We start from the raw sequence: 56,044 nt of genomic DNA, 5'->3' as shown, positions 1-56,044 counted from the left end.
AGCCCTGCCCGAATGGCACGCTTGAAAATAAATTTCTAAAGACAGTTGCTCCCACCCCGACCGCATCGGCCTCAAACCATGCGCAGTCCCTGTAGGAGCCTGGCTTGCCAGCGATCAGGCCAGTACAGGCAGTGCAAGACAGTTGCTCCCACACCGAATACATCGGCCCAAAGCCTGTGCAGTCCCTGTAGGAGCGGGCAAGCCCGCGAAGGGGCCGGGGCAGGAATACCTCACTGGCTGCCCAGCAAAGCATCTTCAACCACCTTCAGCAGCACCTCTTCAGAGAATGGCTTGCCCAGGCAGACCAGTGCCCCAAGTGCCATCGCAGCCCGCACCGCCCCTTCATCCCAGTGCGCCGACATGCAGATCACCGGCAACCGCCACCCCAGCCTGGCCAGCTCGCGCTGCACCGCCAGCCCGCTCATTCCGGGCATCCTCAGGTCGAGCAGCACACACCCCGCTTGCCGCGCCAGTGCCGAGGCCAGGAACAGGTCCCCGGCAGCAAAAGACAAGGTCTCGAAACCTGCCGAACGCAGCAGGTTGGCCAGGCTTTTGCGCACCGAAGCATCGTCGTCAACGATGCACACCGTGCTGCTCATGCGCCGCCCAGGCCCTCAGGCTGCGCCCCGATAACGTTGTGCATGGCCACCAGTTCAAGCAGCGAGCGGGACTGCATCTTGTTCATGATGTTCTTCTTGTGCACCTTGGTCGTCACCTCGCTGGTGCCGATCTGCCTGGCGATCTGCTTGTGCGACAGGCCGCCGACCACCAGCGAGAACACCTGGCGCTCGCGCTGGGTCAGGCGCTGGTACTTTTCCTGGACCTGCCGCGCATGGTGCCACTTGCGCCCTTCGGCCACGGCACGCGTGCGCACCGCCTGCAGCAGTGTCAGCAGCTGGTCTTCGTCGAACGGTTTGGTCAGGAACTCCACGGCCCCGGCACGCATGGCCTGGACGGTCATCGGGATGGTGCCGAAGCCGGTCATGAACACGATCGGCCAGGGCAGCGCAAGTCGGCGCAGCGCATCTTGGACTTCCAGGCCGCTGGTATCGGGCAGGTGCATGTCCAGCAACAGGCAGGCATAGGGGGTTTCCAGGCGGGCCTCGAACAACGCCTCGGCACTGGCGAACAAATGATGCGGAATGTCCTGCGAGCGCAGCAGGCGGCCCAACGCCGTGCGCACCGACGGGTCGTCATCCACCACCAGCACCGGCACGTTCAAGTGCTCATCGAACAACTCGACAGGTTCGGCCGCGGCGCACAGCGGCGATTTGCCCGCCGCCTTGCCAGGCAACTCGAGGCTGATCTCGGCGGCCAGGCGGTAGCCCCGGCGTGGCACGGTCTGGATCAGGCCCCGGTCGCCAAAGGCCTTGCGCAGCAAGGACACCTGCACCTGCAGGTTGTTGTCCTCGACTACCGTGCCGGCCCACACCTGGCTGAACAGCTCGTCCTTGTCGACCACCCGCCCCTTGGCCTTGATCAGCGTCGCCAGCACTTCGAATGCCCGCCCCCCCAACAGGACAGGCTTACCGTCAACAAAGGCTTCGCGCCGCTCCAGCGACACCTGGGCATTACCTATTCGGATCATGGCTTCCTCGCGCGGGCACGGGCGTTTCCCAGCCCAGGGCAGCCTAGGCCAGGGTACGCCTTCAGACAATTATCCCGAGGGATAGGTTGGCCTGAGGACTATACAAAAGCCCGCCAGCCCCCAGGGGACGATAACGGACAACAGCGTACCCTTTCCTGCCAAGCAGCCTGCAGCCCGCATCCCTGCTGGGTCCGCTGCGTATACTCGTGCGTCAGGATGTCGCTAGCAGGGGTGCCTTATGCTCGATGAACGCCTTGCCCACAGGCCCATCGATTACGACCAGTCCGTCGACGAGGGTTGGCTGAACCGGTGCGACATCAACGCGCTGGGCCAGGAAGGTGAACTCAGTTACTTCCGCCTTCGCGATCCAGCCACCGACCAGGCATGGATCGCCGTGCGCGCCCCGCGCGAGGTCCCCGCCGCCTGCCAGCGCCTGGAACGCGACTACCGCCTGCAACTCGACCCGCAATGGGCGGTGATCCCCTCGGCGTTCGTGCGCTCGGCCGAAGGCCCCCTGCTGGTGTACCCGGCCGGCCGCTCCATCGCCGACCTTATCGCAGAGGGCCCTGCCGCCCTGGCGCCGTTTCTCGAGATTGCGGTGAATGCAGCCACTGCCTTGGCCCAGGCACACGAACGCAATGTGCTGCACGGCGCGCTGCAGCCCGAACATGTGTGCCTGCGCGCGGACCAGCGAGTGCGACTGGGCTGCTTTCGCGCCGACCCGGCGGAACTGATCAGCGAACAAGGCACCCCGCTCGGCAACTGGGCTTACCTGGCGCCTGAACAGGTCTGCCCGCACGGCAGCAGCAGCGACCGACGCACCGACATCTATGCCCTGGGCGCGATCCTTTACCAGCTACTGCTGGGCGAATTGCCTCTGGCCGGGCGCGACACCCAGCACTGGCGCCAGCTGCATGCCGGCGTGCAGCCACGAGCGGCCTGCGAAGTGGACAGCAATGTGCCGCAACCTCTCAGCCGGATCCTGGCCAAGGCCTTGGCCAAAGAGCCGGACGCCCGCTACCAGAGTGCTCGCGCCCTGGCGGTGGACTTGGCCTATTGCCAGCGACAGTGGGCCGCCAGCAAGTCCATGGAGGCCTTCGAACCAGGCTGTGCCGACCCGATGACGCCCGACCGCGCACGCCTGTATGGCCGCAGTGCCGAACAGATGGCCATCGCCCTGCTGCTCAAGGCACAGCGCCGTGACAGCAAGCCACAAGCCCTGTTCATCAACGGGGCTACGGGCATGGGCAAGTCGAGCCTGGTCGAGGCAGCGCTTAGGGCCAACGCCCAGGGTTACTGGGCCATCGGCAAGTGCAACGGCGTTGCACAGGCCTTGCCCTACGCGCCCTGGGTCGAAATTCTCGGCGCGCTGACCACCCAGTTGCTGGCCAAGAACAGCCAGGACCTCGACGCCTTGCGCTGCGAGATTCTGCGCCGTATCAAAGGCCACGGCCGGCTGCTCGGCAAGCTGGCACCAGACCTGCAACTGATCCTCGGCCCCTTGCCCGAGTTGCCGGCCAAGCCCACGCGTCTGGCGCTGCAGAAGGAGTTGCGGGCGATCGTCGAATTCCTGCAGGTATTCAGCCGCCCCGACCAGCCGCTGGTGCTGTTCTTCGATGACATGCATTGGGTCGACGACTCCAGCCAGCAACTGCTGGCGCAACTTCTGGCTCACGCGCCCGGCAACCTGTTGCTGATCTTCGCCCGGCGCAGTGATGCGCCAGCCAGCAGTACACCCCTTGCCCTGCCCGCAGCGGTGCGCAGCACCACGCTGAACCTGCGGCCCCTGGCGGTGAGCGCGGTGACCGAGTTGATCGGCGAGCGCTACCACGTCGGCCCCGAGGACGCATTGCAGGTGGCCGAACTGGTACACGACAAGACTGCGGGCAATCCGTTCTTCATCAATCAGATCCTCCGGGCCATGGTCGAGGACCAGCTGTTCACCTTCGATACCCAGACCATGCGCTGGTCATGGTGCCTGCAGGCCGTGGCCCGCCACCGCTATTCCGACAATGTCGCCGACCTGATGATCCACCGCCTGGTGCGCCTGCCCGAGCCGCAGCGCGACCTGCTGCGGGTGGTCAGTGCGGCTGGCAGCCGCTGTGATGAACGCCTGCTTCACCAGGTACTCTCTCAAGCGCCCGGCGAGCCGTTGAAAGCCTTGATTGGCGCGGGTTTCCTGCAACCGGGCCAGAACGGCCTGGGTTTCGCCCATGAACGGGTGATGGAAGCTGCGTACGCTCTCACGCCAGCGCGCGCACGTGCCCAACTGCATGCACGTATTGCCCAGGCCATGCGCCAGGCCTGGCCGGGGCGCCTGCACGAGGTACTGTTCGAGCTTGCCAACCAGCTGCAACGCGCCAGCCCATGCGGGTTTGCAGCGGATGACTGCGAAGCTTTTCTGCAGCTTTTACGCGAGGCAGCAGCACGCGCACGCGATGGCGGCGCGTTCGAACAATCGGCTGGCTACCTGCACACGGCCGAGCAGTTGCTGCAACGCGGCGCAACGCTGGAAAGCCGCGCCACGCATGGCTTTGCCATCGCCTGCATGGCCACCGAGTGCGACATGCAACTGTCGCGAATGGTCGCGGCCGAGGCCCGCATCACTGAATGCCGCCTGCGCGCGCGCTCGGCGTTGGACCAGGCGCGGGTATGCCGCCTGCAGGCGCTGCTGTACACCTTGCGCGGCGACTATCAGGCGGCCATCGACAGCACCATTTCCGGCCTGGACTTGCTGGGTATGAGCCCGGTGCGAGGTGTCGACTGGCAACAGGTCGAAGCCAGTCATGCCCATGTACAGACCTTGGTCGAACAGAAAGGCCGACACTGCCTGGAATCGCTGCAGCGCACCGATTCGGAGGAAGTGACAGTTGCCATCAGTCTGCTGGCCACCCTGTCGTCATCGTTTTTCGTAAAGGACGACATCTGCTTCCTGCACCTGGCCAAGCTCATGGAGCTGTCACTGCTGCACGGCGTCGCCCCGGGCAGCACCTACGGCATGGCCTGGTACGGGGTGATGATTGCCGAGCGCTTCGGCGCCTACCATGATGGCCACGCTTGCTGCCTGGCTGCGCTCAAGCTGATAGAGCGGCACGGTTTCGACGCTGACTTGACCAGCGCGCTGCTGGCCCTGGACCAGGTCAGCGCCTGGACCTCGCCCATGGAGTTCGCCCGCCGTACCGCACTGGATGCGGTCGACTCGGGGCGCCTGAGCGGCGACCTGGCGATGAGCTGCTATGCCTGCAACCACCTGGTTTCCGATTCGCTGTTCATGGGCCGCTACCTGCCGGACGTGGTGGAGGAACTGGCGCAAGGCCTGGCCACCGTGCGTCACTACGGTTACCGCGACATCGAGCAGATCCTGCAGGCCCAGCAAGCGTTCGTCGCCAAATTGAGCTGCACGCCCTGCCCGGCCTCGGCCACAGCCTCGAAATCGCCCACCACGCGATTCTTCCAATACCTCATGGCCGGCATGGGCGACTTCTACCTGGGTAACATCCCGCAGGCCATGCGCAACCTGGCACTGGCCGGGGACAACACCTGGGCGGTACCAGCGCACATCAACCTGGCCGACTATCACCTGTTCCGCGGCCTGGCCCTGGGCAGCCCCGAGGCCATTGGCAGCCTTGCCGACAAGCTGCGCGAACTACACACCCTTCGCGAGCGCTTCGGCCGCTGGGCCGGCTTCAACCCGGCCACCTTCCGCAACAAGCTGTTGCTGATCGAAGGCGTGATCGCCAAGCTCGAAGGCGACGGCCTGGCCGCCATCCGCTGCTTCGACCAGGCACAGATCGCCGCCACCGCCGCCGGTTTCATCCACGAGCAGGCGCTGGCCCACGAACAGCTGGCCGAGGTATGCATCCCCAGCGGCCTGATCTCCGGCGCCAACCTGCACCTGCGCATCGCCCGCGACTGTTTCCATATCTGGGGCGCGACCGGCAAGGTGCACCAGCTGGAGGCGTTGCACCCGTTCCTGCGCACCCAGCCAATCCAGGAAAGCCAACGCGCAACCCACCAGGCCAAGCTCGACCTGGAAGCCGGCATCGAGGCAGCACGGGCGCTGTCCGAGGAAGTGCTGCTCGAAGGCCTTATCGAAACCCTGATGGGCCACCTGACCCAGCATTCCGGCGCCGACCACGGTGCGCTGCTGATCGTCAGCGGTGCCGAATTCCAGATGGCTGCCCTCGCCTACATCGACGACGCCGGGCTGCACGTGAGCATGGACGACTGCCAGAAGTTCATGACCCAGGCACCGCTGTCGATCATCAACGCCACCATGCGCACCAAGAAGCCCCTGGTGCTCAACGATGCCCAGAGCGACTGCCCCGAGGCCTTCCGCCAGCAGTTGCACGCGCGCAAGGCCCGTTCGGTGCTGTGCCTGCCGCTGGTGATCCAGGGCGTGCTGATCGGCCTGGTGTACCTGGAAAACCGCCTGGTGCCGAACCTGTTCGGCGGCCAGCGCCTGGCCATGCTGGAAATACTCGCCTCACAGGCGGCGGTGTCGCTGCAAACCGCCAAGTTCTACACACGCCTGGCCGAAGACAACCAGACCCGCGCCCAGATGGAGACCGAGTTGCGCCGCTCCCGCGCGGAATTGGCCCGCACGTCGCACTTGCAGGTGATGAACGAGCTGTCCGCGTCCATCGCCCATGAGATCAGCCAGCCGCTGCTGGGCATAGCGTCCAACGCCGCTGCCAGCCTGCGCTGGTTGAAACGCGCCAAGCCCGACCTGGAAGAGGCGATTGCCGGCCTGGAAGACATCCGCAACGACAGCGAACGGGCCGCCAACATCGTGCGTGCGCTACGCTCGCTGGCCAAACAGTCGCCGATGCAACTCAAGGTGGTGAAGCTGGACGAGTTGATCCGCGAAGTGGTGCGCCTTACATCGGCCGATGCCGCCAAGGGCCCGGTGGACGTGCAGATGCGCTTGCAGGCGGGGGTGAGCGTGATGGCCGACCCGGTGCAGTTGCAGCAGTTGGTGTTCAACCTGATTACCAATGGCCTGGAGGCGCTGGCGGGGTATCGCAGCGATGGGGTGCTGCGGATTGCGTCGGCGGTGGTCGGGAATGAGGTGGAAATCTGCGTGGACGACAACGGACCGGGGATTGCAGCGGATGAGCGCGAGCGAGTGTTCGATGCGTTTCATACCACCAAGATCGGCGGCATGGGGATGGGCTTGGCGATCTGCAACTCGGTGGTGCAGGCCCATGGAGGGCAGTTGCAGGCGCAGGTGTCGGAGCTGGGGGGGTGTCGGATTCGCTTTACGCTGCCTATGAATCCCTCTTGAGCCTGTACCGGCCCTTTCGCGGGTAAACCCGCTCCCACAGGGATAGTGCACAGCCTGAGAACTGCACGGTTTCTGTGGGAGCGGGTTCACCCGCGAAAGGGCCGGTACAGGCTTACATCAACGGGCGCTCAGGGCCGCATAGCTGTTCATCAGGTTGCGGTAGTTGGGAATGCGCTGCGACAGCAGGTTACCCAGCCCTTCGATGTCGTTGCGCCAGTCGCGGTGCAGCTCACAGGCCACCGAGAACCAGTTCATCATCTGTGCACCCGCCTGGGTCATGCGCACCCAGGCCGCCTGCTGCACGGTTTCGTTGAAGGTGCCCGAAGCATCGGTCACCACGAACACTTCAAAACCTTCCGCCAGCGCCGACAGGGTCGGGAACGCCACGCACACATCGGTCACCACGCCTGCGATGATCAGCTGCTTGCGACCAGTGGCCTTGATCGCCTTGACGAAGTCTTCGTTGTCCCAGGCGTTGATCTGGCCAGGGCGGGCAATGTACGGCGCATCCGGGAACATCTCTTTCAGCTCGGGCACCAGCGGGCCGTTCGGGCCTTGCTCGAAGCTGGTGGTGAGGATGGTCGGCAGGCCGAAGAACTTGGCCAGGTCGCCCAGGGCCAGCACGTTGTTCTTGAACTCGTTGGGCGAGAAGTCCTGCACCAACGAAATCAGGCCGGTCTGGTGGTCGACCAGCAGCACCACGGCGTCGTCTTTGTTCAGGCGCTTGTAATCGGGTTGGCTCATCGGGGTGACTCCTTGGGTTGGGAGAACGGGCCGGCACTGTCCACAAGGGGCTATACCGGCGGATAGGTTCGGCTTAAGGATGGGCCTGCGCCTGGCGCCAGGCCTTGGGCGGCTGGCCGACCAGGCGGCTGAAGGCGCGGGTGAAATGGGCCTGGTCGCAGAAGCCGCATTCCAGGCTCACGTGGGTGATCGGCGCCTCGGTGGCGAGCAGGCGCTTGGCCTTTTCCATGCGTGCCAGCAGGCGCCACGCCTGGGGCGAGAGGCCGGTGTTGACCTTGAACGCGCGCGAGAAGTGGCTGCGGGTGAGGTTGCATAACCCGGCGATTTCGATGATCGACAACGGGCTGTGCAACATCAGTTCCTTGGCCCGGCGCAAGCGCGCCGGCGTCAGTGCGCCGGGGGTTTGCAGCGGCGCTTGGGGCGTCCCGGGGTGCATGGCGGCTCTCCTGTTCAATGCAGAAAGTCTCGCCTCCGGCACATGACAAAGTCCTGAGCCAAACCTGAATTGTTGTTAATTGCGCGCTGCTGGCCCTGACGGTTTTGCCGATACCTTAAGATGCGTTTCGTATTCAGCTTCGGGCCGCTGGTGGCGGCCGGCATTCAAGGCATAAGAGCGATGCAGGAAAAACCCGCCCACCGCACCGTGGCCATGGTGTTGTTCAATGATGTGCTGTTGCTGGACGTGACCGGGCCCATGGACGCGTTTGCCATTGCTAACCGCTTCCTTCCTGCCGAGCGGAAGTACCGGCTGCTGACCCTGGCCGAAGGGCAGGCAGCGGTGCGCGGCTCCTGCGGGTTGAAAGTGGTAGCCGACCTGCGTCTGGAGGATTTGCCGGAATCCGTCGACCTGTTGCTGGTGCCAGGCGGCCCGGGCGCCTATGACATCGCCCTGCCAGGCATCGAGCGCTGGCTGCCCCAGGCCGTGCGCCGGGCCAAACGTTTTGGTGCAATATGCACCGGGGTATTCCTGCTGGGCCGGGCCGGGCTGCTGGACGGCTATCGCTGCACCACCCACTGGAACTACGTGGAGCGCCTGGCACAAGCGTTCCCCGAGGCGAAGGTCGAGACAGAGCAGATATACGTGATCGACCGTTGCCTGATTACCTCGGGCGGCATCACCGCAGGCATCGACCTGGCACTGGCAGTGGTGGCCGAGGACCACGGCAAGGCGCTGGCCCTGGAAGTGGCCAAGGTGCTGCTGGTCGCCCGCCATCGCCAGGGCGGGCAGACACCCTACGGGCCACTGCTGGCGGCTGTACCGCGGGATGATTCGCCGATTGCACGGGTGCAGGCGTACATCGTCGACCATATCGAGCAAGCCTTCACCGTGCAGAAAATGGCCGACCTGGTAGCCATGAGTGGGCGCAACTTCGCCCGCACCTTTCAACGCGAGGTGGGCATCACGCCGCTGCAATACTTGCAGAACGCACGCATCGACCGCGCGCGCAAGCTGCTGGAAAGCAGCGACCTGCCGTTGAAAGTGGTGGCGACGCAGTGCGGTTTTGGCAGTGACCGGCATTTGCGCAAGGTTTTCTGCGAGCGGATTGGCATGACGCCGGCGCAGTATCGGGCGCAGTTTGGTGGCAGTTGAGTATGCAGATTTCCTGTGCCGGCCTCTTCGCGGGTGAACCCGCTCCCACAGGTGTTGCGCAGGCTTGAAGACACCGCTGTACCTGTGGGAGCGGGTTCACCCGCGAAGAGGCCGGCACGACTGTCACCTGATTCAGGACAATGTGTCTTCCTCTCAGCAGATTGTCTGGCACTCTCCCATTCCCCCAGAATTGTCCGCCAAACTGATCTAACGCTGCCCCGGCAGCTCATGGAGTACGAGCCAATGCCACACGAAGGCAGCCTTCTGCAAACCGCGGTGATCTTCCTGCTCGCCGCTGTCCTCGCCGTCCCCCTGGCCAAGCGCCTGCACCTGGGGGCCGTGCTCGGTTACCTGCTCGCCGGCGTGATCATTGGCCCGCAGGCGCTGGGCCTGATCCGCGATACCGAAAGCGTGGCGCACATTTCCGAGCTGGGCGTGGTCCTGCTGCTGTTCATCATCGGCCTCGAGCTGTCGCCCAAGCGCCTGTGGCTGATGCGCAAGTCCGTATTCGGCGTCGGCACCGCCCAGGTGCTGCTCACCGGTGCGCTGATCGGCGCCATCGCCCTGTTCGGCTTCAGCCAGACGCTACCGGCGGCCATCGTGCTCGGTCTGGGCCTGGCGCTGTCGTCCACCGCCCTTGGCCTGCAGAGCCTGGCCGAAAGCAAGCAGCTCAACGCCCCGCACGGCCGCCTGGCGTTCGCCATCCTGCTGTTCCAGGACATCGCCGCCATCCCACTGATCGCATTGGTTCCGCTGCTGGCCGCCAGTGGCCCGGACACCAGCCACGGCGACAGCCTGGAGCATGGCCTGAAGGTGTTCGCCAGCATCGCGGTGGTCATCGTCGGTGGCCGCTACCTGCTGCGCCCGGTGTTCCGCACCGTGGCCCGCACCGGCCTGCCGGAAGTGTCCACCGCCACCGCGCTGCTGGTTGTGATCGGCACTGCCTGGCTGATGGAAGAAGCCGGCATTTCCATGGCCCTGGGTGCCTTCCTCGCCGGCCTGCTGCTGGCCGACTCGGAATACCGCCACGAGCTGGAATCGCAGATCGAACCGTTCAAGGGCCTGCTGCTGGGGCTGTTCTTCATCAGCGTCGGCATGGGCGCCAACCTGCGCCTGCTGCTGGAAATGCCTTTGGTGGTGCTGGGCCTGACCCTGCTGCTGGTGGCCGTTAAGCTGGTACTGCTGATCGGCGTCGGCCGCCTGGCCGGTGGCCTGAACAGCGCCAGCGCCCTGCGCCTGGGCATGGTGCTGGCTGCCGGTGGCGAATTTGCCTTCGTGGTGTTCAAGCTGGGCAAGGACCAAGGCCTGTTCGACACCCAGACCTACGTTCTGCTGCTGATGACCATCACCCTGTCGATGGCCATTACCCCGCTGCTGATGATTGGCTGCGCCCACGCCCTCAAGCGCCCGCAACCGGCGCGTGAGGTGCCGGAGCATTACAAGCAGATCCAGGCTGACACGCCACGGGTGGTGATCGTCGGCATGGGCCGCATGGGCCAGATCGTCGCGCGCATCCTGCGGGCACAGAAAGTTCCGTTCATTGCCCTGGAAACCTCGGTGGACACCATCGAGATGACCCGTATGTTCGAACAGGTACCCGTGTTCTACGGCGACCCGCTGCGCCCCGAGGTGCTGCATGCCGCCAAGGTGGGCGAGGCGGAATACTTCATCATCACCATCGATGACCCGGAAGCTGCCATTCACACGGCGGAACGGGTGAAACGCCTGTACCCGCACCTGAAAGTGCTGGCCCGCGCGCGTAACCGCCAGCATGTGCACAAGTTGGCGGATGTCGGCGCCGAGCCGATTCGCGAGACGTTCTACTCCAGCCTGGAGATGACCCGCCGGGCATTGGTGGGGTTGGGGTTGAGCGAGGCGCAGGCGGCGGACCGGATTGCGCGGTTTACCCAGCATGACGAAGAGGTGCTGGTGGCCCAGGGGCAAGTGCGTGATGACCGGGCCAAGGTGATGCAGACGGCCAAGGAGGCCCGGGCGGAGTTGGAGCGGTTGTTTGATTCGGATGCGGATTGAGGGTTGGCGCATCGATTCAGGAAGAGGGCTCAGGCCCTCTTTTGTATTTTTGGCTTGAGATTGTCTGGGTCCGCTGCGCGGCCCCAGTGCACAAAAATATCAGCAGCATCCTACTTCGTTGCGAGCCATTTCCTACTCAGCCATACCATCTGACGAATTATCCTACGCACCGTGTCGAAGCCCGTCTGATTGTCCGGGGAAAGCCTGCTCTCTAGGCTTGCCGGGTCGCTGTCGGTTCAGCGATCGGGTGTGGAAACCCGGCAGGTAAATCGGAATAGCTGTTGTCATGGCAGCTGCGCGCGGGAGGCCGAATGGCCTGCCGGGGTTCCGATAGCCTGGCTTTCCACCCCGCGTGCAGCCGCCACCCTTCGCGTGGAAACGGATGGTGCCGGCCAACCTCTATCGGAGTTTGGCTATGAAAAAAATTGTCCCCAATCCACCTCTTCCCGACACCAAAGAGCGCGCTTTCAGCCGCTGCGATGCCGGCCATCCACCTTTGTTCACAGTAAACCCGGGCGTCTCTGCCCACGACGCCCTGGTGCATGTCGCCCAGTACCTGCGCGGCGCCTACGACTGTGGCTACAAAGCCCTGGAACACCTGGATGAAACCGGCAAGAGCCTGTTCTGGAGCAACCTGAATGCGCTCGAAATGGCAGAAGGGTTGGTTGAGGCATTGCTGGATGGGATTGAGTCGCAGCCCATGAATTGATGTTGTCCTTGCTGGCCTCTTCGCGGGTGAACCCGCTCCCACAAGGATCACCACAGGCGCTGAAACTGTGCAGTCCCTGTGGGAGCGGGTTTACCCGCGAAAGGGCCAGCGCAGCAAACAAAAAAGGCCAGCTCCCTACAGAGGGAGCCGGCCTTTTTGCATTCAACTAACGGGCTGTTACTTACCCGCAGTCAACGCGTTGTAGCTGGTAATCAGGTTGCGATAATCCGGAATGTGGTTGGAGCACAGCGCCGCCAGCCCTTCGATGTCGTTGCGCCAGTCGCGGTGCAGCTCACAGGCCACGCCGAACCAGGTCATCATTTGCGCGCCGGCGCGGCTCATGCGGTCATGGGCAGCATCGCGGGTCATTTCGTTGAAGGTGCCGGAAGCATCGGTCACCACGAACACTTCGAACTCCTCTTCCAGGGCCGACAGCGCCGGGAACGCTACACAGACCTCAGTCACCACGCCGGCAATGATCAGCTGTTTCTTGCCAGTGGCCTTCACCGCCTTGACGAAGTCTTCGTTGTCCCAGGCGTTGATCTGGCCTGGGCGGGCGATGTACGGGGCGTCCGGGAACAGGGCTTTCAGCTCTGGTACCAGCGGGCCGTTGGGGCCTTGCTCGAAGCTGGTGGTGAGGATGGTCGGCAGGTTGAAGAACTTGGCCAGGTCGGCCAGGGCCAGCACATTGTTCTTGAACTTGTCCGGCTCGATGTCACGGACCAGGGACAGCAGGCCAGCCTGGTGGTCGACCAGCAGGACAGCAGCGTCGTCTTTGTTCAGGCGGTTGTAGGTGAATTTACTCATGGTCTGTGCTCCTGAGGGTTATGAATTTTTCAGCATTCGGGGGTGTTTCGCGTTGATGGGCACAGATTAAAATCATCACCTTTGTGGCGGTAGATAGCAGAATTTGGCTTTAGCGTTCCGTTTTATGAACGATGGATTTGTAGGGGCTGTGCCGGCCTCTTCGCGGGTAAAACCGCTCCCACAGGGATAGCGCAGGGCTTGAGCCCTGTGCATTACCTGTAGGAGCGGGTTTACCCGCGAAAGGGCCGGCACAGGCAACCAAACACCCGGAGACCGATCATTGGAAGACCTCAACTCCCTCTACTACTTCACCCAGGTAGTCGAGCACGGCGGCTTCGCCCCGGCTGGCCGGGCGCTGGACATGCCCAAGTCGAAGCTAAGCCGACGCATCGCCGATCTCGAAGACCGCCTGGGCGTGCGTCTGCTGCACCGCACCAGCCGCCATTGTTCGCTCACCGAGATCGGCCAGGCCTACTACAACCGCTGCCTGGCCATGCGCGTGGAGGCCGAGGGCGCGGCGGAGATCATCGAGCGCAACCGCAGCGAACCGCGCGGCCTGGTGCGTATCAGTTGCCCGACCACCCTGCTCAATTCCTGGGTCGGGCCGATGCTTACCCGCTACATGCTCAAGTACCCGCAGGTGGAGCTGTTCATCGAGAGCACCAACCGCCGCGTCGACCTGCTGCACGAGGGTTTCGACATCGCCCTGCGGGTGCGCTTTCCGCCGCTGGAGAACACCGACATGGTGATGAAGGTACTGAGCAACAGCACCCAGTGCCTGGTCGGCCAGCCGCAGTACCTGGAGCAGTTGCCCAAGGGCTTCGACCCGCAGTTGCTCGGCACGCTGCCGAGCCTGCATTGGGGCAGCGCCCAGCGTGAGTACCAGTGGGAGCTGTTCCTGGGTGAGGACAGCAGCCGCAGCATCGTCATCCCGCACACACCGCGCATGGTGACGGACGACCTGTTCGCCCTGCGCCATTTCGTGGTGGCCGGGGTGGGTATCGCTCACCTGCCGCGGGTGGCGGTGCGCGAAGACCTGGCGGCGGGGCGGCTGGTGGAGTTGTTGCCGGACTGGCACCCGCGTTGCGGCATCGTGCATGCGATCTTCCCGTCGCGGCGGGGGTTGCTGCCATCGGTGCGGGCGCTGATCGATCATCTGGCCGAAGAATTCGCCATCAGCGACATGGCTTGAGCCGGTTGCCGCCTGTGCCGGCCTCTTCGCGGGTAAACCCGCTCCCACAGGGTCACCACTAGCCTCAAGGTTTGTGCAGTATCTGTAGGAGCGGGTTCACCCGCGAAGAGGCCGGCACAGGCAAGAACAGCCAGAGCACACACATACAAGACCCCTGGCCTATCCTTCCTCCACAGTCCCGGATCATACCTCCCGGAGCCCCCATGATCCGCGCCACCCACGGACCAGGCTGCGCCCTGCTCGCCACCCTCGCCCTGTGCCCGGTGCTCAGCCAGGCCGAAGAGCCCGGCTGGTCGCTGCTCAGCCGCAACTACTTCCTGCACAGCGACTTCCGCTCGCCCTCCGGCAGTGGCCAGAACTACCGCCAGGAATGGGCCCAGGGCTTCATTGGCGAAATCCGCTCCGGCTTCACCGAGGGCACGCTCGGCGTCGGTATCGATGCCCATGGCTTTCTCGGCCTCAAGCTGGACGGCGGCCGCGGCCATGCCGGCACCGGCCTGCTGCCGCGCGACATCGATGGCCGCGCCGAGTCCGACTACTCCAGCGCCGGCGCCGCGCTCAAGCTGCGCCTGGGCAACACCCAACTGCACTACGGCGAAATGACCGTGGAAACCCCGGTGTTCGACACCAGCGACAAACGCCTGCACCCGGAGTACGCCACCGGCTGGTTCCTGGACAACACCGACCTGCCCGACTGGCGCCTGCAGGCCGGGCACTTCACCGCCTTCAACAACCAGGGCAACAGCTCCAGCCATGATGACTTCAGCGGCTACGGCGCCACCACCGACAACCGTGCCATCAGCCTGGCCGGTGCCGCGTTCGCACCCGACGGGCCATTCGGCGGCGCACTGTACGCAGGCCAGTTGGAGGACACCTGGCGCCAGGCCTACCTCAACCTGAACCTGGCCGAGGGTAACTGGCGCCTGGACGGCAACCTGTACAAGACCCGCGACACCGGCAATGCCAGTGCCGGGGCAATCGACACCCTCGCCTACAGCCTGCTGGCCAGGTACAGCTTCGGCGCCCAGGCGCTGAGCCTGGCCTACCAGAAGGTCGAGGGCGATACCCCGTTCGACTTCGTCGGCGGCGACTCCATCTACCTGGCCAACTCGATCAAGTACGCCGACTTCAACGGCCCCGGCGAGCGCTCATGGCAACTGCGCTACGACCTCAACTTCGCCACCCTCGGCGCCCCCGGCCTGAGCCTGATGGGCCGCTACGTCAGCGGCCGTGGCATCGACGTTAGCCATGCCCCGGCAGGCGGCGCCTATGCGGGCCAGTACGGCGACGGCGGCAAGCACTGGGAGCGCGACATCGACCTGAAATACGTGGTGCAGTCGGGCGCCGCCAAGGACCTGAGCCTGTCGTTTTCCCACGTCAGCCACCGCGCCAACCAGGCCCAGGCTGGCGATGACATCGACCGGATCTACCTGATCATCGAATACCCACTCAAAGGCAGCTTCTGACATGAGCACGTCCCCTTCAGGCGCCTGGAGCCCATTGCGCAACGCCACCTTCCGCATGCTGTGGATCGCCACCATCGCTTCCAACATCGGCACCTGGATGCATGAGGTGGGCGCCGGCTGGCTGATGACCACGCTGTCGGCCAGCCCGTTGCACGTGGCCCTGATCCAGGTAGCCGGCTCGCTACCAATGTTCTTCCTTGCCCTGCCGGCCGGCGCGGCGGCTGATATCGTCGACAAGCGCCGATACCTGTTGCTGGTGCAACTGTGGATGTCTTCGGTGGCCGTGGTGCTGGCGGCCCTGACCCTGCTCGGGGTGATGAACGTCACCCTGCTGCTGGTGCTTACCCTGGCGTTGGGCATCGGCACGGCACTGATGATGCCGGCCTGGAGTGCGCTGACACCGGAGCTGGTAGGCAAGGACGACCTGGCCAACGCGGTGGCGCTTTCCAGTGTCGGTATCAATGTGTCGCGCGCCATCGGCCCGGCTTTGGCGGGCGTGGTGGTGAGCATGGTCGGCCCGTGGCTGACCTTCGCCCTGAATGCCATCTCGTTCGCCGGGGTGATCCTGGTGCTGTTCCTGTGGAAGCGCGAGGTGAAGGAGCCGCTGCTGCCGGCCGAGCGCTTCGTCGGCGCCATGCGCACCGGGCTGCGTTTCGCGCGCAGTGCCAAGCCCTTGCAGGCGGTGATATTGCGCGCCTTGGCATTCTTTTTCTGCGCCAGCGCCGGCACCTCGCTGCTGCCGTTGATCGTGCGTGGCGAGATGCAAGGTACCGCCGCCGATTTCGGCCTGCTGCTGGCGGCCATCGGCATCGGCGCGGTGGCCGGCGCCACCTTGCTGCCACGCCTGCGCGAACGCATCAGCCGCGACCGCCTGGTGCTGCTGGCCAGCCTGCTGTATGCCCTGTTCCTGCTAGCCCTGGCGCTGGTGCGCAACTTCTATGTGCTGCTGCCGGCAATGCTGCTCAGCGGCGCGGCGTGGATTGCCGTGCTGTCCAACCTGCAGGTGGCGGCGCAGACCTCGGTACCGGCCTGGGTACGGGCGCGGGCGCTGTCGGTGTACATCCTGATCTTCTTTGGTGCCATGGCCAGTGGCGGGTTGCTGTGGGGCACGCTGGCCAGCCATGCAACCATCACCTTGAGCCTGCTGCTGGCCGCAGCTGGCCTGGCACTGGGCACGCTGCTGACCTGCAAGGTGACGCTGCCGGAAACCGCAGCCGAGGAGCTGACGCCGTCACTGCATTGGCCGTTGCCGCTGCTGAGCGACGACATGGACAAGGAAAGCGGGCCGGTGATGGTTACCGTGGAATACCACATCGACCCGGCCAAGGCCGAGGCGTTCCAGCAGGCAGCGCGGGAGCTGGAGGCGATGCGCAAGCGCAATGGCGCGTTGTCGTGGGGGTTGATGCGCGACAGCGCGGACCCGGCGTTGTGGCTGGAGTTCTTCTTCGAGGAATCGTGGCTGGAGCATTTGAGGCATCACCACCGGGTAACCCGGGGTGAGCTGAAGATCGAGGCCAGGGTGCGGATGCTGCAGACCGATGGTGTGGAAGTGAAGATTCGGCATCTGTTGGCTGGAGCTGAGCACAAGACTCACCATTGATGTCTGCTGTGGCCTCTTCGCGGGTAAACCCGCTCCCACAGGGACAACACAGGCCTGAAGGGCGCTGCCGTACCTGTGGGAGCGGGTTTACCCGCGAAGAGGCCAGCACTGAAGGAACAAAAAAGGGGGCCAATAACTGGCCCCCTTTTTCACATCAGCTCAGCTTAGAAAGCAAAGCACGAACAACCCAGCGCCCCCCAGAAGCCCTGGAAGTCATTCACCGGCACATTCGAATGCCGTGCCTTCTCATGGCTGTGCGCATGCACCCCGCAAGGCCCGACACACTGGTGCGCCACCGCTGCCAGCGACGGCGTGCCCACGCGCCAGTGGCCCGGCACCTTGGTCACCGGCGACCACTCCGGCAGCACCGGCACCTGGGGCGGGCCGAGCTTGTCGAATTCCGCCGCGCCATACACCACCTTGCCATCGACCACGGTCAGCACCGACTCGATGCCTTTGATCGCCTCTTCATCGACACTGAAGAAGTCCAGCGACAGCGCCGCCAGGTCAGCCAGCTGGCCCACCTTGATCTGGCCTTTCTTGCCCTGCTCGCTGGAGAACCAGGCGCTGCCCTGGGTGAACAGCTGCAGCGCGGTGTCACGGCTGAGGCCTTCCGGGTACAGCTCCATGCCACCGACGGTCTTGCCGCTTACCAGCCAGTACAGCGAGGTCCACGGGTTGTAGCTGGACACGCGGGTGGCGTCGGTACCGGCGCCCACCGGCACGCCCATGTCGAGCATGCGCTTGATCGGCGGGGTCTGCTCGGCAGCCTTGGCGCCGTAGCGGTCAACGAAATACTCACCCTGGAAGGCCATGCGGTCCTGGATCGCGATACCGCCGCCCAGCGCACGCACACGCTCGATGTTCTGCGGGGTGATGGTTTCGGCGTGGTCGAAGAACCATGGCAGGCCATTGAACGGGATGTCGCGGTTGACCTTCTCGAACACGTCGAGCATGCGCGTGATCGATTCGTTGTAGGTGGCATGCAGGCGGAACGGCCAGCGCTGCTCGACCAGGTGGCGCACCACCGGCTCCAGCTCTTGTTCCATGGTTTGCGGCAGGTCCGGGCGCGGTTCGAGGAAGTCCTCGAAGTCGGCGGCGGAGAACACCAGCATTTCGCCGGCGCCATTGTGGCGCAGGAAGTCGGTACCGCTGTGCAGCTTCACGCTGGAGGTCCACTTGCGGAAGTCGTCCAGCTCTTCCTTGGGCTTCTGGGTGAACAGGTTGTAGGCAATGCGCACGGTCAGCTGGTTGTTGTCGGCCAGCTCCTGGATCACCTGATAGTCGTCCGGGTAGTTCTGGTAGCCACCACCGGCATCGATGGCACTGGTCAGGCCCAGGCGGTTGAGCTCGCGCATGAACTGGCGGGTGGAGTTGACCTGGTATTCCAGCGGCAGCTTCGGCCCCTTGGCCAAGGTGGCGTAGAGGATCATCGCGTTGGGGCGGGCGATGAGCATGCCGGTCGGGTTGCCGAACTTGTCACGCTGGATCTCGCCGCCCGGCGGGTTGGGCGTGTCCTTGGTGTAGCCGACGGCCTTGAGCGCGGCGCGGTTGAGCAGTGCGCGGTCATACAGGTGCAGCAGGAATACCGGGGTGTCAGGTGCGGCCTGGTTGATTTCCTCCAGGGTGGGCATGCGTTTTTCGGCGAACTGGAACTCGTTCCAGCCACCGACCACGCGCACCCACTGCGGGGTGGGCGTGCGCGCGGCCTGGTCCTTGAGCATGCGCAGGGCATCGGCCACCGAAGGCACGCCTTCCCAGCGCAGCTCCAGGTTGTAGTTCAGGCCACCACGGATCAGGTGCAGGTGCGAGTCGTTCAGGCCAGGGATGACCGTGCGCTGCTTGAGGTCGATGATCTGCGTGGTGGCGCCCTTGTGGGCCATGGCTTCGGCGTCGTTGCCCACGGCGATGAAACGGCCATCCTTGATGGCGACGGCGGTCGCGGTGGGCTTTTCACGATCAACGGTGTGCAGTTTGCCGTTGAACAGAATCAGATCGGCGGTCATGGAACCTCCTTGGGTGGATGCGTGAGCGGAACCGGCGGAACCGGTAAAAGGCAATGCGGACCAGAGCGCGCCAGCGGCACCGAGCACGGTACTGGTGGCGAGGAACTGGCGACGGGTCTTGTCGTTGCGGTCCTGGGACATGGGGTTCTCCGTCTGGTGCGGCAGCGGGCAGGCGCAACTGCGGAGCATGCCGGTTGGTGTAGGGACAAGGCTTGGATGGATGTGCGGTGGGTTGTTGAAGGTTAGCCTTGTTCAGCATTTGCGCTGCCTGGGCTGGCCTCTTCGCGGGTGAACCCGCTCCCACAGGGACATCACCGGCCTTGAAGACTGTGGTGTCCCTTGTGGCAGCGGGTTTACCCGCGAATGCCCCAGCACAGTTACTTCTGAAGGAACGCCAGCAAGTCTTGATTGAGTTGCTGTGCATGAGTCACCGCAAACCCGTGCGGCGCCCCCGCGTACACCTTCAGCTCAGCCCCACGAATCAGCTCCGCCGCCCGCTTGCCGGTGCTCTCGAACGGCACGATCTGGTCGTCGTCACCGTGGATCACCAGGGTTGGCACATCGATCTTGGCCATATCCGGGCGGAAGTCGGTTTCGGAGAACGCGGTCACGCAATCCAAGGTGCCCTTGATCGATGCCATCAGCGCAATGTTCAAGGTCTGGGTCTGCACACCCTGGGACACCTGCTGCCCATGGTTGATGCCATAGAACGGCGTGGCGAAATCGGCGATGAACTGCGCCCGGTCGGCACGCAGGCCGGTGCAGATACCCTCGAACACCGATAGGTCGACCCCTTCAGGGTTGTCGTCACGCTTGCCGAACACCGGCGTCACCGCGCCAAGCAGCACCAGCCCGGCCACACGCTCGCTGCCGTGGCGGGCGATGTAGCGGCTGACGTCACCGCCACCCATCGAGAAGCCCACCAAGGTCACATCGCGCAGGTCGAGGTGTTCGATCAGCTGGGCGATGTCATCGGCGAAGGTGTCGTAGTCGTAGCCGCTCCACGGCTGGCTCGAACGGCCGAAACCACGGCGGTCGAAAGCGATGGCGCGGTAGCCGCGGCTGGCCAGGTATTCCATCTGCGAATCCCACATGTCGGCATCCAGTGGCCAGCCGTGGCTGAACAGCACAGGCTTGCCGCTGCCCCAGTCCTTGAAGTAGATCGAAGTACCATCGCGGGTAACGAACGTGCTCATGTCGGTATCTCCTTGAAAATGTCGAGGTAAAGGCCTGGCTCAGCCACGCAGCCAGTTGGCGCAGCGGCGGGTTACCCAAGGCATGATGTAGAACACCACGGGCAGGATGACGAACAGGTTGACGATCAGGTTGCCGATGATCGCGCCCCCCAGCTGCGGGAAGCGTGCGAACAGCGGCGCCAGCAGTTGTGGAATGATCATGGTCATCGGGCAGATCACCAGGTAGGTCAGCAGGGCCTGCTTCCAGCGCGGCGGTTGTGCCGGCGTAGCGCCCTTCGAACTGGCGATTACCTTGTGTTGCAGGCATACGGTCACTACGTCGTGGTTGTCTTGGGGTGCGGTGTTCATCGGCGTTCCTTGGGATGAGCTTGCCCGCATCCACTGTGCAACGGCGGACGGGCGCTGGATTGGACAGGTGTGCTGCCTTGGCGGGCACCGGCTGGCGGTGCCCGCACATCTGGCTTACTTGCTGGCGTTGAAAGCGTTGTAGCTGGTGATCAGGTTGCGGTAGTCCGGGATGTGGTTGGAGCACAGCGCGGCCAGCCCTTCGATGTCGTTGCGCCAGTCGCGGTGCAGCTCACAGGCCACGCCGAACCAGGTCATCAGTTGTGCACCGGCCTGGCTCATACGGTCGTGGGCGGCGTCGCGGGTCATCGCGTTGAAGGTGCCGGAGGCATCAGTGACCACGAACACTTCGAACTCTTCCTCCAGGGCCGACAGCGCCGGGAAGGCTACGCACACTTCAGTCACCACGCCGGCGATGATCAGTTGCTTCTTGCCGGTGGCCTTCACCGCCTTGACGAAGTCCTCGTTGTCCCAGGCGTTGATCTGGCCTGGGCGGGCGATGTAGGGGGCGTCCGGGAACAGGGCTTTCAGCTCTGGTACCAGCGGGCCGTTGGGGCCTTGCTCGAAGCTGGTGGTGAGGATGGTCGGCAGGTTGAAGAACTTGGCCAGGTCGGCCAGGGCCAGCACATTGTTCTTGAACTTGTCCGGCTCGATGTCACGGACCAGGGACAGCAGGCCAGCCTGGTGGTCGACCAGCAGGACAGCAGCGTCGTCTTTGTTCAGGCGGTTGTATTTGAAGTTGGTCATGGTCGTTGCTCCTAAGGGTTTTGATCTTTTCAGTAAGTTGGGTGTTTCGCGTTGATGGGGGAAGATTAAAACCATGACCTTTTGGGCGGTAGATAGCGATTTTTGGCTCTAGCGTTCTGTTTTATGAACGATGGTTTTGTATGGGCTCGACCGGCCCTTTCGCGGCTAAAGCCGCTCCTACAGGTACTGCGCACGATTCAGATCCAGCGCAATCCCTGTGGGAGCGGCTTTAGCCGCGAAGAGGCCGGCACAGGCCCCATTGCCTGCCCGTCCAACCTGCTCTATTACTACCCACAACCCTCCCCTCACCCGAGACCACCATGCTGGCGTTCATCCAGTCATACCCGTTGTTGCTCGGCACCGCCCTGGTCCTGCTCGACCTCGTGCTCTGGCAACTGATTCCTCTCCAGCAACGCGCCTGGCGTATCGGCACGCGGTTGGTGCTGTTCCTGCTGTTCAGCTCGGTACTGGTGGCTGCCGGCATGAGCCCGATGCAACCACCCCCCTGGCCCGATGATGTCTCGCGCAACCTGATCGCCACGGTACTGGCGATCGGCTGGTGGCTGTTCGGCGCACGCACGGTGACGGTGGTGTTCGGCCTGTTGCTGGGTGCCCGTGGCAGCCATGGCGGGCGTTTGCTGCAGGATGTGCTGGGGGCGCTGATCTTCCTGGCTGCGGTGGTCGCCGCCGCAGGTTATGTGTTGCAGTTGCCGGTGAAGGGCCTGCTGGCTACATCGGGGGTAATGGCCATCGTCATCGGCCTGGCGCTGCAGAGCACATTGGCCGACGTGTTCAGTGGCATCATCCTGAACACCACGCGGCCGTATCAGATTGGCGACTCGATCTCCATCGATAACACCGAAGGCAAGGTGCTGGAAATCGACTGGCGTGCCACCCGCCTGCTCACCAGCACCGGCAGCCTGGCGGTGATCCCCAACTCGGTGGCGGCCAAGGCCCGGCTGCTCAACCACAGCCGCCCGGCCGATGTGCACGGGGTGTCGGTCAGCGTGGTGGTACCGGCCAAGGTGCGGCCCAAACGGGTGTTCGATGCTCTGGAAAAAGCCTTGCAAGGCGTCAGTGCCATCCTGGCTACACCAAGACCAAAGGTGACGGTGAAAGCCTCGACGCTGGAATCAGTGGAGTACGAAGCCAGCGGCTTCGTGGCCGACGCGGGCGCCAAGGGCGACGCGCGCAATCAGCTGTTCGACCTGGCCCACCGGCACCTGGAGGCCAGCGGGGTAATGTGGAACACCGACCTGGCCATGCCACCACGCAGCCGCCAGCGCGAGGTGCTGGACGAGGTGCGGGTGTTCCGCTCGCTGAGTGCGGAAGAGCGCGATGCGCTTAGCCAGCGCATGACGGCGGTGGAATACCTGGCCGACCAGGTAATCCTGGGCGTGGGCGAGCATTCCGATCATTTGCTGGTGATTGGCAGCGGGGTGGTTTCGGCGTCGATCCGCGATGGCGACAAGCTGGTCGAGGCCGGGCGCATGGGGCCGGGCGAGGTGCTGGGGATCGAAGGAATCATCGACGAAGAGGACTCGCTGGCCGAGTTCCGCACGCTGACCGGTTGCGTGCTGTATCGGATCGACAAGGAACAGGTGAAGAGCTGCCTGGTGCAACGCGGCGATGTGCAAACGGCGTTGAGCAAGTTGCAGCGGTTTCGGCGGCAGAGCCGGGAGTCGTTGTTGCTGCAGAAGCCGGTTTCGATCAAGAAGGGCGGTTTTCTCAGCTGGTTGCACAAGTAAGCCTGTGCCGGCCTCTTCGCGGGTCAACCCGCTCCCACAGAGACCGCGCAAAATCTGAACGCTGCGCAGTACCTGTGGGAGCGGGTTTACCCGCGAAGAGGCCAGTATTTACAACACAACCCTTAGGCATTGCCCCGCGTGGTACAGCGAGAACCCGGACTCGTAGAACGCAGTCCGCAACGAGGGCGCACTCACGCCCTTCATCGGCGAGAACGGAATCGGCAGGCTGCCCGCCTCCCCCTTCAGCAGGAACTCGGCGAACGCCCGGCCGATCACGGTCCCGGTGGTATTGCCGCGCCCGTTGTACCCGGTCACCGCCACCAGCCCCGGCGCCGGTTCGAACAGGCGCATCAGGTGGTCTGGGGTGAAGTCGATGCAACCGGTCCAGTGCATTTCCCACTCGACCTTGCCCAGCTCCGGGTAATAGTGGCTCTGGATGCGGTCAGCCCAGCTGCGCACGAACCACGCCGGCTTGTTGTCGACCCGGCCCAGGCTGCCGAGCAGCAGGCGGCCCTGGTCGTCGCGACGGATGCTGCTGAGCACGGTGCGGGTGTCCCATGAGCCTTGGCCATGTGGCAACACCTTGTCGGCTGCAGCACCCTGCAACGGCTTGGATGCCACCTGGTAGTAGTAGCCACGGAAGAACTGCTTCTGCAGGTTGCTCCAGTCGCCTTCGGTGTAGGCGCCGGTGGAAACCACCACCTTGTCGGCGCGCACCGAACCACGTGCGGTCTTTACCCGCCAGGCATCGCCGTCACGCTCCAGGCCTTCGACCGAAGACTGCTGGAACAGCTTGCCACCCAGGCGTGCCACCGCTGCGGCCAGGCCCTGGGTGTAGCCCATGGGGTTGATGGTGCCGGCGCGGCGGTCGAGCAGCGCGGCGGAAATCTTGTCGGTGCCGCAGTATTCCTGGCATTGGGCGCCGGTCAGCAGCTCCACATCGGCACCACGGCGGCGCCATTGCTCGTGGCGGGCCTCCAGGTCGGCGATACCGGTGGCGTTGTGCGCCATGTGCAGCGTGCCTTTGTGCTGGGCCTGGCAGTCGATGCCAAGGCGTTCGATCATGGCGAACACTTCGGCCGGGGCTTCGCCGAGCACCTTGTTCAGGCGGCTGCCCTGCTGCAGGCCGAGGGTGGCCTCGACATCGTCGGGGCGGATCCAGGTGCCGGCGTTGACCAGGCCGACGTTGCGCCCGGAGCCACCGTGACCGATCTTCCAGGCCTCCAGCAGGATCACCGACTTGCCCTGTTCGAGCAGGTGAATGGCCGCCGACAGGCCGGTAATGCCGCCACCGATCACACAGACATCGGCCTTGTGCTCACCGGCCAGGGCCTGGGCGGCGACGGTCGGTTTGCTGACGAATTCCCACAAGCATTCTTGACGCAGTTCGGACATGGCCCGGCTCCAGCAATTTGTTCTTGTTTGGGGCCGTTGTGCGGCCCATTCGCGGGTAAACCCGCTCCCACAGGTGCATCACAGGTTTCAAGAACTGTGTTGTACCTGTGGGAGCGGGTTTACCCGCGAACCGGGGGCCAGGCCCCCGGCCATGCAGCATCAGCCGATCAGTCGAACACGATACCCTGCGCCAGCGGCAGTTCGCGCGAGTAGTTCACGGTGTTGGTCTGGCGACGCATGTAGCCTTTCCAGGCGTCCGAACCGGACTCACGGCCACCACCAGTCTCCTTCTCGCCACCGAACGCACCGCCGATCTCGGCGCCGCTGGTACCGATGTTGACATTGGCGATGCCGCAGTCGCTGCCCGAGGCGCTCTGGAAGCGTTCGGCCTCACGGATGTCGGTGGTGAAGATGCACGACGACAGGCCTTGTGGCACTTCGTTGTTCAAGCGCAGGGCCTCTTCGAAGTCGTCGTAGGCCAGCACGTACAGGATCGGGGCGAAGGTTTCGTGGCGCACCACGTCGCTCTGCGCCGGCATTTCGGCGATGGCAGGCGATACGTAGTAGGCGTTCGGGTACTGATCGGCCAGCTGACGCTCGCCACCAAATACCTGGCCACCTTCGTCGCGGGCCTTGGCCAGCGCGCCCTGCATGGCGTCGAACGACTGCTTGTCGATCAGCGGGCCCACCAGGTTGTCCTTGCGTGGGTCGCCGATGCGCACCTTGCCGTAGGCAGCTTTGACGCGGGCAACCACTTCGTCCTTGATCGAACGGTGCACGATCAGGCGGCGCAGGGTGGTGCAACGCTGGCCGGCGGTGCCGACTGCGGAGAACAGGATGCCACGCACGGCCAGGTCGAGGTCGGCGCTCGGGGCCAGGATCATGGCGTTGTTGCCACCCAGCTCGAGGATGCTGCGGCCGAAGCGGGCAGCCACACGTGGGCCGACTTCGCGCCCCATGCGGGTGCTGCCGGTGGCGCTGACCAGCGGTACGCGCGGGTCGTCGACCATGGCTTCGCCGGCTTCACGGCCGCCGATCACCAGTTGTGCCAGGCCAGCCGGGGCATCACCAAAGGCTTTCAGGGCTTTTTCGAACAGCGCCTGGCAGGCCAGGGCGGTCAGCGGGGTCTTCTCGGACGGTTTCCATACCACCGAGTTACCGGCGACCAGGGCCAGGGCAGTGTTCCAGGCCCAGACTGCGACCGGGAAGTTGAAGGCGCTGATCACGCCGACCACGCCCAGCGGGTGCCAGGTTTCACGCATGTGGTGGCCAGGGCGCTCGGAAGCGATGGTCAGGCCGTACAGCTGGCGCGACAGGCCAACGGCGAAGTCGCAGATGTCGATCATTTCCTGCACTTCGCCCAGGCCTTCCTGGGTGATCTTGCCGGCTTCGATCGAAACCAGCTCGCCGAGGTCGGCCTTGTGCTCACGCAGCACCTCGCCGAACAGGCGCACCAGCTCGCCACGGCGCGGGGCCGGCACGCTGCGCCAGGCTTCGAAGGCGCTCTGGGCCTGATCGATGCGGGCGATGGTCTCGGCCTTGCCGAGCAGTTTCACCGAGGCGATCTGGCTGCCGTCGATCGGCGTGTGAACAGGGTAGTCGCCCTGGGTGTAAGCCTCGGCAGCAACGCCAAGGCGCTCGAGCAGTCCAGCAACCATTTGTGCATCTCCTACATCGGGTGATGGGGTGGAAAAATGATGTGGATCAGTATTAATCCGATCACACCGGTGCAACAAACGACCTTTATTCCGCATATCATTCCGTCAGGTAATGATTTGAGCCGCAGAGACCGCTATGTCCAAACGCCTGGTGCCCTCCATGACCGCCCTGCAGTGCTTCGAAGCTGCAGCCCGCCATTTGAGCTTTACCCGTGCCGCCGAAGAGCTGCACCTGACCCAGAGCGCGGTCAGCAAGCAGGTGGCGCAGCTTGAAGACATGCTGCGCCACCACCTGTTCCTGCGTATCCGCCGCCGTCTGCAGCTGACGCCGGCGGGCAGCCTGTACCTGGCCGAGGTCAACAAGATCCTCACCCAGGTGGATATGTCCAGCCGCTATGTGCTCACCTACGGCGAGCAGACCGAGATATTGAAGGTAGCCACTCAGCCGAGTTTTGGCGTGCGCTGGTTGATCCCGCACCTCAAGGGTTTTGGCAAGCGCCACAACAACATCCACCTGGACATCCGCAACGAGATGGAGCCTTTCGCCCTGCTGCAAGGCTCGGCGGACGTGGTGTTCTTCTATGGCCAGGGCACTTGGCCGGGGGCCACCTGCATGGAGCTGTTCGGTGAAGAGGTGGTGCCGGTATGTGCGCCGGAGTTGCTGGCCGGGCGTGAACTGAACGATGCCGGAGAGCTGGCCGAACTGGTGTTGCTGCAGAGCACCTCGCGGCCAGAGGCCTGGCATGAGTGGTTCCTGGAGTTGGGTTTGCAGAGCGTCAGTGCCTACCACGGGCCGCGCTTCGATACCTTCTACATGGCCTTGAGCGCGGCGCAGGCCGGGTGCGGGGTGGCGTTGGTGCCGCGCTACCTGGCGGCGAAGGAGCTGGCCGAGGGGAGTTTGGTGGTGCCGTGGAACCATGCGATGCGCAGTGCCGGGGCGCATTACCTGGCGTATGCCGAGCATGCGGCGGAGGTGCCCAAGGTAAGGGCGTTGGTGGAATGGATTCGTGAGCAGCTATCGACCTGAGGGCCTCTTCGCGGGTAAACCCGCTCCCACAGGTATCACGCAAAGCCTGAACCCTGTGAGGTACCCTGTGGGAGCGGGTTTACCCGCGAAAGGGCCCTTGAGGTCGATCAAAAAAGGAATGACACACTCACTTTTTTTCGCTTGTGAGCAAAGTGCATTCCCAGCTTTCATGTAAGCGTCCGAACCCAACCAGGAAGCTAGCGATGCCCGCCCACGATTTCGTCAGCCCCGACAGCATCCGCGCGCAGTTCTCTGCCGCCATGTCGCTCATGTACAAACAGGAAGTGCCCCTGTACGGCACGCTGCTGGAGCTGGTGAGCGAAATCAACCAGCAGGTCATGGTCCAGCAACCCGAGGTTGCCGAGGCCCTGCGCTGGACCGGCGAAATCGAGCGCCTGGATCAGGAGCGCCACGGTGCCATCCGTGTCGGCACCGCCGCAGAGCTGGCCACCATCGCCCGGTTGTTCGCGGTCATGGGCATGCAGCCAGTCGGCTACTACGACCTCAGTTCCGCCGGTGTGCCGGTGCATTCCACCGCCTTCCGCGCGGTGCACGAGCAGTCGCTGCACGTCAGCCCGTTCCGCGTGTTCACCTCGCTGCTGCGCCTGGAACTGATCGACAACCCGCAGCTGCGCGAGCTGGCAGAGAGCATCCTGGCCAAGCGCCAGATCTTCAGCGCCCGCGCCCTAGAGCTGATCGACCAATGCGAGCGCGATGGTGGCCTGAATGCCGCCGATGCCGAGGTGTTCGTGCAAGAAGCGCTGCACACCTTCCGCTGGCACCATGACGCCACCGTCACTGCCGAGCAGTACCAGCAGTTGCACGACCAGCACCGCCTGATCGCCGATGTGGTGGCCTTCAAGGGCCCGCACATCAACCATCTGACCCCGCGCACCCTTGACATCGATGCAATCCAGCTCGGCATGCCGGCCAAGGGCATCCCGCCAAAGGCCGTGGTCGAAGGCCCGCCCACCCGCCGCCACCCGATCCTGCTGCGCCAGACCAGCTTCAAAGCCCTGCAGGAAAAGGTCGCGTTCAGCGACCAGCAGGGCAGCGAAGGCAGCCACACCGCGCGCTTTGGCGAAATCGAGCAACGCGGCGCGGCGCTGACGCCGAAAGGCCGCCAGCTGTACGACAAGCTGCTCGACGCCACCCGCGCCGCCCTGGGTGGCGCCCCGGCCGAGGCCAATGCCGAACGCTACATGGCGTTGTTGAAGGACACCTTTGCCGAGTTCCCGGACGACCTGGCGCAGATGCGTGAACAAGGGCTGGCCTACTTCCGCTACTTCGCCACCGAGAAAGGCCTGGCTGCGCGTGACCAGGACGACCGCCCAACCACGCTGGAGGGGTTGATCGAGGCTGGCCATGTGCACTTCGAGGCGCTGGTGTACGAGGATTTCCTGCCGGTGAGTGCGGCGGGGATCTTCCAGTCCAACCTGGGTGACGACGCGCAGGCCGAGTACGGCAGCAACGCCAACCGCGATGCGTTCGAAGCGGCGCTGGGGCTGCAGGTGCAGGATGAGCTGGCGCTGTATGCGCAGAGCGAGCGTCGGTCGCTGCAGGCGTGTGCACAGGCGTTGAACCTGGGCTCGATGTAAGGCATTGCGGCCTCTTCGCGGGTAAACCCGCTCCCACCGGTACAGTACTGGCCTCAAGGCCTGCACCGAGCCTGTGGGAGCGGGTTTACCCGCGAAGAGGCCGGTACAGGCGATCAAAGGGCCGGCAGGATCTGCACATCCGGCAAATCCATCGCCGCCACCTCCTCTTCCAGAAACGCGCTCAAACGTCGCAACCGCTCGCCCCCTGGCCGAGTGCGCGGCCACACCAGGTAATAATCCATCCCGCTGGGCACCGCCGTCGGCCAAGGCAGGCTAAGGCGTCCTTGCGCGACATCCTCGGCCACCATCAGCAAATCACCCATGGAAATGCCATAGCCACGCGCCGCGGCAATCATGCCCAGCTCCAGAGTGTCGAACACCTGCCCGCCCTTGAGCGAAACCTTGTCACTCAACCCCATGCGCTCCAACCATTCCCGCCAGTCGCGCTTGTCCACCGTGGGGTGCAGCAGCTCTATGCAGGCCAGCCGACGCTCGTCCCAGGGTTCCTCGTCGAGCAGGTCTGGCGCACCCACGGGGATCAGCAGCTCCGGGAACAACCTGCGCACTTCCCATTCCGGCGGGAACACCCCGTCGCTGAGCAACACCGCGCAATCGAACGGCTCCTGGTTGAAGTCCACATGGTCGACATCCATCCAGGCGCTGGTCAGCTGAACTTCGTTGCCAGGCTGCAAGTGGCGAAAGCGGCTAAGGCGCGCCAGCAACCAGCGCATGGTCAGGGTCGAGGGAGCCTTCATGCGCAGGATGTCATCCTCACCGCGCAAGGTATCGCAAGCCCGTTCCAGCGCGGCAAAGCCTTCACGCACACCGGGCAGCAGCACCCGCGCCGCTTCGGTCAGTTGCAGGCTGCGGCCACTGCGCACGAACAGGCGGCAGGCAAAATGCTCCTCCAGCGTGCGGATATGCCGGCTGACCGCGCTCTGGGTAATCGACAGCTCTTCGCCGGCACGGGTGAAGGAGCTTAGCCGCGCGGCGGCTTCGAATGCGCGCAGGGCATACAGCGGGGGGAGCTGACGGGACATGAGGCACCTGCCATACGGGGCTGAGAAATGAATCACCGGGAAGCATATATACATGAGTCAGACTCATGCCAATAATCGCTTTTATCCTTTTGTGCAAAGTTGACCAAAGCCTCAGAATCGCCCTTCGTTAATCACCCCAGGAAAAGGACTGCCCCCATGCATGTCGCGCCCACCACAGAACTCAAGGCTTTGCTGCGCCTGGCCGGGCCGCTGATCGCCTCGCAGTTGGCGCACATGCTGATGGTGCTGACCGATACCCTGATGATGGCCCGCATCAGCCCGCAAGCCCTGGCTGGTGGCGGCCTGGGTGCGGCGAGCTACTCGTTCGTGTCGATCTTCTGCCTTGGCGTGATCGCTGCGGTCGGCACCCTGGTGGCCATTCGCAAGGGCGCCAACGACATCGAAGGCGCCACCCGCCTGGCGCAGGGTGGCCTGTGGCTGGCCTGGGGCCTGGCGCTGTTCGCTGCGCTGGTGCTGTGGAACCTTGAACCGGTACTGCTGCTGTTCGGGCAAAAGCCCGAGAACGTTGCCTCGGCCGCCGAATTCCTCACCCTGCTGCCACTGGCGCTGCCCGGCTACCTGACTTTCATGGCGTTGCGCGGCTTCACCAGCGCGCTGGGCCGGTCTACGCCGGTGATGGTCATCAGCCTGGTTGGCACGGTGCTCAACTACCTGTTCAACGTGGCGCTGATCGAAGGCATGTTCGGCCTGCCCAAGCTGGGCCTGATGGGCATCGGCCTGGTCACCGCGGTGGTGTCGATGGGCATGGCCATTGCCTTGGCGCTGTATATCCGTTGGCACCCGGCCTATGCCGCCTACCCATTGCGCAAGGGCCTGTCGCGCCCTTCGCTGCCGGCCCTGCGCGAGCTGTGGCGGCTGGGCCTGCCGATTGGCGGCACCTACATGGTGGAAGTCGGCCTGTTCGCCTTTGCCGCGCTGTGCATGGGCGTGCTGGGCAGTACCGAGCTGGCGGCGCACCAGATCGCCCTGCAGATCGTCTCCACGGCGTTCATGGTGCCGACCGGGTTGTCGTATGCGGTGACCATGCGCGTGGGGCTGTACTACGGCGCCGGCAACCTGCTGGCGGCGCGCAGCGCCGGGCGGGTGGGCATCGGCTTCGGGGCGATGATCATGTTTGCCTTCGCCGCGTTGTTCTGGCTGCTGCCCGATGCGCTGGTGGGGCTGTTCATCGACCGTGACGACCCGGCATTTGCGGCGATCTTCCAGCTGGCGGTGCAGTTGCTGATGGTGGCTGCGTGGTTCGAGCTGTTCGATGGCATGCAGACGATCGCGATGGGCTCGATCCGTGGGCTGAAGGATGCCAAGACGACCTTCCTGATCGGGCTGGTGTGCTACTGGCTGGTGGGGGCGCCGAGCGCCTGGCTGTTCACCTTTACCCTGGGCGGTGGCGCGGTCGGGGTGTGGTGGGGGCTGGCGTTGGGGCTGGCGTGTGCGGCGGTGGCACTGACCTTTGGCTTTGAGTGGCGGATGAAGCGGCTTTTGGGCAAGGCCGGGATTGGTGGAGCGGCGACGGCTTCGGCCTGACTTGCGGGCCTCTTCGCGGGTAAACCCGCTCCCACAGGGACTGCGCAGGGTCTGAATCCTGTGCAAAGCCTGTGGGAGCGGGTTCACCCGCGAAAGGGCCCTAAAGGGCTGTGCCCAACTGGCAGCCGGTCGCCTGCAGCAAGAACTCCATCAACTCCGCCACCGGCAGCGGCTTGCTGACCAGGAAGCCCTGCACCTGGTCACAGCCAAACCCGCGCAGCAACGCCATCTGCTCTTCGCTCTCCACCCCTTCGGCCACCACCTCCAGGTTGAGGTTGTGCGCCAGGTTGATCATGGCGTGCACCAGCTTGCGGTTCTCCTCGCGCATTTCCATCTCCGCGACAAAGCTCCGGTCCACCTTGAGCAAGGTGATCGGCAGGCTGTTTAGGTGCACGAACGAAGAGAACCCGGTACCAAAATCATCGAGCGAGAAGCGCACGCCCAGGCGCCCCAAGGCGTCCATGGTCTGGCGTACCAGCTCGTTGCGGCGCATCACCGCCGTTTCGGTGAGCTCGAATTCGAGCCAGCGGGCATCCACACCATGTTCGAGAATCAGGCGGCTCAAGGTCGCCAGCAACTGGCTGTCCTGAAACTGGCGGAAGCTCAGGTTGACCGCCATGTGCAGCGGCTCCAGGCCGCGCTCGCACAGCGCCTGCATGTCGCGCAGGGCTCGGGAAATCACCCAGTAGCCCAGCGGCACGATCAGGCCGCTCTGCTCGGCCAGCGGCACGAACTCGCTGGGCGGCAACAGGCCGCGCTCGGCATGCCGCCAGCGCACCAGCGCCTCGAGGCCGACGATGCGCCCGTCGGCCAGGTTCAACCGCGGCTGGTAATGCAGCTCCAGCTCGTCCCGGCGCAGGGCGCGGCGCAATTCGCTTTCCAGATCGGCAAGGCTACGGGCGTTGCGATTGATACGCTCGTTGAACACATGGAAGGTGCAACCCTGGCTGCCCTTGGCCTGGCGCATGGCGATGTGCGCATGCCACATCAGCGGGTCGGCACCACCCTGGGCGCGGGCATGGGCCAGGCCCAGGCTGCAGCCCAGCAGCAGGCTTTCGCCGTCAATCCAGTAGGGTTCGGCCAACGCCTCGACAATCCGCTCGGCAATCCACTCGGCACGGTTGGGGTCGCGTCGGGTGTCGATCAGCAGGGCGAACTCGTCGCTGCCCAGGCGCGCCAGTTGGTCGCCCGCCTCCAGTTGCTGTTTCAGCCGCGCCACCACCTGCAGGATCAGGCGGTCGCCGCTCTGGTGGCCAAGGGCGTCGTTGACGTGGCGGAAGTTGTCCAGGTCCAGGTGGCCGAGGGCAAGGCCACGGCCGTCGTTCTCGGCCAGGCGCGCGGTCAGCAAGGCCTGGAAGCCCTGGCGGTTGGCGATGCCGGTCAGCGGGTCCTGCTCGGCCAGGCGCTGCAAGGTGGCCACCAGCACGCCGCGCTCGCGCACATGGCGCAGCGAGCGACGCAAGGTGTCGGCATTGAGCTGGTCACGCACCAGCCAGTCACTGACGGCGCTGGGCGCTAACTGAGGCTCGTGGTCGAGCAGCAGGATGGTCGGCAGCTCGCAGCGTCCAGGCGCGGGCTGCAGGGCCGGGGTTGCCAGCACGACAGCCTGGCGGTCCTGGTTGAACAGGCTGTCGACCGAGTCCCAGTTCGGCGCCGTCAGCAGCACGGCGCTGCCACCCTGGGCAGGCATGCACTCGCGTAGCAGCGCGCCCCATTCCGGCTCATCGGCCAACAGCAGCAAACGCAATGGTTCGACAGGCGTGGACAAGCGGGCTCCTTAGGCTTCACGGTGCAACGGAAACTGCCAGGTATGCTACTGCATTAATGAAAATGATTTTCAATTTAATACATGTTTTTACGGGTGTAGCATCCCGACGTATTTTGTCGTGCATCCTGCGCGAAACTGCGCCAGCCGGCAAATCCCGTTTACATATTTGACTCAGACGTCAGACGGTCGCGCCACAAACGCCCCATGCCTGTTAGAATGCGCGGCTATTTTCTGGCGACCCCCGGTTTCTAGCATGTCCCGACTCAATCCCCGGCAGCAGGAAGCCCGTGACTATGTCGGCGGCCCTCTTTTGGTGCTCGCCGGTGCAGGCTCGGGCAAGACCAGCGTGATCACGCGCAAGATTGCCCACCTCATCCAGAACTGCGGCATCCGTGCCCAGTACATCGTGGCGATGACCTTCACCAACAAGGCCGCCCGCGAGATGAAGGAACGGGTCGCCACCCTGCTGCGCCCGGGGGAAGGCCGCGGCCTGACTGTGTGCACATTCCACAACCTGGGCCTGAACATCATCCGCAGGGAGCACGAGCGCCTGGGCTACAAGCCGGGTTTCTCGATCTTCGACGAGTCCGACATCAAGGCGTTGCTGTCGGACATCATGCAGAAGGAATACTCCGGCGACGACGGCATCGACGAGATCAAGAACATGATCGGTGCCTGGAAGAACGACCTGATCCTGCCCGCCGAGGCCCTGGAGAAGGCGCGCAACCCGCGCGAGCAGACTGCCGCCATCGTCTACACCCACTACCAGCGCACGCTCAAGGCGTTCAACGCGGTGGACTTCGACGACCTGATCCTGCTGCCGGTCAAGCTGTTCCAGGAGCACCCCGATGTGCTGGAGCGCTGGCAGAACCGCGTGCGCTACCTGCTGGTGGACGAATACCAGGACACCAACGCCAGCCAGTACCTGCTGGTGAAGATGCTGATCGGCATGCGCAACCAGTTCACCGTGGTAGGCGACGACGACCAGTCGATCTACGCCTGGCGTGGCGCCCGGCCGGAAAACCTGATGCTGCTCAAGGAGGACTACCCCTCCCTGAAGGTGGTGATGCTGGAGCAGAACTACCGCTCCACCAGCCGCATCCTGCGCTGCGCCAACGTGCTGATTGCCAACAACCCGCACGCGTTCGAGAAGCAGCTGTGGAGCGAGATGGGCGTGGGCGACGAGATCCGCGTCATCCGCTGCAAGAACGAGGAAGCCGAGGCCGAACGCGTGGCCATGGAAATCCTCACCCTGCACCTGCGCACCAACCGCCCGTACAGCGACTTTGCCATCCTCTACCGCGGCAACTACCAGGCCAAGCTGATCGAACTGAAGCTGCAGCACCACCAGGTGCCATATCGCCTGTCGGGCGGCAACAGCTTCTTCGGCCGCCAGGAGGTCAAGGACCTGATGGCCTACCTGCGCCTGCTGGTGAACCCGGACGATGACAACGCCTACCTGCGGGTGATCAACGTACCGCGCCGCGAGATCGGTTCCACCACCCTGGAAAAGCTCGGCAACTACGCCACCGAACGCGGTATTTCGATGTACGCCGCCAGCGAGGAGCTTGGCCTGGGCGAGCATCTGGACGCCCGCTATACCGAGCGCTTGCAGCGCTTCAAGCATTGGCTGGACGGGGTGCGCCACAAGGTTGCCCTGGAAGACCCGATTGCCGCGCTGCACGAGATGATCCGCGATATCGACTACGAGAACTGGATCCGCCAGCAGACCGCCAGCGACAAGGCGGCCGAGTTCCGCATCAGCAACGTCTGGTTCCTGGTCGAAGCGCTGAAGAACACCCTCGAGAAGGACGAAGAGGGTGACATGACCATCGAGGACGCCATCGGCAAGCTGGTGCTGCGCGACATGCTCGAGCGCCAGCAGGAAGAGGAAGAGAACGCCGAAGGTGTGCAGATGATGACCCTGCATGCCTCCAAGGGCCTGGAATTCCCATACGTGTTCATCATGGGCATGGAAGAGGAAATCCTCCCGCACCGCTCCAGCATCGAGGCCGACACCATCGAAGAGGAACGCCGCCTGGCCTACGTGGGCATCACCCGCGCGCGCCAGACCCTGGCCTTCACCTTCGCCGCCAAGCGCAAGCAGTACGGTGAAATCATCGACTGCACGCCCAGCCGGTTCCTCGACGAACTGCCACCGGACGACCTGGCCTGGGAAGGCCTGGACGATGCGCCGGTCGAGGTAAAGGCTGCACGGGGCAACAACGCCTTGGCCGATATCCGGGCAATGCTCAAACGCTGATCAACCATTACTCTTTAACTTTGCCGCTATTTGCGGCCACCTTTGCTACATCGAGGAAAACAAAGTGGAAGCACTGCATCAGAAGATTCGCGAAGAAGGCATCGTGCTTTCCGATCAGGTTCTCAAAGTCGACGCGTTTCTCAACCACCAGATCGATCCGGCGCTGATGCAGCTGATCGGTGACGAGTTCGCCCGCCTGTTCGCCGACGCGGGCGTGACCAAGATCGTCACCATCGAAGCCTCGGGCATTGCCCCGGCGGTGATGACTGGCCTGAAGCTGGGCGTGCCGGTGATTTTCGCCCGCAAGCACCAGTCGCTGACCCTGACCGAGAACCTGCTGACCGCCTCGGTGTATTCCTTCACCAAGCAGACCGAGAACACCGTGGCCATCTCGCCGCGTCACCTGAACAGCAGCGACCGCGTGCTGGTGATCGACGACTTCCTGGCCAATGGCAAGGCGTCGCAGGCCCTGATCTCGATCATCAAGCAGGCCGGCGCCACCGTGGCCGGCCTGGGTATCGTGATCGAGAAGTCGTTCCAGGGCGGCCGTGCCGAGCTGGACAGCCAGGGCTATCGCGTCGAGTCGCTGGCCCGGGTGAAGTCGCTGGAAGGTGGTGTGGTGTCCTTCATCGAATAAGGCCGCTACGCGATCTCTGTGGGAGCGGGTTTACCCGCGAATGCGATTTGGGATGCGCCATCGCATTCGCGGGTAAACCCGCTCCCACAGGGGACAGTATGTCCGAGTGTTTATTTTGCAGCCTGTAAACCCGCCAGCAGCAACCGCTGGTAAAGCTCTTCCTTCAGCCCCTGCGGCTGATCCAGCTGCATCCGCACAAGATGCCTCGCGTAGCCCTCGGGCCCCGGCGCATCCAGCGCTGCCTTGCCCAGCTCCAGCACCTCGCTCAGCTTGAACTTGCTCTTCAACCAGTTCAGCGCCCGCAGCAAATCCCGCTCTTCAGCCGTAAAGTCCGTGCCCAGCGGATACTCCGGAAACAACCGCGAATGCCGCGCCCTGATCGCCTCCAGCCGCTGCGGCGTATTGTCGGTAAAGCACGCCTCCAGTTGAAAATCCTTGGCCAGCTTGCCGGCATCCTTTGCCTGCTCGATCAGCCCCTGCTGGAACCGCGAATCACATACCGCCAGCAACCGCGCAATCACCTCGCTGTCGGTCTGCCCACGCAGGTCGGCAATGCCGTACTCGGTCACCACGATATCGCGCAGGTGCCGGGGGATGGTGCAATGGCCATAGTTCCAGAACAGGTTCGAGGTCACCTCCCCGCCCGCCTCACGCCAGCTGCGCAGCAGCAGGATCGAACGCCCGCCCTCCAGCGCATGGCCTTGGGCAACGAAGTTGTACTGCCCGCCCACGCCACTGAGTACTCGGCCATCCTCCAGCTGGTCAGCCACCCCAGCGCCGAGCAGGGTCATGCCGAATACGCTGTTGATGAAGCGCGCATCACGGCGTTGGCGGCGCTTGAGCTCCTCCTGCCCGTACAGCTCGTTGATGAAGCTGATACGAGTCATGGCAAACTGTGCGCGCTGTTCCAGCGGCATGTCGCGCAAGCGCTGGTAGAACGCCTGGGGGCCGAGGAAGAAACCGCCATGCAGCACTGCCGCCACCTGCTCGTCCGCCGGGCGCCGCAACAGGCCCGCTTCGGCCAGCGCCAGCAAGCCGTTGACGAACATCTCGCTGCAGCCGTACAGGCCTTGGGCGAAGGTATCCAGGCCCCCTTCCCGTTCGATCAACGCTTGCCACGAGCCAACACCCAGCGCGTCGAGCACAGCACGATAACCGGCGTTGTCACCCTGGCGCGCCAGCAATGCGGCAGCTACCGCATCGCCCATGGCACCAATGCCGATCTGTAGCGTGCCGCCGTCGCGAACCAGGCTGCTGGCGTGCAGGCCGATGCAGTGGTCCTGGGTGTTGACCGGCATGTTCGGCGTGGAGAACAGGCGGCGTTGCTCGGCTGTATCGATCAGCAGGTCGAACGTATCGATGGGTAGCTCGGCGTCACCCGGCATGTAAGGCAGCTCGGCATGCACCTGGCCGAGCATGAGGATGGTCTCGCCGGCAGCGCGGCGCTTGGCGATCATCGGCAGCAGGTCGAGGGTGATGTCGGGGTTGCAGGCCAGGCTCAGGTGCACCGGTCTCTCGGGCGTGGCGGCCACCAACTGCGCGATCAGGTTCAGGCCCTTGGCGTTGATGTCACGTGCTGCGTGGCTGTAGTTGCTGCTGATGTAGCTTTGCTGGGCCGAATCGCTGTGCAGCAGGCTGCCGGGCTGCATGAAGAATTGTTCCACCTGGATGTTCGGCGGCAGGCTGTCGTTGCGCAGGTCGGCGAGGTAGGTAAGTTCTTCATAGTCGGCGAAGACGCGCTCGACGAAGGGCTCGAGAAAGCGCCGCTGCAGGCCATCGCCCAGTGGCGGGCGGCCGAGGGACAGGGCGGTGTAGATAGTAAGGCGCCGTTCGGGCAGCTCGCGGATGCGGGCGTAAAGCGCATTGACGAAGGCGTTGGGCTTGCCCAGGCCCAGCGGCAGGCCCATGTGGATGTGGGCTGGCAGGCGCGACAGGACTTGCTCGACGGCCTGGTCGATGGAGCAGAGGTGCATCGGGGCCTCCTGAGACATCCATGGGTTCAGGGGTTGGACATGGGCTTTGGTGGGTTGGTTGCCTGTGCCGGCCCTTTCGCGGCTAAAGCCGCTCCTACAGAGACCTCACTGCCCTTGAGTCCTGTGCTGCACCTGTGAGTACCCACAGGGGCCCCACAATCCTTGAAGCCTGCACTGTACCTGTGGGAGCGGCTTTAGCCGCGAAAGGGCCGGCACAGGCACCACAAAAACAAAGCCCGCCATCAATGGCGGGCCTCATGCAATTCAGCTGTTTCTCACAGCCCGGACATTTTCTTGATCGCCCCTTTCAGGTCGTCATCCGAGCAGTCTGCGCAGGTGCCTTTCGGTGGCATGGCGTTGATGCCGGTAATGGCCTTGGCCAGGATGCCGTCCAGGCCACCCTGGTGGTCGGCGCGTTCCTTCCACGCCGCGGTATCGCCAATCTTCGGTGCGCCGAGCAGGCCGGAGCCATGGCAGGCATTGCAGTGCTTGGCGATGATCTCGTCCGGCGTCTTGGCACCACCGCCACCTGCGGCGGCGGCCACTTCCATGCCCTTGCACTCCTGGCCCTGGACGCACACCTGGCCAACCGGCTCCAGGCGCTTGGCGATGTCATCGTTGGTCGCAGCGGTTGCGCTCATTGCCCAGAGGGCGAATACGGCTGCTGGTACGGCCAGCATCTTCTTGATTTGGTTCACGCGAACACCCTCATGGTGGCTAATCACGCTCGCGGCCACGGATCGGCGAGCGTTGAAAAGTATAGCGGGAACCCAGATGCCGTGAAACGACCCCACACGGGAAAGGGGTATTGCCGAATCAATGCACTGCGCTGGATCAAAAGTTTGAAGGCGTCGCCGCACTGATCAGCCGCGCCGGCCGGTCGAACGGGTTGCGAAAGCGGTGCGGGCGGGTGCTTTCGAAGTAGTAGCTGTCGCCCTCTTCAAGGATGAAGATCTCGTTGCCGACCACCAACTCCAGGCGGCCTTCGAGCAGGATGCCGGTTTCTTCACCGTCATGGGTAAGCATTTCGGCGCCCGTGTCGGCACCCGGTGGATACACCTCGGTGAGAAAGGCGATGGCACGGTTGGGGTGCGACTTGCCGACCAGCTTCATGGTCACCGCACCGTCGGAGATATCGATCAGCTCATGAGCCTTGTAGACGATCTGCGTGGGGCTTTCAGGTTCCAGTTCGACCGAGAAGAACTCGACCATCGACATGGGAATGCCGCTCAGCACCTTGCGCAGCGAGCTGATCGACGGGCTCACGCTGTTCTTCTCGATCATCGAGATGGTGCTGTTGGTCACGCCGGCACGCTTGGCGAGTTCACGCTGGGACAGGCCCTTGAGCTTGCGGATGGCTTGCAGTCGTTCGCCGACGTCCAAAGCTGGAGCCTCCTGAAACGGTGGAAAGGGGGGTGGATGTGAACGATATCATGGCAATGCCGTTCAGTATTTACAACACACCGCCCTTCAACCTGTCCGCTTCAGCGTGTCATTCGCCGATGTAGTCCCGCGGTACTCGCTTCAGGTTGCAGAAAATCTGGTACGGAATGGTACCCGCGTGCGCAGCCACCTCACTGGCCAGCACATGCTTGCCCCACAGTTCGACGGGGCTGCCGACGGTGGCTTCCGGCACGTCGGTCAGGTCGATGCTGAGCATATCCATCGATACTCGGCCGATCAGTTGTGTGCGCTTGCCAGCGACCAGCACCGGGGTACCGTTGGGCGCCTGGCGCGGGTAGCCATCGGCATAGCCCATGGCAACCACACCAACGCGGGTTGGCCGTGGGCTGACGAACTTGGCGCCATAGCCCACCGGCTCGCCGGCAGGCAGTTCGCGCACGCTGATCACCCGCGATTGCAGGGTCATCACCGGTTGCAGGCGCTCGGCCTCGGCCTGGGCCACTTCGAACGGTGTGGCACCGTACAGCATCAGGCCCGGGCGCACCCAGTCGCTGGGGGCCTGCGGCCAGCCCAGCACACCGGGGGAGTTGCGCAGGCTGCACTCGGCGGCCAGGCCCTGGCGGGCGGCCTCGAACACGGCGATCTGTTGGGCGGTAGCGTCGGCATCCAGTTCGTCGGCGCGAGCGAAGTGGCTCATCAGCACGATGCGCGCGACCTTGCCGCTGGCCAGCAGGCGCTGGTAGGCCTCGTGGTAGTCCTTGGGGTGCAGGCCGACGCGGTGCATGCCGCTGTCGAGCTTGAGCCAGACGGTGAGCGGCTTGTGCAGCTGGGTCTTTTCGATCGCTTCCAGTTGCCACAGCGAGTGCACCACACACCACAGGTCGTGCTCGGCGATCAGGGCCAGTTCGCTGGCTTCGAAGAAACCTTCCAGCAGTAGCACCGGGACCTTGATACCGGCGGCGCGCAGCTCCAGCGCTTCTTCGATGCAGGCCACGGCAAAGCCGTCGGCTTCGGCCTCCAGGGCCAGGGCACAGCGCACGGCGCCGTGGCCGTAGGCGTCGGCCTTGATCACGGCGAGGGCTTTGGAACCGGTCAGTTCACGGGCCAGACGGTAGTTGTGGCGCAGGGCCTGGAGGTCGATCAGGGCGCGGGCGGGACGCATGGCGGCTGCCTTATGGTGGTTCACAGGTTGAAAACGGTGTTGGGTTCTTCGCGGCTAAAGCCGCTCCCACAGGGGACCGCACAATGCCCAAGCACATGCGATCCCTGTGGGAGCGGCTTTAGCCGCGAAGAGGCCGGTGCAGGCTATTACTGCTGGTGAGCCGGCGCAGTCTGCCCGTGCTTGGCCACTTCCGGGCTGTTGCCATAACGGGAAATGTCCAGGCCTTCGGCACTGATCTGCGGCTTCTTGCGCGCAATCAGGTCGGCCAGCAGGCGACCGGAGCCGCACGCCATGGTCCAGCCCAAAGTACCGTGACCGGTGTTCAGGAACAGGTTGCGGAACGCCGTGGCACCAACGATCGGCGTGCCGTCCGGGGTCGCCGGGCGCAGGCCGGTCCAGAAGCTAGCCTGGCTCAGATCACCGCCGCGAGGATAAAGGTCGTTGACGATCATCTCCAGCGTTTCGCGCCGACGCGGGTTCAACGACAGGTCAAAACCGGCGATCTCAGCCATGCCGCCGACGCGGATACGGTTGTCGAAACGGGTAATGGCAACCTTGTAGGTCTCGTCGAGAATGGTCGAGGTCGGGGCCATGTCGGCGTTGGTGATCGGCACGGTCAGCGAGTAGCCCTTCAGCGGGTACACCGGGGCCTTGATGCCCAGCGGCTTGAGCATCTGCGGCGAGTAGCTGCCCAGCGCCAGCACGTAGCGGTCGGCGGTTTCCAGCTTGCCGTCGATCCATACGCCATTGATGCGGTCACCCGCGAAGTCCAGGCGCTGGATGTCCTGGCCGAAGCGGAACTCCACGCCCAGCTTCACGGCCATTTCGGCAAGCTTGGTGGTGAACAGCTGGCAGTCGCCAGTCTGGTCGTTTGGCAGGCGCAGGGCGCCGGCCAGGATGTCCTTGACGCCAGCCAGGGCCGGTTCGACGCGGGCAATGCCGTCGCGGTCAAGCAGCTCGTAAGGCACGCCGGACTGCTCCAGAACGGCAATGTCCTTGGCCGCGGCATCCACCTGGGCCTGGGTACGGAACAGCTGGGTGGTGCCCAGGCTGCGGTTTTCGTAGGCGATGCCGGTTTCGGCGCGCAGTTCGTCGAGGCAATCACGGCTGTACTCGGACAGGCGCACCATGCGCTCCTTGTTCACCGCGTAACGGCTGGCGGTGCAGTTGCGCAGCATCTGTGCCATCCACAGGTACTGGTCGACGTCGCCGGTGAGCTTGATAGCCAGGGGCGCGTGGCGCTCCAGCAGCCATTTGATGGCCTTCAGCGGCACGCCTGGGGCGGCCCAGGGCGAGGCATAGCCGGGCGAGATCTGGCCGGCGTTGGCAAAGCTGGTTTCCATGGCCACCGCCGGCTGGCGATCGACCACCGTTACTTCGAAACCTTGCCGGGCCAGATAGTAGGCACTGGCGGTTCCGATCACACCGCTACCAAGTACCAGAACTCGCATCGTTTTATCCCTCGCACGCGGCGCGCCGCAGACTTTTATTGAAATGGCATGAATGCGCGCAGTATAGGAATTTGAAGGCAGTGCAATTCACTATATAAAAGCCTATTATTGGCGAGAATTCTCGGCAAAATCGCCTTTCACGGAGGGGCATCCCCTATGAGAACCCAGCACCAGAGCAAGCGTGAACTGGACAAGATCGACCGTAACATCCTGCGTATCCTGCAGAATGACGGGCGTATTTCCTTCACCGAACTGGGCGAGAAAGTTGGGCTTTCCACCACCCCTTGCACCGAGCGGGTCCGCCGCCTGGAGCGCGAGGGCATCATCATGGGCTACAACGCCCGCCTTAACCCGCAGCACCTCAAGGGCAGCCTGCTGGTGTTCGTGGAAATCAGCCTGGACTACAAATCGGGCGACACCTTCGAGGAGTTCCGCCGCGCGGTGCTGAAACTGCCCCACGTGCTGGAATGCCACCTGGTTTCAGGCGACTTCGACTACCTGGTGAAGGCGCGTATTTCCGAGATGGCCTCGTACCGCAAACTGCTCGGCGACATCCTGCTGAAGCTGCCGCACGTGCGCGAATCGAAGAGCTACATCGTGATGGAAGAGGTGAAGGAGAGCCTTTGCCTGCCGATCCCGGACTGAAGTCAGACCAGCACTTGGCGGGTGGTGGCAATGAACTGGTGGACCAGCTGCTCGGCAGCGGGCTCGATCATCTGTTCAGGGCCACGGCCACGCGGGCAGGCCAGGCGCGGGGTGGTGCCGAACAGGCGGCAGATCATCGGGCGCTCTTCATACACCGTGCAGCCGTTGGGGCCCAGGTGCACACAGTCCAGGCGCTCCAGGGCGGCGTCCTGCTCGGCCTGGGACTTGCGCGGCAGGCGGGCCATTTCTTCCGCCGAAGTGGTGACCGGGCCGCAGCAGTCGTGGCAGCCGGGCTCGCACTCGAAGGAAGGGATGAGTTCGCGCAGGAAGTGGATCTTGTGGCGGTTGCAGGACATGGCTGGGTTCAAAACTAGGAAATTGGCCAGATTATAGGCCCATTCGCAGGCGCAGCCCTCGCCTTGTTGCCCACCACCCTACCCCGGCTTATCCTCCTCCCCTCAGCCCACCAGCCTCAGGACCTGCCCAATGATCCACAGCGCGCAGCACGCCGCCTCCTACTACGCCGCCAGCAGCGCGCCACACCCCGACCACTCCTTCCTGCAGGGCGAGCACAGCGCCGATGTGTGTATCGTTGGCGGCGGCTACTCGGGCCTGAACACCGCCATCGAACTGGCCGAGCGCGGCTTTTCGGTCATCCTGCTGGAGGCGCGCAAGCTCGGTTGGGGCGCCAGCGGGCGCAATGGTGGGCAACTGATCCGTGGCGTCGGCCACGGCCTGGAGCAATTCCTACCGATCATCGGCGAGGAAGGCGTGCGCAGCCTGAAACTGATGGGCCTGGAAGCGGTGCAGATCGTCCGCGAGCGCGTCGAAAGGCATGCCATCGCCTGCGACCTGACCTGGGGTTACTGCGACCTGGCCAACAAACCCGCCGAGCTGCTGGGCTTTGCCGAGGATGCTGAAGAACTGCGCAGCCTTGGCTACGCACATGAACTGCGCCTGGTCGGCAAGGACGATATCCACAGCGTGGTCGGCGCCGACTGCTATGTCGGCGGGCTGGTCGACATGGGCTCCGGGCACCTGCACCCGCTCAACCTGGCCCTGGGTGAGGCTGCCGTGGCCAGCCGCCTGGGCGTGAAGCTGTTCGAGCAGTCCGAGGTCACACGCATCGACTACGGCCCGGAAGTACAGGTGCACACCGCCCAAGGCCGGGTACGCGCCAAAACCCTGGTGCTGTGCTGCAACGCCTACCATAACGACCTCAACCGCGAGTTGGGCGGCAAGGTGCTGCCAGCCGGCAGCTACATCATCGCCACCGAGCCACTGGGCGAAGAACGTGCCCGTTCGCTGCTACCGCAGAACATGGCGGTATGTGACCAGCGCGTGGCACTGGACTACTACCGCCTGTCCGCCGACCAGCGCCTGTTGTTCGGCGGTGCCTGCCACTATTCGGGCCGCGACCCGAAGGACATCGCCGCCTATATGCGGCCGAAGATGCTCAAGGTGTTCCCGCAACTGGCCGACGTGCGCATCGACTACCAGTGGGGCGGCATGATCGGCATCGGCGCCAACCGCCTGCCGCAGGTTGGCCGCCTGGCAAGCCAGCCGAACGTGTATTACGCCCAGGCCTACTCCGGCCATGGGCTCAACGCCACCCACCTGGCTGCACGCCTGCTCGGCGAGGCCATCAGCGGCCAGGAAAGCGGGCGTTTCGACCTGTTTGCCAAGGTGCCACACATCACCTTCCCCGGCGGCCAGCACCTGCGCTCGCCGCTGCTGGCGTTGGGGATGCTGTGGCATCGCCTGAAAGAGCTGATCTGAAAGCTGCGCACTGCCCCTTGTGGGAGCGGCCTTGTGTCGCGAAAGGGCTGCGAAGCAGCCCCGGCAATTCATGCAGTGATGCAAATATCCTGGGGCCGCTGTGCGGCCCTTTCGCGACACAAGGCCGCTCCCACAACGATCGCATCAGTCCTTCCAGAAGGGCTTACGCCCTTCGGCCCGAGCCTGCTCCCAGCTCAGCCCTATATCGCGCAACTCGTCATCAGTCAACTGCAGCAGCGCCCTGCGGGTGTGCCAGCGATGCAGCATCAGCCCCCAACGCCCCAACCCTTCCGGCGCGTTGAACACCTTGGCTTGCTGCTCGGCTTCCAGTTCCTTGGCCAACAGTTGCAAGCGCACATCGCTCATGCCACCCATCACCGCATCCTCTCGTTCAGTTGATACTGTGGAGAAAGCATGCGCGTCGACAGCACCGGCAATACAGATCCAATACAGCCTTATTATTCCCATACAGAATTGGCCGCAGGCCGACTGAATGCTGTATTTTCAGTGCAACTGTACCGGTCGCCACACTATTGCAGCGCAGGAGTATGCCGTGACCCTTTACCTGAACCTCGCCGAACTGCTCGGTGCCCGTATCGAACAGGGCCTCTACCGCCCCGGCCAGCGCCTGCCGTCAGTGCGCGCCCTGAGTGTGGAGCACGGGGTCAGCCTGAGCACCGTGCAGCAGGCCTACCGCATGCTGGAAGACAGCGGCATGGTCTCGCCCCGGCCCAAGTCCGGCTACTTCGTCAACGACCACCGCCACCTGCCGGCCCTGCCCGCCGTCAGCCGCCCGGCCCAGCGCCCGGTGGACATCTCGCAATGGGAGCAGGTGCTGGAGCTGGTGCGCAGTACCCCACGCCAGGGCGTGATTCAACTCGGTCGCGGCATGCCTGACATCGACAGCCCCACACTCAAGCCACTGCTGCGCAGCCTTGCCCAACTGAGCCGGCGGCAGGACATGCCCGGGCTGTACTACGACAACATCCACGGCAACATGGCCCTGCGCGAACAGGTGGCCCGGCTGATGCTCGACTCCGGCTGCCGCCTTGGCCCGGCTGACCTGGTGATTACCACTGGCTGCCATGAGGCGCTGTCCTGCAGCATTCGAGCGGTATGCGAGCCGGGCGATATCGTCGCGGTCGACTCCCCCAGCTTCCACGGCGCCATGCAAACCCTCAAGGGCCTGGGCATGAAAGCCCTGGAAATCCCCACAGACCCGGTTACCGGCATCAGCCTGGAGGCACTGGAGCTGGCATTGGAGCAGTGGCCGATCAAGCTCATCCAGATCACCCCCAGCTGCAACAACCCTCTCGGCTACATCATGCCCGAGGCTCGCAAGAAGGCACTGCTGAGCCTGGCCCAGCGCTACGATGTGGCCATCCTGGAAGATGATGTATACGGCGACCTGGCCTACACCTACCCGCGCCCACGCACCGTCAAGTCGTTTGACGACGACGGCCGCGTGTTGCTCTGCAGCTCTTTCTCAAAGACCCTCGCCCCCGGCCTGCGGGTTGGTTGGGTAGCGCCCGGTCGTTACCTGGAGCGGGTGCTTCACATGAAATACATCAGCACCGGAAGCACGGCCAGCCAGCCGCAGTTGGCCATTGCCGACTTCATCGCCGGCGGGCACTACCAGCCCCACGTACGGTGCATGCGCAGCCAGTACCAGCGTGGCCGCGACCTGATGAGCGACTGGGTGACCCGCTACTTCCCGGCGGGCACCCGGGTCAGTCGACCGCAAGGTGGCTTCATGCTGTGGGTGGAATTACCCGAACATTTCGATACGCTGCGCCTGAACCGGGCTTTACTGGAGCAGGACGTGCAGGTTGCCGTGGGCAGTATTTTCTCGGCCTCGGGCAAGTTCCGCCACTGCCTGCGCATGAACTTCGCCGCACGGCCCACGCCGCAGATCGAAGCTGCCGTGCGCAGGGTTGGTGAAACCGCCCTTCGTCTACTGGAAGAAGAAAGCGCCGGCGCGTAACTTTGCGCCGCCCGCCACGGTCCAACCATTTAAGCCTTTGCTGCACAGGACGATCCACCCTTGAGACTCCAGCGAGCCCTGCCTCTGCTGCTGGTGCTACTGCTTGGTCTTGCCGGCTGTGCCAGCGTCGGCACGCCCCGCGAAACCAGCCAGGCGTTACCCGCCAACGACTCGGCCTTCGGCCGCTCGGTACTGCGCCAGGCCGCGCCGTACGACGGCCGCTCGGGCTTTCGCCTGCTGCCCAACAGCAACGAGGCGTTCCGCGCCCGTGCCGAACTGATCCGCAACGCCCAGGCGAGCATCGACCTGCAGTACTACATCGTCCACGATGGCCTCAGCACCCGCGCCCTGGTGCATGAACTGCTGCGCGCCGCCGACCGTGGCGTACGTGTGCGCATCCTGCTCGACGACACCACCAGCGATGGCCTGGACGTCATCATGGGCACCCTCGATGCCCACCCGAACATCCAGATACGGGTGTTCAACCCGCTACACCTGGGCCGCAGCACCGGCGTGACGCGCGCGGTGGGCCGCCTGTTCAACCTGTCGCGCCAGCATCGGCGCATGCACAACAAACTGTTCCTGGTGGACAACAGCATGGCCATCGTCGGCGGGCGCAACCTGGGCGACGAGTATTTCGATGCCGAACCCAACCTCAACTTCACCGACATCGACTTGCTGGGTGTCGGCCCGGTGGCCGAACAGCTCGGCCACAGTTTCGACCAATACTGGAACAGCGCCCTGAGCCGGCCGATTACCGACTTTCTCTGGCGCGACCCGGATGCCAGCGACCTCCGCGCCAGCCGCCACCGCCTGGAAATTTCACTGGCCGAAGCCAGGACCCAACGCAAAGCCCTGTATGACCGCTTGATGGCCTACCAGTCGCAGCCGCGCCTGGATGTGTGGCGCAACGAACTGATATGGGCCCATGCCCAGGCGCTGTGGGATGCGCCGAGCAAGGTGCTGGCCGATGACGAACCGGACCCGCAACTACTGCTGACCCAGCAACTGGCTCCTGACTTGAGCAAGGTGCAACGCGAGCTGATCCTGGTATCGGCGTACTTCGTGCCCGGCGAGTCCGGCCTGCTGTACCTCACCCACAGCGCCGACGCGGGTATCTCGGTCAAGCTGCTGACCAACTCGCTGGAGGCCACCGACGTGCCGGCAGTGCATGGCGGCTATGCACCATACCGGCGGGCACTGCTGGAGCATGGCGTACAACTGTATGAGCTGCGCCGCCAACCCGGTGACCCCAGCGCCCGACACAGCTTGAGCTTCCATGGCAGTTCGGACTCGAGCCTGCACAGCAAGGCGATCGTGTTCGACCGGCGCAAGACCTTCATCGGTTCGTTCAATTTCGACCCGCGTTCAGTGTTGTGGAATACCGAGGTCGGGGTACTGGTGGACAGCCCGGAGCTGGCCGAGTACACCCGCGCGCTGGCGGTACAGGGCATGGCCCCGGCCTTGAGCTACCAGCCGACGCTGGTGGGTAACCAGATGGTGTGGGTGACCGAGGAAAATGGCAGGCGACGCATGCTCACGTCCGAACCGGGCGGGATGTGGCGGCGGTTCAATGCCTGGATCAGCAAGGCGGTTGGCCTGGAGAAGATGTTGTAGCGGCGATTTTGGGGCTGCTTTGCAGCCCCAAAATCCATCAGGCAGAAGCCGGCTCAAACGCCCCGCGCCGCCGGGTCAACACCACCAACCCCGCAGCCCCCGCAGCCATCAGCAACGGCAACGCATGCCCGCTGATCCACTGGCTGCCGGCCCCGGCCAGCAGCGGCCCGAGCAGGCAGCCAATACCCCACAGCTGCGCCACATGGGCGTTGGCCCGCACCAGCGCATCATCCCGGTAGCGCTCACCAATGAGCACCAGCGACAAGGTGAACAAGCCCCCTGCACTGGCCCCGAACAGCACCCACAGCGGCCAGATCGCCGGTGAATGCAGCAGCAACGGAATCGCCAGGCTGGACACCAGCAGGGTCACCGCACAACCGGTGAACAGGGCGCGCCGCGACATATGGTCGGCCAGCGCACCGATGGGCAGTTGCAGCACTGCATCGCCCACCACCACGGTACTGACCATGAACAGGGCGATTTCGGTGCTGAAGCCCTGTTGCAGGCAATACACCGGCAGCAAGGTCAGGATCATTGCCTCGAACGAGGCAAACAGGGCAATGGCCCAGGCGATCACCGGCAAGCGCCGGCAGAAGGCGAACAGGTCGCCGAAGGTGACGCTGCAGGCCTCTGTGCTGGGTGCCCCGCCACGGCCCAGGAGAATCAGCGGCGCCACCAGCAGCAGGCCGGTAGCGGCCCAGAAGCCGAAGTCGTCATCCGAGCCGAGAAAGCCCAGCAGCAGCGGCCCGGCGAGCTGGCTGAGGGCATAGCTGCTGCCGTACAACGCCACCAGGCGGCCACGCCATTGCTCGACTACCAGCTGATTGATCCAGCTTTCGCCGAGTATGAACACCACGGTCAGCGACATACCGATCAGCAACCGCAGCAGTAGCCACAACGGGTAGCTGGGCAACAGTGCGACCAGGCCGATCGACAGCGCCCCGCCCCACAGGCACAGGCGCATGGCCGAGGGCACACCGACCCAGCCGGCCAGGCGACTGGCCAGACTGGCACCTACCAGCACGCCCAGCGCCGGCATCGCGGCCATCACACCGATGGCGAAGCTGCCGTAGCCCCAGGCCTCCAGGCGCAGGGATACCAGCGGCATGCTCACGCCGAGTGCCAGCCCGACGCTTAGCACCGATGCCAGTACGGCGAAGTAGGTACCCCAACGCATTGCAGCCTCCCAGGCCAAGAATTTTCCATGGCCCATTCGCGGGTAAACCCGCTCCCACAGGTACACCACCGCCCTTGAGAGCGGTGCAGTACCTGTGGGAGCGGGTTTACCCGCGAATGGGCAGCTAGGCGGCCCCCTGGATTACAGCTTGATCCAGGTCGCCTTCAGCTCGGTGTACTTCTCCAGTGCATGCAGCGACTTGTCACGGCCGTTGCCCGACTGCTTGAAGCCACCGAACGGCGCGGTCATGTCGCCACCGTCGTACTGGTTGACCCAGACGCTGCCAGCACGCACGGCGCGGGCGGTCTTGTGGGCCTTGGAGATGTCCGAAGTCCAGATGCCAGCGGCCAGGCCATACGGCGTGTCGTTGGCAATGGCGACGGCTTCTTCGGCGGTATCGAAGGCGATCACCGACAGCACCGGGCCGAAGATTTCTTCCTGGGCGATCTTCATGGCGTTGGTCACGCCGTCGAAGATGGTCGGCTCGACATAAGTGCCACCGGTTTCTTCCAGGGTGCGCTTGCCGCCGGCCAGCAGCTTGGCGCCGTCCTTGTGGCCAGCCTCGATGTACGACAGCACGGTGTTCATCTGCTGGGTGTCGACCAGGGCACCGACAGTGGTCTGTGGGTCCAGCGGGTTGCCTGGCTTCCAGCCTTTCAAGGCCTCGACCACCATCGGCAGGAACTTGTCCTTGATCGAACGCTCGACCAGCAGGCGCGAGCCGGCGGTGCACACTTCGCCTTGGTTGAAGGCGATGGCGCTGGCGGCAGCTTCGGCGGCAGCTTGCAGGTCCGGAGCGTCAGCGAAGACGATGTTCGGGCTCTTGCCGCCGGCTTCCAGCCAGATGCGCTTCATGTTCGATTCGCCCGCGTAAACCATCAGCTGCTTGGCGATCTTGGTCGAACCGGTGAATACCAGGGTGTCGACGTCCATGTGCAGGGCCAGGGCCTTGCCCACGGTGTGGCCGTAGCCTGGCAGCACGTTCAGCACGCCAGCCGGGATACCAGCTTCGATGGCCAGCTGGGCGATGCGAATGGCCGTCAGCGGCGACTTTTCGGACGGCTTGAGCACTACCGAGTTACCGGTGGCCAAGGCCGGGCCGAGCTTCCAGCAGGCCATCAGCAGCGGGAAGTTCCACGGTACGATGGCACCGACCACACCCACCGCTTCGCGGGTGACGAGGCCGAGCTGGTCATGCGGGGTCGGGGCGACTTCGTCGTAGACCTTGTCGATGGCTTCGGCAGTCCAGTGGATGGCATTGGCCGCGCCAGGTACGTCGATACTGGAGGAGTCGCCGATCGGCTTGCCCATGTCCAGGGTTTCCAGCAGCGCCAGCTCTTCGACGTTCTTGCGCAGCAGGTCGGCGAAGCGGATCAGCTTGGCCTTGCGCTTGGCCGGGGCCAGCTGCGACCACACGCCGGAGTTGAAGGTGGCACGGGCGTTTTCCACAGCGCGGTTGGCATCAGCCAGGTCGCAGCTGGCAACCTTGGCCAGGAAGCGTCCGTCGACCGGGCTCAGGCACTCGAAGGTTTCACCAGATGCGGCATCGGTGTATTCGCCGTTGATGAAGGCACGGCCTTCGATCTTCAGTTGCTGGGCACGTTGTTCCCAGTCCGCACGAGTCAGGGTGGTCATACGAAACTCCTCCTCTTGTTTAGGTGCAACGCCGCACTGAGGACTCACAGGCGTTGTCAGAATTCTGCCCCAGCGTCGAGGGCATTTTGGCTACCGACACCCTAAACCAGCCGGTGTAAACTATCAATATATTTGACACGAAAGGCTCAAAAGCCTACTCATGTGCATTTTATTAAACAACAACAGGAGCCGAACCATGAGTATCGACAGCATAATCGACTTCGCGCAGGTCATTACCGAGGCCGAACGCTACCGCCCGGCGGCGGAAAAAATCCTCAAGGGCGAGCCAGACCAGGCGGTCTACAATCATTATTCCAGCCCGTGCGGGCAGTTTGCCGCGGGCGTGTGGGAAGGCGAGGTCGGGCAGTGGACGGTGAACTACACGGAGCATGAGTACTGCGAGATCGTCCAGGGCGTTTCGGTGCTGCGTGACCAGGACGGCGGAGCCAAGACCCTGCGTGCCGGTGACCGGTTTGTCATCCCGGCCGGCTTCAAGGGCACCTGGGAGGTGCTGGAGCCTTGCCGCAAGATCTATGTGATGTTCGAGCAGAAATGATCTGAGGCTGTGCCGGCCTCTTCGCGGGCTTGCCCGCTCCCACAGGGAACTCACTGCTCTCAGGGGCCGTGATGTACCTGTGGGAGCGGGCAAGCCCGCGAAGAGGCCCGAACAGGCATAAAAAAACCCGCATCCTTTCGGAGGCGGGTTTTTTCAGGTCGCCGATCAATTACTTGATCTTGGCTTCCTTGTACACCACGTGCTTGCGAACAACCGGATCGTATTTCTTGATCTCGATTTTGTCCGGAGTGGTGCGCTTGTTCTTGTCGGTGGTGTAGAAGTGGCCAGTGCCAGCACTCGAAACCAGACGGATCAATTCACGCATGACGTTCTCCTTAGAACTTTTCGCCGCGAGCGCGCAGCTCGGCCAGCACTACGTCGATACCACGCTTGTCAATAACGCGCATGCCTTTGGCAGATACGCGCAGACGCACGAAACGCTTCTCGGATTCAACCCAGAAACGGTGGTGCTGCAGGTTCGGCAGGAAACGACGACGGGTTTTGTTGTTTGCGTGGGAAATGTTGTTCCCGGTTACTGGACCCTTACCAGTAACTTGACAGACTCTCGACATGACTCAGCCCTCTAAAACCACATGCCCAACCCGGCATGGGTTGGCCGCTTAATCTCTCAGTCTTTGGCGCCTGGGCGCCGTGATTCTGGAGGTCTTATCGGCCGCATTCGCTGATGCGACAGGCCGAGCCCCTAGAAAAGAGCGCTGCTTTATACCAGAAAGACTCGGCCGCAACAACATTAGATGAATATTGACACGAGCCCCGACGCGCCGGGCCAGCATAGCGGCAGGCCCCGCCAGCCGTCGACCGCTCGTCGCCAATTTTGTAAAAAAGGGTGTGGTCATTTCCCGACGGGCACACTAGGGTAGGCCTTTTCCAGACTGCACTGGCAGATGGGCCACTGACAGCCAAGGAGCCACTATGCGTGCCGCCGCCCTTTCCTTATTGTTCAACTCCTTGTTCGCCGCAGGCGCCCTGATCGCCGCCAGCGTTGCCCAGGCCGCCCCGCTGAGCGTCTGCAGCGAGGCCAGCCCCGAAGGCTTCGACGTGGTGCAGTACAACTCACTGACCACCACCAACGCCACAGCCGATGTGCTGATGAACCGCCTGGTGGAGTTCGACGCGGCGCAAGGCAAGGTGGTGCCGAGCCTGGCGGCCAGCTGGACGGTATCGGCCGACGGCCTGATCTACGACTTCACCCTGCGCGATGATGTGAACTTCCACACCACCGCCTACTTCAAGCCAAGCCGCCCACTGAACGCCGACGATGTGCTGTTCAGCTTCCAGCGCATGCTCTACCCCGCCCATGCCTGGCACAAGACCGCGCCGGGCGGCTACCCGCATGCCCAGTCGCTGCAACTAGGCAGCCTGATCAAGGCGATCGAGGCACCCGCGCCAAACACCGTGCGCTTCACCCTCAACCACCCGGACGCCACGTTCCTGGCCACGTTGAGCATGGGCTTCGCATCGATCTACTCCGCAGAGTACGCGGACAAACTTCTCAAGGCCGGCACGCCGGAGAAGCTCAACAGCCAGCCGATCGGCACCGGGCCGTTCATCTTCCAGCGCTTCCAGAAGGACGCCGTAGTACGCTATCGCGCCAACCCTGACTACTTCGCCGGCAAGCCGGCGGTCGACCCGCTGATCTTCGCCATCACCACCGATGCCAACGTGCGCCTGCAGAAGCTCAAGCGCGGCGAGTGCCAGGTCGCGTTGTCGCCCAAGCCGCTGGACATTGCCGAAGCTGGCAAGGACGGCAACCTCAAGGTGGCCACCACCCCGGCGTTCATGACCGCCTTCGTCGCCATCAACAGCCAGCACCCGCCGCTGGACAAGCCGGAGGTGCGCCAGGCCATCAACTTGGCCTTCGACAAGCAGGCCTACCTCAAGGCCGTGTTCGAAGACTCCGCGGTGGCCGCCAACGGCCCCTACCCGCCCAATACCTGGAGCTACGCCAAGGACCTGCCCGGCTACCCGCTGGACCTGAAGAAAGCCAAGGCCCTGCTGACAAAGGCCGGCCTGGCCGAGGGCTTCAGCACCACGATCTGGACCCGCCCGTCGGGCAGCCTGCTCAATCCCAACCCCAGCCTCGGTGCGCAGATGCTGCAGGCCGACCTGGCCAAGATCGGCATCAAGGCCGAGATCCGCGTGATCGAGTGGGGCGAGCTGATCCGTCGCGCCAAGGCGGGCGAGCATGACCTGCTGTTCATGGGCTGGGCGGGCGACAACGGCGACCCGGACAACTTCCTCAGCCCGCAGTTTTCCTGCGCCGCGGTGAAGTCGGGGACCAACTTCGCACGCTTCTGCGACAGCCGCCTGGACCAGTTGATCAGCGCCGGGCGCACCACCAACGACCAGAGTGTGCGCAGCCGGCTTTACCAGCAGGCGCAAACCTTGATTCAGCAACAGGCGCTGTGGGTGCCGCTGGCGCACCCGACGGCGGCGGCCCTGCTGCGCCAAGGGGTCGAGGGGTATCAGGTGAGCCCGTTCGGGCGGTTGGATTTCAGCAAGGTGTCTGTGAACAAGTAAGCCTGCACCGGCCTCTTCGCGGGTAAACCCGCTCCCACAGGGACCGCGCCAACTTTCAACATGGCGCTATCCCTGTGGGAGCGGGTTTACCCGCGAAAGGGCCGGTACTGGCAGCACAAAGCTCCAGTTTTCCATCAGGCCACAATCCACCCATGCTCGACCATCGACAGCGGCTCCCCGTCACCGATGATGATGTGATCCAGCACCCGCACATCGATCAACGCCAGCCCCCGCTTCAACGACAGGGTCAAATGCACATCGTCCTGGCTGGGCTCACTGTTGCCCGAGGGGTGGTTGTGGCACAGGATCAAGGCCGCTGCGTTATGCAGCAATGCCCGCCGCACCACTTCCCGCGGGTAGACGCTGGCCCGATCTATCGTGCCTCGGAAGAGGATTTCAAACGCCAACGGCCTGTGCTTGGTATCGAGAAAGAGGCACCCGAACACCTCGCTGACTTCATGTCGCAGCATCGCTTTCAAATAGCGCCTCACCGTTGCCGGGCTGTCCATCGCGGATTCACGCTCAATCGAAGTTGCAAGGTGCCTGCGCCCGATCTCCAGCAGCGCCTGCAGCTGGCTGTACCTCACCGGGCCCAACCCAAGCTCGCCGACGAAGGCCTCTCGGTCGGCCTCCAGCAACTGGCGCAACCCCCCGAACTTCACGAGCAGACCTCGCGCCAGCTCCACGACATTGCGCCCTCGCACACCTGAACCGAGAAATACAGCCAGCAATTCCGCGTCCGTCAGGCTTCCGGCCCCGCGCTGCAGCAACTTCTCCCTCGGCCGCTCTGCAGCCGGCCACTCCCTGATATTCATCCCGCTCCTCTGCCCTTGCTGCGGCCCGTTTCGGCCCTGTGTTAATCTATTTCGCCTCGTACATGCGACGTTCCGCCGCAGGCATTTTCAAACGTCGTCGCCCGCTCTCACTGGAAAAAGGCAAGCCTATGCAGCGGCTGTATCGCAAGCGCATCGTTCTCGGCGTGGGTGGCGGCATTGCCGCCTACAAAAGCGCCGAACTGATTCGCCGACTCCTGGAGCACGGCGCGCAGGTGCGCGTCGTCATGACCCGTGGTGGTGCAGAGTTCATCACCCCGCTAACCCTGCAAGCGCTGTCAGGCCACCCGGTGCACATGGACCTGCTCGACCCTGCCGCCGAAGCGGCCATGGGCCACATCGAACTGGCCAAGTGGGCTGACCTGGTGCTGATCGCCCCGGCCACCGCCGACCTCATGGCGCGCATGGCCCAAGGCATGGCCGACGACCTGCTGACCACCTTGGTACTGGCTACCGATGCCACTGTCGCCGTGGCCCCGGCCATGAACCAGGCCATGTGGCGCGACCCGGCCACCCAGGCCAACCTCGAACTGCTCAAGAGCCGGGGCATCCAGGTGTTCGGCCCAGCGTCCGGCAGCCAGGCCTGTGGCGACGTCGGCCTGGGCCGCATGCTCGAAGCCACCGACCTGGCCTGGTGTGCCGCGGAAAGCTTCAAGCGCCAGGCCCTGACCGGCAAGCACGTGCTGATCACTGCCGGCCCGACCCAGGAAAACATCGACCCGGTGCGCTACATCACCAATCATAGCTCCGGCAAGATGGGCTTCGCCTTGGCTGAAGCGGCCGCCGAAGCCGGGGCTCGGGTCACCCTCGTCACTGGCCCGGTGCACCTGCCGACCCCCGACCGGGTCAGCCGTATCGACGTGGTCAGCGCGCGGGACATGCTCGCGGCCTGTGAAGCGGCCATGCCGTGCGACCTGTTCATCGCCTCTGCGGCGGTTGCGGACTACCGCCCGGAAGTCGTTGCCACGCAAAAACTGAAGAAAGATCCTACGACCGGCGACGGCATGCTGCTGCAGATGGTGCGCAATCCCGATATCCTTGCCACCATCGCTGGCCGCGCCGACCGCCCGTTCAGCGTCGGTTTCGCCGCCGAGACCGAGCACTTGCTCGATTACGCCACGCGCAAGCTCAAGGACAAGAACCTCGACCTGATCGTCGCCAATGATGTGGCCAACCCCAGCATCGGCTTCAACAGCGAGGAAAACGCCTTGACCGTGATCGACCGCCAGCAGCACCAGACCCTCTTCGCGCAGACCAGCAAGGGCAAGATTGCCCGGCAACTGGTCGCCTTCATCGCCG

45 protein-coding genes (1 of these 45 running past the window's edge) are annotated in these 56,044 nt (G+C 64.0%); 20 read left to right on the top strand and 25 right to left on the bottom strand.

The genetic code is table 11. The features are described from left to right. Window positions 1–230: 230 nt before the first annotated feature. Together MJ643_RS06950 and MJ643_RS06945 are read right to left on the bottom strand one after the other, a co-directional pair. Window positions 231–599 carry a response regulator gene (locus MJ643_RS06950; protein ID WP_023662911.1) on the bottom strand — a complete coding sequence of 123 codons (369 nt, stop codon included), beginning with the start codon at window positions 597–599 and terminating at the stop codon, window positions 231–233. Then, window positions 596–1,588, bottom strand: coding sequence for a response regulator (locus tag MJ643_RS06945; RefSeq protein WP_013974754.1), 993 nt, complete (start codon window positions 1,586–1,588; stop codon window positions 596–598). Before MJ643_RS06945 ends, MJ643_RS06950 begins: the two co-directional genes overlap by 4 nt. 238 nt (window positions 1,589–1,826) lie before the next feature. On the opposite strand from MJ643_RS06945, the gene MJ643_RS06940 reads away from it, so the two are divergent. Continuing rightward, window positions 1,827–6,875, top strand: a complete 5,049-nt coding sequence (locus MJ643_RS06940) for an ATP-binding sensor histidine kinase (protein ID WP_024087898.1) — start codon at window positions 1,827–1,829, stop codon at window positions 6,873–6,875. A 117-nt stretch (window positions 6,876–6,992) separates the two neighbouring features. Here the strand turns inward: MJ643_RS06940 and ycaC (MJ643_RS06935) are convergent, their stop codons facing one another. Next, on the bottom strand, window positions 6,993–7,619 hold the full coding sequence (ycaC, locus tag MJ643_RS06935) for an isochorismate family cysteine hydrolase YcaC (protein ID WP_004375560.1): 627 nt from the start codon (window positions 7,617–7,619) through the stop codon (window positions 6,993–6,995). A gap of 73 nt (window positions 7,620–7,692) precedes the next feature. Then, window positions 7,693–8,055, bottom strand: a complete 363-nt coding sequence (locus MJ643_RS06930) for an AraC family transcriptional regulator (protein WP_013974756.1) — start codon at window positions 8,053–8,055, stop codon at window positions 7,693–7,695. 180 nt (window positions 8,056–8,235) lie between these two features. Here MJ643_RS06930 and MJ643_RS06925 point away from each other — a divergent pair, with 180 nt between their 5' ends. The 3 genes from MJ643_RS06925 to MJ643_RS06915 all read left to right on the top strand — a co-directional run bounded on the left by MJ643_RS06925 (window position 8,236) and on the right by MJ643_RS06915 (window position 11,950). Beyond that, entirely contained in the window at window positions 8,236–9,210 is a 975-nt protein-coding gene (locus MJ643_RS06925) for a GlxA family transcriptional regulator (RefSeq protein ID WP_024087899.1), read from the top strand. A 243-nt stretch (window positions 9,211–9,453) separates the two neighbouring features. Continuing rightward, window positions 9,454–11,241 (top strand): monovalent cation:proton antiporter-2 (CPA2) family protein, encoded by a 1,788-nt coding sequence (locus MJ643_RS06920; RefSeq protein ID WP_208209240.1) that lies wholly within the window; start codon window positions 9,454–9,456, stop codon window positions 11,239–11,241. A 415-nt stretch (window positions 11,242–11,656) separates the two neighbouring features. Further along, complete coding sequence (locus tag MJ643_RS06915) at window positions 11,657–11,950, top strand: hypothetical protein (protein ID WP_015272306.1); 294 nt, start codon at window positions 11,657–11,659, stop codon at window positions 11,948–11,950. Between the two features lie 177 nt (window positions 11,951–12,127). Here MJ643_RS06915 and ycaC (MJ643_RS06910) read toward each other — a convergent pair whose 3' ends face one another. Continuing rightward, window positions 12,128–12,757, bottom strand: coding sequence for an isochorismate family cysteine hydrolase YcaC (gene ycaC, locus MJ643_RS06910; protein ID WP_013974760.1), 630 nt, complete (start codon window positions 12,755–12,757; stop codon window positions 12,128–12,130). Window positions 12,758–13,037: 280 nt separating this feature from the next. Between ycaC (MJ643_RS06910) and MJ643_RS06905 the strand changes: the two genes are divergently transcribed. The 3 genes from MJ643_RS06905 to MJ643_RS06895 all read left to right on the top strand — a co-directional run bounded on the left by MJ643_RS06905 (window position 13,038) and on the right by MJ643_RS06895 (window position 17,015). Beyond that, window positions 13,038–13,949, top strand: a complete 912-nt coding sequence (locus MJ643_RS06905; RefSeq protein ID WP_013974761.1) for a LysR substrate-binding domain-containing protein — start codon at window positions 13,038–13,040, stop codon at window positions 13,947–13,949. 203 nt (window positions 13,950–14,152) lie between these two features. After that, on the top strand, window positions 14,153–15,415 hold the full coding sequence (locus MJ643_RS06900; protein ID WP_208209239.1) for an OprD family porin: 1,263 nt from the start codon (window positions 14,153–14,155) through the stop codon (window positions 15,413–15,415). A 1-nt stretch (window position 15,416) separates the two neighbouring features. Continuing rightward, entirely contained in the window at window positions 15,417–17,015 is a 1,599-nt protein-coding gene (locus MJ643_RS06895; protein ID WP_044047176.1) for an MFS transporter, read from the top strand. Between the two features lie 164 nt (window positions 17,016–17,179). Here the strand turns inward: MJ643_RS06895 and MJ643_RS06890 are convergent, their stop codons facing one another. The 4 genes from MJ643_RS06890 to ycaC (MJ643_RS06875) all read right to left on the bottom strand — a co-directional run bounded on the left by MJ643_RS06890 (window position 17,180) and on the right by ycaC (MJ643_RS06875) (window position 21,309). Beyond that, window positions 17,180–19,021, bottom strand: a complete 1,842-nt coding sequence (locus tag MJ643_RS06890) for an amidohydrolase (RefSeq protein WP_038410295.1) — start codon at window positions 19,019–19,021, stop codon at window positions 17,180–17,182. 377 nt (window positions 19,022–19,398) lie between these two features. Further along, window positions 19,399–20,217, bottom strand: a complete 819-nt coding sequence (locus MJ643_RS06885; RefSeq protein ID WP_023661331.1) for an alpha/beta hydrolase — start codon at window positions 20,215–20,217, stop codon at window positions 19,399–19,401. 39 nt (window positions 20,218–20,256) lie between these two features. Further along, window positions 20,257–20,565 carry a hypothetical protein gene (locus tag MJ643_RS06880; RefSeq protein WP_023661330.1) on the bottom strand — a complete coding sequence of 103 codons (309 nt, stop codon included), beginning with the start codon at window positions 20,563–20,565 and terminating at the stop codon, window positions 20,257–20,259. A 114-nt stretch (window positions 20,566–20,679) separates the two neighbouring features. Then, window positions 20,680–21,309, bottom strand: a complete 630-nt coding sequence (gene ycaC, locus MJ643_RS06875; protein ID WP_247726714.1) for an isochorismate family cysteine hydrolase YcaC — start codon at window positions 21,307–21,309, stop codon at window positions 20,680–20,682. A 320-nt stretch (window positions 21,310–21,629) separates the two neighbouring features. Here ycaC (MJ643_RS06875) and MJ643_RS06870 point away from each other — a divergent pair, with 320 nt between their 5' ends. Then, on the top strand, window positions 21,630–23,057 hold the full coding sequence (locus MJ643_RS06870; protein ID WP_024087903.1) for a mechanosensitive ion channel family protein: 1,428 nt from the start codon (window positions 21,630–21,632) through the stop codon (window positions 23,055–23,057). Window positions 23,058–23,165: 108 nt separating this feature from the next. Here the strand turns inward: MJ643_RS06870 and MJ643_RS06865 are convergent, their stop codons facing one another. Then, on the bottom strand, window positions 23,166–24,452 hold the full coding sequence (locus tag MJ643_RS06865; protein WP_024087904.1) for an FAD-binding oxidoreductase: 1,287 nt from the start codon (window positions 24,450–24,452) through the stop codon (window positions 23,166–23,168). A gap of 167 nt (window positions 24,453–24,619) precedes the next feature. Further along, window positions 24,620–26,110, bottom strand: a complete 1,491-nt coding sequence (locus tag MJ643_RS06860) for an aldehyde dehydrogenase family protein (protein ID WP_003253547.1) — start codon at window positions 26,108–26,110, stop codon at window positions 24,620–24,622. A gap of 136 nt (window positions 26,111–26,246) precedes the next feature. Between MJ643_RS06860 and MJ643_RS06855 the strand changes: the two genes are divergently transcribed. Both MJ643_RS06855 and MJ643_RS06850 read left to right on the top strand, forming a co-directional pair. Next, on the top strand, window positions 26,247–27,137 hold the full coding sequence (locus MJ643_RS06855; RefSeq protein WP_013974770.1) for a LysR family transcriptional regulator: 891 nt from the start codon (window positions 26,247–26,249) through the stop codon (window positions 27,135–27,137). A 203-nt stretch (window positions 27,138–27,340) separates the two neighbouring features. Beyond that, window positions 27,341–28,735: a VOC family protein gene (locus MJ643_RS06850; RefSeq protein WP_024087905.1), complete on the top strand. Its 1,395-nt coding sequence runs from the start codon at window positions 27,341–27,343 to the stop codon at window positions 28,733–28,735. Window positions 28,736–28,848: 113 nt separating this feature from the next. On the opposite strand, the gene MJ643_RS06845 is transcribed toward MJ643_RS06850, so the two are convergent. Beyond that, entirely contained in the window at window positions 28,849–29,775 is a 927-nt protein-coding gene (locus MJ643_RS06845) for a LysR substrate-binding domain-containing protein (RefSeq protein ID WP_013974772.1), read from the bottom strand. Between the two features lie 156 nt (window positions 29,776–29,931). Between MJ643_RS06845 and MJ643_RS06840 the strand changes: the two genes are divergently transcribed. Beyond that, the gene (locus MJ643_RS06840; protein WP_024087906.1) at window positions 29,932–31,320 is read left to right on the top strand and encodes a NorM family multidrug efflux MATE transporter; all 1,389 of its coding nucleotides are present in this window, start codon (window positions 29,932–29,934) and stop codon (window positions 31,318–31,320) included. A 100-nt stretch (window positions 31,321–31,420) separates the two neighbouring features. Here MJ643_RS06840 and MJ643_RS06835 read toward each other — a convergent pair whose 3' ends face one another. Continuing rightward, window positions 31,421–33,088: a bifunctional diguanylate cyclase/phosphodiesterase gene (locus MJ643_RS06835; protein WP_024087907.1), complete on the bottom strand. Its 1,668-nt coding sequence runs from the start codon at window positions 33,086–33,088 to the stop codon at window positions 31,421–31,423. Window positions 33,089–33,341: 253 nt separating this feature from the next. On the opposite strand from MJ643_RS06835, the gene rep reads away from it, so the two are divergent. Together rep and MJ643_RS06825 are read left to right on the top strand one after the other, a co-directional pair. Next, window positions 33,342–35,351, top strand: a complete 2,010-nt coding sequence (rep, locus tag MJ643_RS06830; RefSeq protein ID WP_015272320.1) for a DNA helicase Rep — start codon at window positions 33,342–33,344, stop codon at window positions 35,349–35,351. Between the two features lie 64 nt (window positions 35,352–35,415). Continuing rightward, window positions 35,416–35,988, top strand: a complete 573-nt coding sequence (locus tag MJ643_RS06825) for a xanthine phosphoribosyltransferase (RefSeq protein ID WP_003253535.1) — start codon at window positions 35,416–35,418, stop codon at window positions 35,986–35,988. 110 nt (window positions 35,989–36,098) lie between these two features. On the opposite strand, the gene MJ643_RS06820 is transcribed toward MJ643_RS06825, so the two are convergent. From MJ643_RS06820 to dadA, 5 genes are all read right to left on the bottom strand, one after another. Further along, a complete protein-coding gene (locus tag MJ643_RS06820; protein ID WP_024087908.1) occupies window positions 36,099–37,961 on the bottom strand; it encodes an acetyl-CoA hydrolase/transferase C-terminal domain-containing protein in 1,863 nt (620 codons plus the stop codon). A gap of 275 nt (window positions 37,962–38,236) precedes the next feature. Next, entirely contained in the window at window positions 38,237–38,641 is a 405-nt protein-coding gene (locus tag MJ643_RS06815) for a c-type cytochrome (RefSeq protein ID WP_038408395.1), read from the bottom strand. A 154-nt stretch (window positions 38,642–38,795) separates the two neighbouring features. Continuing rightward, the gene (locus MJ643_RS06810) at window positions 38,796–39,344 is read right to left on the bottom strand and encodes a cupin domain-containing protein (RefSeq protein WP_013974777.1); all 549 of its coding nucleotides are present in this window, start codon (window positions 39,342–39,344) and stop codon (window positions 38,796–38,798) included. A gap of 109 nt (window positions 39,345–39,453) precedes the next feature. Next, a complete protein-coding gene (alr, locus tag MJ643_RS06805) occupies window positions 39,454–40,527 on the bottom strand; it encodes an alanine racemase (RefSeq protein ID WP_024087910.1) in 1,074 nt (357 codons plus the stop codon). Window positions 40,528–40,673: 146 nt separating this feature from the next. After that, the gene (gene dadA / locus MJ643_RS06800; protein ID WP_013974779.1) at window positions 40,674–41,978 is read right to left on the bottom strand and encodes a D-amino acid dehydrogenase; all 1,305 of its coding nucleotides are present in this window, start codon (window positions 41,976–41,978) and stop codon (window positions 40,674–40,676) included. A gap of 156 nt (window positions 41,979–42,134) precedes the next feature. On the opposite strand from dadA, the gene dadR reads away from it, so the two are divergent. Next, entirely contained in the window at window positions 42,135–42,623 is a 489-nt protein-coding gene (gene dadR, locus MJ643_RS06795; RefSeq protein WP_003258963.1) for a transcriptional regulator DadR, read from the top strand. A gap of 2 nt (window positions 42,624–42,625) precedes the next feature. Here dadR and MJ643_RS06790 read toward each other — a convergent pair whose 3' ends face one another. Further along, entirely contained in the window at window positions 42,626–42,979 is a 354-nt protein-coding gene (locus MJ643_RS06790; RefSeq protein ID WP_013974780.1) for a YkgJ family cysteine cluster protein, read from the bottom strand. Between the two features lie 130 nt (window positions 42,980–43,109). Between MJ643_RS06790 and MJ643_RS06785 the strand changes: the two genes are divergently transcribed. Then, entirely contained in the window at window positions 43,110–44,402 is a 1,293-nt protein-coding gene (locus tag MJ643_RS06785) for an FAD-binding oxidoreductase (RefSeq protein WP_047595895.1), read from the top strand. 144 nt (window positions 44,403–44,546) lie between these two features. Here the strand turns inward: MJ643_RS06785 and MJ643_RS06780 are convergent, their stop codons facing one another. After that, entirely contained in the window at window positions 44,547–44,777 is a 231-nt protein-coding gene (locus MJ643_RS06780) for a DUF1127 domain-containing protein (RefSeq protein WP_013974782.1), read from the bottom strand. Window positions 44,778–44,955: 178 nt separating this feature from the next. On the opposite strand from MJ643_RS06780, the gene MJ643_RS06775 reads away from it, so the two are divergent. Both MJ643_RS06775 and MJ643_RS06770 read left to right on the top strand, forming a co-directional pair. After that, window positions 44,956–46,386, top strand: a complete 1,431-nt coding sequence (locus MJ643_RS06775) for a PLP-dependent aminotransferase family protein (RefSeq protein ID WP_208209238.1) — start codon at window positions 44,956–44,958, stop codon at window positions 46,384–46,386. A 60-nt stretch (window positions 46,387–46,446) separates the two neighbouring features. Then, window positions 46,447–48,003: a phospholipase D family protein gene (locus MJ643_RS06770; protein ID WP_041506317.1), complete on the top strand. Its 1,557-nt coding sequence runs from the start codon at window positions 46,447–46,449 to the stop codon at window positions 48,001–48,003. 37 nt (window positions 48,004–48,040) lie between these two features. Here MJ643_RS06770 and MJ643_RS06765 read toward each other — a convergent pair whose 3' ends face one another. Then, window positions 48,041–49,180: an MFS transporter gene (locus MJ643_RS06765; protein ID WP_023662014.1), complete on the bottom strand. Its 1,140-nt coding sequence runs from the start codon at window positions 49,178–49,180 to the stop codon at window positions 48,041–48,043. Window positions 49,181–49,321: 141 nt separating this feature from the next. Beyond that, window positions 49,322–50,815 carry an aldehyde dehydrogenase gene (locus MJ643_RS06760; RefSeq protein ID WP_013974786.1) on the bottom strand — a complete coding sequence of 498 codons (1,494 nt, stop codon included), beginning with the start codon at window positions 50,813–50,815 and terminating at the stop codon, window positions 49,322–49,324. 196 nt (window positions 50,816–51,011) lie between these two features. On the opposite strand from MJ643_RS06760, the gene MJ643_RS06755 reads away from it, so the two are divergent. Next, window positions 51,012–51,371, top strand: coding sequence for a cupin domain-containing protein (locus MJ643_RS06755; RefSeq protein WP_003258971.1), 360 nt, complete (start codon window positions 51,012–51,014; stop codon window positions 51,369–51,371). Between the two features lie 169 nt (window positions 51,372–51,540). On the opposite strand, the gene rpmG is transcribed toward MJ643_RS06755, so the two are convergent. Together rpmG and rpmB are read right to left on the bottom strand one after the other, a co-directional pair. Further along, window positions 51,541–51,696, bottom strand: a complete 156-nt coding sequence (gene rpmG, locus MJ643_RS06750) for a 50S ribosomal protein L33 (protein WP_003253507.1) — start codon at window positions 51,694–51,696, stop codon at window positions 51,541–51,543. A gap of 10 nt (window positions 51,697–51,706) precedes the next feature. Further along, a complete protein-coding gene (gene rpmB / locus MJ643_RS06745) occupies window positions 51,707–51,943 on the bottom strand; it encodes a 50S ribosomal protein L28 (protein ID WP_003258972.1) in 237 nt (78 codons plus the stop codon). 361 nt (window positions 51,944–52,304) lie between these two features. Here rpmB and MJ643_RS06740 point away from each other — a divergent pair, with 361 nt between their 5' ends. Further along, window positions 52,305–53,912 (top strand): ABC transporter substrate-binding protein, encoded by a 1,608-nt coding sequence (locus MJ643_RS06740; RefSeq protein ID WP_024087914.1) that lies wholly within the window; start codon window positions 52,305–52,307, stop codon window positions 53,910–53,912. A 134-nt stretch (window positions 53,913–54,046) separates the two neighbouring features. Here MJ643_RS06740 and radC read toward each other — a convergent pair whose 3' ends face one another. Further along, window positions 54,047–54,727 (bottom strand): DNA repair protein RadC, encoded by a 681-nt coding sequence (gene radC / locus MJ643_RS06735; protein WP_023661279.1) that lies wholly within the window; start codon window positions 54,725–54,727, stop codon window positions 54,047–54,049. 128 nt (window positions 54,728–54,855) lie between these two features. Between radC and coaBC the strand changes: the two genes are divergently transcribed. Further along, window positions 54,856–56,044, top strand: partial view of a bifunctional phosphopantothenoylcysteine decarboxylase/phosphopantothenate--cysteine ligase CoaBC gene (coaBC, locus tag MJ643_RS06730; protein ID WP_003253409.1) — the 5' portion only. Its footprint extends 23 nt past the window's final position; the window shows 1,189 of its 1,212 coding nt (coding positions 1–1,189); its start codon is at window positions 54,856–54,858; the stop codon falls past the right edge of the window.

This window comes from Pseudomonas sp. PNPG3, assembly GCF_023093815.1.
GTDB classification, from domain to species: Bacteria; Pseudomonadota; Gammaproteobacteria; order Pseudomonadales; family Pseudomonadaceae; genus Aquipseudomonas; species Aquipseudomonas asiatica.
The sequence above is the reverse complement of the archived record's forward strand: the minus strand, read 5'-3'. Positions and strand labels throughout refer to the sequence as shown.

Coding starts and splice junctions, on each gene's coding strand:
- MJ643_RS06950 (WP_023662911.1), bottom strand. CDS start 599: ATGAGCAGCACGGTGTGCATCGTTGACGACGATGCTTCGGTGCGCAAA.
- MJ643_RS06945 (WP_013974754.1), bottom strand. CDS start 1,588: ATGATCCGAATAGGTAATGCCCAGGTGTCGCTGGAGCGGCGCGAAGCC.
- MJ643_RS06940 (WP_024087898.1), top strand. CDS start 1,827: ATGCTCGATGAACGCCTTGCCCACAGGCCCATCGATTACGACCAGTCC.
- ycaC (WP_004375560.1), bottom strand. CDS start 7,619: ATGAGCCAACCCGATTACAAGCGCCTGAACAAAGACGACGCCGTGGTG.
- MJ643_RS06930 (WP_013974756.1), bottom strand. CDS start 8,055: ATGCACCCCGGGACGCCCCAAGCGCCGCTGCAAACCCCCGGCGCACTG.
- MJ643_RS06925 (WP_024087899.1), top strand. CDS start 8,236: ATGCAGGAAAAACCCGCCCACCGCACCGTGGCCATGGTGTTGTTCAAT.
- MJ643_RS06920 (WP_208209240.1), top strand. CDS start 9,454: ATGCCACACGAAGGCAGCCTTCTGCAAACCGCGGTGATCTTCCTGCTC.
- MJ643_RS06915 (WP_015272306.1), top strand. CDS start 11,657: ATGAAAAAAATTGTCCCCAATCCACCTCTTCCCGACACCAAAGAGCGC.
- ycaC (WP_013974760.1), bottom strand. CDS start 12,757: ATGAGTAAATTCACCTACAACCGCCTGAACAAAGACGACGCTGCTGTC.
- MJ643_RS06900 (WP_208209239.1), top strand. CDS start 14,153: ATGATCCGCGCCACCCACGGACCAGGCTGCGCCCTGCTCGCCACCCTC.
- MJ643_RS06895 (WP_044047176.1), top strand. CDS start 15,417: ATGAGCACGTCCCCTTCAGGCGCCTGGAGCCCATTGCGCAACGCCACC.
- MJ643_RS06890 (WP_038410295.1), bottom strand. CDS start 19,021: ATGACCGCCGATCTGATTCTGTTCAACGGCAAACTGCACACCGTTGAT.
- MJ643_RS06885 (WP_023661331.1), bottom strand. CDS start 20,217: ATGAGCACGTTCGTTACCCGCGATGGTACTTCGATCTACTTCAAGGAC.
- MJ643_RS06880 (WP_023661330.1), bottom strand. CDS start 20,565: ATGAACACCGCACCCCAAGACAACCACGACGTAGTGACCGTATGCCTG.
- ycaC (WP_247726714.1), bottom strand. CDS start 21,309: ATGACCAACTTCAAATACAACCGCCTGAACAAAGACGACGCTGCTGTC.
- MJ643_RS06870 (WP_024087903.1), top strand. CDS start 21,630: ATGCTGGCGTTCATCCAGTCATACCCGTTGTTGCTCGGCACCGCCCTG.
- MJ643_RS06865 (WP_024087904.1), bottom strand. CDS start 24,452: ATGTCCGAACTGCGTCAAGAATGCTTGTGGGAATTCGTCAGCAAACCG.
- MJ643_RS06860 (WP_003253547.1), bottom strand. CDS start 26,110: ATGGTTGCTGGACTGCTCGAGCGCCTTGGCGTTGCTGCCGAGGCTTAC.
- MJ643_RS06855 (WP_013974770.1), top strand. CDS start 26,247: ATGTCCAAACGCCTGGTGCCCTCCATGACCGCCCTGCAGTGCTTCGAA.
- MJ643_RS06850 (WP_024087905.1), top strand. CDS start 27,341: ATGCCCGCCCACGATTTCGTCAGCCCCGACAGCATCCGCGCGCAGTTC.
- MJ643_RS06845 (WP_013974772.1), bottom strand. CDS start 29,775: ATGTCCCGTCAGCTCCCCCCGCTGTATGCCCTGCGCGCATTCGAAGCC.
- MJ643_RS06840 (WP_024087906.1), top strand. CDS start 29,932: ATGCATGTCGCGCCCACCACAGAACTCAAGGCTTTGCTGCGCCTGGCC.
- rep (WP_015272320.1), top strand. CDS start 33,342: ATGTCCCGACTCAATCCCCGGCAGCAGGAAGCCCGTGACTATGTCGGC.
- MJ643_RS06820 (WP_024087908.1), bottom strand. CDS start 37,961: ATGCACCTCTGCTCCATCGACCAGGCCGTCGAGCAAGTCCTGTCGCGC.
- MJ643_RS06815 (WP_038408395.1), bottom strand. CDS start 38,641: ATGCTGGCCGTACCAGCAGCCGTATTCGCCCTCTGGGCAATGAGCGCA.
- alr (WP_024087910.1), bottom strand. CDS start 40,527: ATGCGTCCCGCCCGCGCCCTGATCGACCTCCAGGCCCTGCGCCACAAC.
- dadA (WP_013974779.1), bottom strand. CDS start 41,978: ATGCGAGTTCTGGTACTTGGTAGCGGTGTGATCGGAACCGCCAGTGCC.
- dadR (WP_003258963.1), top strand. CDS start 42,135: ATGAGAACCCAGCACCAGAGCAAGCGTGAACTGGACAAGATCGACCGT.
- MJ643_RS06790 (WP_013974780.1), bottom strand. CDS start 42,979: ATGTCCTGCAACCGCCACAAGATCCACTTCCTGCGCGAACTCATCCCT.
- MJ643_RS06785 (WP_047595895.1), top strand. CDS start 43,110: ATGATCCACAGCGCGCAGCACGCCGCCTCCTACTACGCCGCCAGCAGC.
- MJ643_RS06780 (WP_013974782.1), bottom strand. CDS start 44,777: ATGGGTGGCATGAGCGATGTGCGCTTGCAACTGTTGGCCAAGGAACTG.
- MJ643_RS06765 (WP_023662014.1), bottom strand. CDS start 49,180: ATGCGTTGGGGTACCTACTTCGCCGTACTGGCATCGGTGCTAAGCGTC.
- MJ643_RS06760 (WP_013974786.1), bottom strand. CDS start 50,815: ATGACCACCCTGACTCGTGCGGACTGGGAACAACGTGCCCAGCAACTG.
- MJ643_RS06755 (WP_003258971.1), top strand. CDS start 51,012: ATGAGTATCGACAGCATAATCGACTTCGCGCAGGTCATTACCGAGGCC.
- rpmG (WP_003253507.1), bottom strand. CDS start 51,696: ATGCGTGAATTGATCCGTCTGGTTTCGAGTGCTGGCACTGGCCACTTC.
- rpmB (WP_003258972.1), bottom strand. CDS start 51,943: ATGTCGAGAGTCTGTCAAGTTACTGGTAAGGGTCCAGTAACCGGGAAC.
- MJ643_RS06740 (WP_024087914.1), top strand. CDS start 52,305: ATGCGTGCCGCCGCCCTTTCCTTATTGTTCAACTCCTTGTTCGCCGCA.
- radC (WP_023661279.1), bottom strand. CDS start 54,727: ATGAATATCAGGGAGTGGCCGGCTGCAGAGCGGCCGAGGGAGAAGTTG.